Genomic DNA, 57671 nt, shown 5'->3' with positions numbered 1-57671 from the left:
CGTGGTGGCGATTTTTGCCTTTGCGATGATGCGTGACACGCCGCAGTCCTGTGGCCTGCCGCCGATTGAAGAGTACAAAAACGACTACCCGGATGATTACAGCGAACAAAATGAAGAAGAGCTGACGGCAAAACAGATCTTCATGAAGTACGTGCTGCCAAACAAACTGCTGTGGTACATCGCAGTGGCTAACGTGTTCGTTTACCTGCTGCGTTACGGCATCCTCGACTGGTCGCCGACCTACCTGAAAGAAGTGAAACACTTCGCGCTGGATAAATCCTCCTGGGCCTATTTCCTGTATGAATATGCCGGTATTCCGGGCACGCTGATCTGCGGCTGGATGTCGGACAAAGTCTTCAAAGGCAACCGCGGTGCGACGGGCGTCTTCTTTATGACCCTGGTGACCATTGCCACCGTCGTTTACTGGCTCAACCCGGCGGGTAACCCGGGCGTGGACATGGCCTGTATGATTGTCATCGGCTTCCTGATTTACGGCCCGGTTATGCTGATTGGTCTGCACGCGCTGGAGCTGGCTCCGAAAAAAGCGGCTGGCACGGCGGCAGGTTTTACCGGCCTGTTCGGTTACCTGGGCGGCTCGGTCGCGGCAAGCGCCATCGTGGGCTATACCGTTGACTTCTTCGGCTGGGACGGCGGCTTTATGGTGATGATTGGCGGTAGCGTGCTGGCGGTACTGCTGCTGGTTGTCGTGATGATTGGGGAAAGACGTCACCACGCCGACGTGCAGGCGCGTCGTCAATAAGGAGAATTATGATGAAATTGACCCACCTGGCTACCGGCCTGCTGCTGGCAGGTTTGATGACGGGCTCTGCGCTGGCAGCCGATAAAATTGTGATCGCTCACCGTGGTGCGAGCGGTTATCTGCCGGAGCATACCCTGCCGGCAAAAGCGATGGCCTACGCGCAGGGCGCTGATTATCTGGAGCAGGATCTGGTGATGACCAGGGATGACCAGCTGGTCGTTCTGCATGACCACTACCTTGACCGCGTGACGGACGTGGCCGAACGTTTTCCGGATCGCGCCCGTAAAGATGGCCGCTACTATGCGATTGATTTCACACTGGCGGAAATCCGCTCGCTGAAGTTTACCGAAGGCTTCGAGATTAAAGACGGTAAGAAGGTGCAGGTCTATCCGGGACGTTTCCCGATGGGCAAGTCTGATTTCCGCATCCATACCTTCGAAGAGGAGATTGAGTTCGTTCAGGGACTGAACCACTCAACGGGCAAAAATATCGGTATCTACCCGGAAATCAAAGCGCCGTGGTTCCATCACCAGGAAGGCAAAGATATTGCCGCGAAAACGCTGGCAGTGCTGAAGCAGTATGGCTACACCAGCAAGAAGGACAAGGTCTACCTGCAGTGTTTTGATGCCGCTGAACTGAAGCGCATCAAAACCGAGCTGGAGCCGAAGATGGGGATGAACCTCAATCTGGTGCAGTTGATTGCGTACACCGACTGGAATGAAACCCAGGAGAAGCAGCCGGACGGGAAGTGGGTGAATTACAATTACGACTGGATGTTTACGCCAGGCGCGATGAAGCAGATTGCGCAGTACGCGGATGGTATCGGCCCGGACTACCATATGCTGGTGGCGGAAGGTTCAACACCGGGTCACGTGAAGCTGACGGCAATGGTGAAAGAGGCGCATGCCAGCAAGATGCAGGTGCATCCGTATACGGTGCGTGCCGATAAGCTGCCGGACTATGCGACAAACGTGGATCAGCTTTATGACGTGTTGTATAACCAGGCAGGTGTGGACGGGTTGTTTACGGATTTCCCGGATAAAGCGGTGAGCTTTCTGAAGGATAAGCGCTGAAGTTGCCGGGTGGCGACTGCGCCTGACCCGGCCTACGAACTGCGGTTTTGTAGGTCGGGTAAGCGAAGCGCCACTCGACACAATCACATCTCGATCTCAATATCCCCTTTTGCCCGGCAGCAGCAGGGCAAAATTTCCCCTTCGTTGATAAAGGCCAGTGGTTCAGTCAGCCAGTCCACCTGGCCCGCAACCAGACGGCAGCGACAGGAGCCGCAATACCCGGCACGACACTGGTACTCTACCTCAACCTGATGGGCTTCAAGCGCCACCAGCAGAGAAGGGTGCTCTTCCCGGCACAGCACTTCTGTACCGGAAAGACTGAGCGTTACGCGTGTCATCAGAGCTGGAAGTTACTCAGGTCGTCAGTATCCACTTCCGCGTCAATCTGACCCACCAGGTAAGAACTCACTTCCACTTCCTGCGGTGCAACCTGCACGTTATCGGACACCAGCCAGGTGTTGATCCACGGGATTGGGTTAGAACGCGTCTGGAATGGCAGGTCAAGACCGACGGCCTGCATACGGATGTTGGTGATGTACTCAACATACTGGCACAGGATGTCTTTGTTCAGACCAATCATTGAACCGTCGCGGAACAGGTAATCTGCCCACTCTTTCTCTTGCTGCGCGGCCAGCACGAACAGGTCGTAGCACTCCTGTTTGCACTCTTCGGCGATTTCCGCCATTTCCGGGTCGTCGGTGCCACTGCGCAGCAGGTTCAGCATGTGCTGAGTTCCGGTCAGGTGCAGGGCTTCGTCACGGGCAATCAGGCGAATGATCTTGGCATTGCCTTCCATCAGCTTGCGCTCGGCAAACGCGAAGGAGCAGGCGAAGCTGACGTAGAAGCGAATCGCTTCCAGCGCGTTCACGCTCATCAGGCAGAGATACAGCTGTTTTTTCAGCGCACGCAGGTTCACGGTGACGGTTTTACCGTTCACATTGTGGGTACCTTCACCCAGCAGATGCCAGTAGCTGGTCATCTCGATAAGTGTGTCGTAGTAGTGCGCAATACCTTCCGCACGCTTCTGGATCTGCTCGTTAGTGACGATATCGTCAAACACCACCGCCGGATCGTTCACGATGTTACGGATGATATGAGTGTAAGAACGGGAGTGGATCGTCTCAGAAAACGCCCAGGTTTCCACCCAGGTTTCCAGTTCAGGAATGGAGATCAGCGGCAGCAGCGCTACGTTCGGACTACGTCCCTGAATGGAGTCCAGCAGCGTCTGATACTTCAGGTTGCTGATGAAGATATGCTTTTCGTGATCCGGCAGCGCCTGGAAATCAATACGATCGCGGGAAACGTCAACTTCTTCCGGACGCCAGAAGAAGGAGAGTTGCTTTTCAATCAGCTTTTCGAAAATGTCATACTTTTGCTGATCGTAGCGTGCCACGTTGACCGGCTGGCCGAAGAACATCGGCTCTTTGAGCTGGTCGTTTTTCGTCTGTGAAAAGGTGGTGTATGCCATGAATTGGGGTCCTGTCTTACGAAATAAAGGCGGGGATATCCCCGCCCTTCATTAGATCTTACATGCGCCGCTTTCGCAGCCATCGTCCTGGATAGAAGGTGCCAGGTCGTCCTGCGCGTCTTCCGCACCATCACGGGTGTTGTGATAGTACAGCGTTTTCACGCCAAATTTATAGGCGGTGAGCAGGTCTTTCAGCAGTTGTTGCATCGGAACCTTGCCTGACGGGAAGCGCGTCGGGTCATAGTTGGTATTGGCAGAGATCGACTGGTCGATAAACTTCTGCATGATACCCACCAGCTGCAGGTAACCGTCGTTGTTCGGCATTTCCCACAGCAGCTCGTAGTTGTCTTTCAGCAACTCGTAGTCTGGCACCACCTGACGCAGGATACCGTCTTTCGACGCTTTGATGCTGACGTGGCCGCGCGGTGGCTCGATACCGTTGGTGGCGTTAGAGATCTGTGAAGAGGTCTCAGACGGCATCAGGGCAGAGAGCGTGGAGTTACGCAGGCCGTGCGTCTTGATGGACTCACGCAGGGCTTCCCAGTCCAGGTGCAGCGGCTCGTTAGCAATCGCATCCAGGTCTTTTTTATAGGTATCGATCGGCAGAATGCCTTTCGCATAGGTGGTTTCGTTGAACCACGGGCACGCGCCTTGCTCTTTTGCCAGCTCGTTGGAGGCTTTCAGCAGGTAATACTGAATAGCTTCAAACGTTTCATGGGTCAGGTTGTTCGCGCTGCCGTCGGAGTAACGCTTACCGTGTTTCGCCAGCCAGTACGCAAAGTTGATCACGCCAATACCCAGGGTACGACGGCCCATTGCACCGCGTTTTGCCGCCGGGATTGGGTAATCCTGGTAGTCCAGCAGGGCATCAAGCGCGCGAACGGCCAGCACGGCCAGCTCTTCCAGCTCGTCCAGGCTCTTAATCGCACCCAGGTTGAACGCAGACAGTGTACACAGGGCGATTTCACCGTTCTGGTCGTTCACGTCTTCCAGCGGTTTGGTCGGCAGGGCAATTTCCAGGCACAGGTTAGACTGGCGCACTGGCGCAACCACTGGATCGAACGGGCTGTGGGTGTTGCAGTGGTCAACGTTCTGGATGTAGATACGGCCAGTAGAAGCACGTTCCTGCATCATCAGGGAGAACAGTTCCACCGCTTTCACGCGCTGCTTGCGGATGCTGTCGTCTTTTTCGTATTGGGTGTACAGGCGCTCGAATTCGTCCTGATCGGCGAAGAACGCATCGTACAGACCCGGGACGTCGGACGGACTGAACAGAGTGATCTCTTCACCTTTCAGCAGACGGGTGTACATCAGCTTGTTGATCTGCACACCGTAGTCCATGTGACGCACGCGGTTGCCTTCAACGCCACGGTTGTTTTTCAGTACCAGCAGGCTTTCGACTTCCAGGTGCCACATTGGGTAGAACAGGGTCGCAGCACCGCCACGCACGCCGCCCTGAGAGCAGGATTTCACCGCTGTCTGGAAGTGCTTGTAGAACGGGATACAGCCGGTGTGGAACGCTTCACCGCCGCGAATTGGGCTGCCCAGCGCACGGATACGGCCCGCGTTGATGCCGATACCGGCACGCTGGGAGACGTATTTCACAATCGCGCTGGACGTGGCATTGATGGAGTCCAGGCTGTCACCACACTCGATCAGTACGCAGGAGCTGAACTGACGGGTAGGGGTACGCACGCCAGACATAATTGGCGTTGGCAGAGAAATTTTGAACGTGGAAACCGCATCGTAGAAACGCTTCACGTATTCCAGACGGGTGTCACGCGGGTAGTTTGAGAACAGGCAGGCGGCTACCAGAATATAGAGGAACTGAGCGCTCTCGTAGATTTCGCCGGTCACACGGTTCTGAACCAGGTATTTACCTTCGAGCTGCTTCACCGCCGCGTAGGAGAAGTTCATGTCGCGCCAGTGATCGATAAACCCGTTCATCTGCTCGAACTCTTCTTCCGTATAGTCTTCCAGCAGATGCGTGTCGTATTTGCCCAGCTCAACCATTTTCACCACGTGAGCGTAAAGCTTTGGCGGCTCGAACTGGCCGTAGGCTTTTTTACGCAGGTGGAAAATCGCCAGACGTGCAGCGAGGTACTGATAATCCGGTGCTTCGCGGGAGATCAGATCCGCCGCAGCCTTGATGATGGTTTCATGGATATCAGACGTTTTGATGCCATCGTAGAACTGGATATGGGAACGCAGTTCAACCTGGGAGATAGATACGTTGTTCAGTCCTTCTGCTGCCCAGTCGAGAACTCGATGGATTTTGTCCAGATTGATACGCTCGGTAGTACCGTCGCGCTTTGTCACCAGCAGACTCTGATTCATGTGGGTTTTTACCTGTCCGTGAAATAAAAAATATCCCCCCGTTTATCCACAGGTCCGTCTTGTGACTAACTCTGTGGATAAATACTACATGTAGGGGTTTTGCGATAAGAAAAACGCTATATGGTGAGTATTCTAGTAAGGATTCTTTTCAGCACAAGGGTTGATTTTGACGTTAAATTGAGGTTGTGAAAGGGTAAAAAAGGCTAAGTCCTCGTACCGTAAGGCCTGGAAGACATGTCAATAATTAAGAAAAAAAATTCAAAATTTGATCGAGTGCTGATTTCTTCAACGAGAGGTCAAAATTGCGCAACATGATGTCGCGCAATCTTTATAAGAATATTTGATGACGTTAGTCGTTTTTGGTCGTTGTGTGCAACATATAATTAACATCCACGCCCGGTGCGAGCTTGAATTTGTCCGTTAATGGATTGTAATGCAGCCCGGTCATGTGCTGCTCTTTGAGCCACGTCTGGTCAACCCAGCTCAATAACTCAGCAGGCTTAATGAATTTCTTCACGTCGTGTGTACCTTTTGGCACCATGCGCAGCACATACTCCGCACCCACCACGGCCATCAGCCAGGCTTTGCCATTACGGTTGATCGTAGAGAAGAAGACCTGACCGCCAGGCTTAATCAGTTTTGCACAGGCATTGACCACGGACTGCGGGTCGGGTACGTGTTCCAGCATCTCCATGCAGGTCACCACATCGTATTGATGTGCGTGCTTTGCCGCGTGTGCTTCAACGGTTTCCTGCACATATTCCACCTGGACGCCGGATTCCAGCGCATGCAGACGCGCCACCTGCAGCGGTTCAAACCCCATGTCCAGGCCGGTGACGGTTGCCCCTTCACGCGCCATGCTTTCTGCCAGGATGCCGCCGCCGCAGCCAACGTCGAGGACTTTCTTACCGAACAGTCCGCCGGAACGCTCCGCGATATAGCCCAGACGCAGCGGGTTAATGCGGTGCAGAGGTTTAAACTCACCTTCGAGATCCCACCAGCGGGACGCCACCGCTTCGAATTTGGCAATCTCTTCATGGTCAACGTTGTGAGCCACCGGGGATTTTTCGGCATTCATGGACGCTTTTACTCCTTATTTAGCAAGACTTCGGAGTATATCAGCCCGCGCGGGTGAATAAAGCTTATTGGTTTACCTCAATCACCGCGGCTGTGTTATAATTTGCGACCTTTGAATCCGGGATACAGTAGAGGGATAGCGGTTAGATGAGCGACCTTGCGAGAGAAATTACACCGGTTAACATCGAGGAAGAGCTGAAGAGCTCCTATCTGGACTATGCGATGTCGGTCATTGTTGGCCGTGCGCTGCCGGACGTCCGCGATGGCCTGAAGCCGGTACACCGTCGCGTACTATACGCCATGAACGTATTGGGCAATGACTGGAATAAAGCCTACAAAAAATCTGCCCGTGTCGTGGGTGACGTCATCGGTAAATATCACCCGCATGGTGATATTGCCGTGTATGACACCATCGTCCGTATGGCACAGCCATTCTCCTTGCGTTACATGCTGGTAGATGGTCAGGGTAACTTTGGTTCTGTTGATGGCGACTCCGCGGCGGCGATGCGTTATACGGAAATCCGTATGTCGAAAATCGCTCACGAGCTGATGGCCGACCTGGAAAAAGAGACCGTTGATTTCGTCGATAACTACGACGGCACCGAGCGAATCCCTGATGTCATGCCTACCAAGATCCCGAACCTGTTGGTTAACGGTTCGTCAGGTATCGCCGTCGGTATGGCAACCAACATTCCGCCGCACAACATTACGGAAGTGATTAACGGCTGCCTGGCCTATATCGACGATGAAGACATCAGCATTGAAGGGCTGATGGAACACATCCCGGGGCCGGACTTCCCGACGGCGGCGATCATCAACGGTCGTCGTGGTATTGAAGAAGCGTACCGCACCGGTCGCGGCAAGATTTACATCCGTGCCCGCGCCGAAGTGGAAGCGGACGCCAAAACCGGCCGTGAAACCATCATTGTTCACGAGATCCCGTATCAGGTGAACAAGGCGCGTCTGATTGAAAAAATCGCCGAGCTGGTAAAAGAAAAACGTGTTGAAGGTATCAGCGCGCTGCGTGACGAGTCTGACAAAGACGGTATGCGCATCGTGATTGAAATCAAACGCGACGCGGTGGGTGAAGTTGTTCTGAACAACTTGTACTCCCAGACTCAGCTTCAGGTCTCCTTCGGTATCAACATGGTGGCGCTGCACCACGGTCAGCCGAAGATCATGAACCTGAAAGAGATCCTGAGCGCGTTTGTGCGTCACCGCCGTGAAGTGGTGACCCGTCGTACCATCTTCGAACTGCGCAAAGCGCGTGACCGTGCGCATATCCTTGAAGCACTGGCCGTTGCACTGGCAAACATCGACCCAATTATCGAGCTGATTCGCCGTGCGCCAACGCCGGCTGAAGCAAAAGCAGCCCTGATTGCGCGTTCGTGGGATCTGGGCAACGTGGCGGCGATGCTGGAACGTGCGGGCGATAACGCTGCGCGTCCTGAGTGGCTGGAGCCGGAATTCGGCGTGCGTGACGGTCAGTACTACCTGACTGAACAGCAGGCCCAGGCGATTCTGGATCTGCGTCTGCAGAAACTGACCGGCCTTGAGCATGAAAAACTGCTCGACGAATACAAAGAACTGCTGGAGCAGATTGCTGAGTTGCTGCATATCCTCGGTAGCGCAGAGCGCCTGATGGAAGTGATCCGCGAAGAGCTGGAACTGGTACGTGAACAGTTCGGCGATGAGCGTCGCACCGAAATCACCGCGAACAGCTCTGATATCAACATTGAAGATCTGATCAACCGCGAAGATGTGGTGGTCACCCTGTCTCACCAGGGCTATGTGAAGTATCAGCCATTGACCGACTACGAAGCACAGCGTCGTGGCGGTAAAGGCAAATCTGCGGCACGTATTAAAGAAGAAGACTTTATTGACCGTCTGCTGGTGGCGAACACCCATGACACGATCCTCTGCTTCTCAAGCCGTGGTCGTCTGTACTGGATGAAAGTCTATCAGTTGCCGGAAGCGAGCCGTGGCGCGCGTGGTCGTCCAATCGTTAACCTGCTGCCGCTGGAAGCGAACGAACGTATCACCGCCATCCTGCCAGTACGCGAGTACGAAGAAGGCGTAAACGTCTTTATGGCAACCGCCAGCGGTACCGTGAAGAAAACTGCGCTGACCGAGTTCAGCCGTCCACGTTCTGCCGGTATTATCGCGGTGAACCTGAACGAAGGCGACGAGCTGATTGGCGTGGATCTGACCTCCGGTTCTGATGAAGTGATGCTGTTCTCTGCCGCCGGTAAAGTGGTGCGCTTTAAAGAGAACGCAGTGCGCGCAATGGGGCGTACTGCGACCGGCGTTCGCGGCATCAAACTGGCGGGTGAAGACTCAGTTGTTTCCCTGATCGTTCCGCGTGGCGAAGGTGCCATCCTGACCGTGACGCAGAATGGCTACGGTAAACGTACGGCAGAAAGCGAATACCCGACCAAGTCTCGTGGCACGCAGGGCGTTATCTCTATCAAGGTTACCGAGCGCAACGGTTCTGTTGTGGGCGCGGTGCAGGTAGATGATACCGACCAGATTATGATGATCACTGATGCCGGTACACTGGTGCGTACGCGCGTTTCCGAGATCAGCGTGGTCGGTCGTAACACCCAGGGTGTTATTCTCATCCGTACTGCGGAAGATGAAAACGTCGTGGGTCTGCAACGTGTTGCTGAGCCAGTGGATGACGAAGAGCTCGATTCCATCGACGGTAGCGTAGCGGAAGGTGATGATGACATCGCGCCGGAAGCGGACACTGACGATGATGCAGCGGATGACGCTGACGAGTAATGTCTCCTGATGTAAAAAGGGCCGGATTCCGGCCCTTTTCTTTTGCAGATGCAGATAAGTGAACGTTGCGACCTGGCGCGTTTACCGCTACCTTAACCACATTCTTGTTGACCCCGACGGCGGAGCCTCGCCCCTTTGAAATACCTCGTCTCCTTTCGTACCACGCTGAAAGTCTCTCGCTATCTGTTTCGGGCGCTGGCGCTATTGCTTTGGTTGCTGGTGGCGTTGTTCTCGGTGTTTTACATCGTTAACGCGTTGCACCAGAAAGAATCGGAGATCCGTCAGGAGTTCAACTTAAGCTCCGATCAGGCTCAGCGCTATATTCAGCGAACGTCTGACGTGATGAAGGAACTGAAGTACATTGCCGAAAACCGCCTGACGGCAGAGAACGGCATCCTTGCCATCCGTGGGCGTGATGACAAAACGGAAGTCCCGGATTTCGAGCCGCTGTTCCCGGATTCGGATTGTTCGGCGATGGGCAATGCCTGGCGCGGCTCGCTGGAATCACTCGCGTGGTTTATGCGCTACTGGCGTGACAACTTTTCTGCGGCCTATGACCTGAACCGCGTTTTCCTGATTGGCAGTGAAAACCTCTGTATGGCCGATTTTGGCCTGCGCGATATGCCCGTCGAGCGCGATGATGCGCTAAAGAGCCTGCACGAGCGCATAGTGAAATACCGTAATGCCCCTCAGGATGAACGCAGTAATAATATCTTCTGGATAAGCCAGGGGCCACGCATGGGCGTCGGGTATTTCTATGCCCTGACGCCGGTGTATTTGGGTAATCGCCTGCAGGCATTGATGGGCATTGAACAGACCATCCGCATGGAAAACTTCTTCACGCCGGGCAGCCTGCCGATGGGCGTGACTATTCTGGATGAAAACGGTCATCCCCTGATTTCACTCACCGGGCCAGAGAACCGTTTGCAAGTCGATCCACACTGGATGCAGGAGCGTTCGTGGTTTGGCTACACCTCGGGCTTCCGTGAGCTGGTGTTGAAGAAAAGCTTACCGCCATCGTCGCTGAGTATTGTCTATTCGCTGCCTGTCGATATGGTGCTGGAGCGCATTCGCATTCTGATCCTGAACGCCATTTTGCTGAATGTGCTGGTGGGTATCGTGTTGTTTACACTGGCTCGCATGTACGAGCGGAAGATCTTTATCCCCGCCGAAAATGACGCCCAGAGAATGGAGGAGCACGAGCAGTTTAACCGTAAAATTGTCGCCTCCGCCCCGGTGGGGATCTGTATCCTGCGCACGCAGGACGGCACGAACATCCTCAGTAACGAGCTGGCACATAACTACCTGAACATGCTGACGCATGAAGACAGACAGCGGTTGACGCAGATTATCTGCGGGCAGCAGGTTAACTTTGTGGACGTACTCACCAGCACCCACACTAACCTGCAAATTAGCTTTGTTCACTCGCGTTATCGTAACGAAAACGTGGCGATTTGCGTGCTGGTGGATGTTTCTGCGCGCGTGAAGATGGAGGAGTCATTACAGGATATGGCGCAGGCGGCGGAACAAGCCAGCCAGTCGAAATCCATGTTCCTTGCCACCGTCAGCCACGAATTACGTACTCCGCTGTACGGGATTATCGGTAACCTCGATCTGCTGCAGACCAAAGAACTGCCGAAAGGGGTCGACAGGCTGGTGACGGCGATGAACAACTCCTCAAGCCTGCTGCTGAAAATCATCAGCGATATTCTCGACTTCTCTAAAATTGAGTCCGAGCAGCTGAAAATTGAGCCGCGTGAGTTCTCTCCACGCGAGGTGATGAACCATATCAGCGCCAACTATATGCCGCTGGTGGTGCGTAAGCAACTGGGACTTTACTGCTTTATCGAACCGGATGTGCCGCTGACGCTGCAGGGCGATCCGATGCGCCTGCAACAAGTCATCTCTAACCTGCTCAGCAACGCCATCAAATTTACCGACGTCGGCTGTATTGTGTTGCACGTGTGTCGGGCAGGGGACTACCTGAGTATTCGCGTGCGGGATACGGGAGTGGGTATTCCGGCGAAGGAAGTGGTTCGTCTGTTTGATCCGTTCTTCCAGGTGGGGACCGGTGTGCAGCGTAACTTCCAGGGCACCGGGCTGGGTCTGGCGATCTGTGAGAAGCTGATCAGCATGATGGACGGAGATATCTCCGTGGATACTGAGCCAGGTATGGGAAGCCAGTTCACCATCCGTATTCCGCTCTATTCGGCGCAGTATCCGGCTAAAACAACGGTCGATGGGTTGAGCGGTAAACACTGCTGGCTGGCGGTGCATAACGCATCGCTGAATGATTACCTGACGGCACTGCTCATTCAGAGTGGTGTGGGGGTATCCAGTTATGAAGGTCAGACGCCGGATGCGGATGATATGCTCATCACGGATGGCATGCAGAAACAGACATGGCAGGGACGAGGGACGGTGATCTTCTGTCGTCGTCACATCGGCATTCCGCTTGAGCATGTTCCGGGGGAATGGTTGCATAGTGTGGCAACGCCGCATGAGCTGTTAGGTTTGCTGGCGCACATTTACAGCGTGCAGTTGGAAGACGGCGAGGGCACGGCCGCTTTGCCGTCACCGGACTCTCTGACACCGGCGAACGACGATATGATGATTCTGGTGGTGGACGACCATCCTATCAACCGTCGTCTGCTGGCCGACCAGCTTGGTTCATTGGGTTACCAGTGTAAAACCGCCAATGACGGCGTGGATGCTCTGAATGTGCTGAGTAAGAACCATATTGATATTGTGCTCAGCGACGTCAACATGCCGAATATGGACGGTTATCGCCTGACGCAGCGCATTCGTCAGCTTGGGCTGACGCTGCCCGTTGTGGGCGTGACGGCAAATGCTCTGGCGGAAGAGAAACAGCGGTGTCTGGAATCAGGCATGGACAGTTGTCTGTCGAAGCCGGTTACGCTGGACGTTCTCAAACAGACGCTGTCAATTTATGCCGATCGCGTAAGAAAAACGCGGACATAAAAAAGGCCCATAAGGGCCTTTTTTGTTTGTTCTCCCTCTCCCTGTGGGAGAGGGCCGGGGTGAGGGCATCAGGCCGCTCACTCGCTGACGATCAATCCTTGTCCGTTGCACTCAGCGTCACGGAGGAGAGATAGTTCAGCAGGGCAATATCGTTGTCCACACCCAGTTTCATCATCGCGGATTTCTTCTGGCTGCTGATAGTCTTAATGCTGCGGTTCAGTTTCTTGGCAATCTCGGTGACCAGGAAACCTTCAGCGAACAGGCGCAGCACTTCGCTCTCTTTTGGTGACAGGCGTTTGTCACCGTAGCCACCCGCGCTGATTTTTTCCAGCAGACGTGAAACGCTTTCAGGGGTGAACTTCTTGCCTTTCTGCAGTGCTGCAAGTGCTTTTGGCAGATCGGTTGGAGCACCCTGCTTAAGGACAATCCCTTCAATATCCAGATCCAGTACGGCACTCAGGATCGCCGGGTTGTTGTTCATGGTCAGAACGATGATCGAGATGTCCGGGAAATGGCGTTTAATGTATTTGATGAGCGTGATCCCATCACCGTATTTATCCCCGGGCATGGAGAGATCGGTAATGAGAACGTGTGCATCAAGTTTCGGCAGGTTATTGATGAGCGCTGTAGAGTCTTCAAATTCACCGACTACATTCACCCACTCGATCTGTTCAAGTGATTTGCGAATACCGAACAGTACAATCGGATGGTCATCGGCAATAATTACGTTCATATTGTTCATGTATAAGGCTACCTTGCTACAGCAAGCTGTTGACGTAGGCGTCAATGTCGCTGATGTATTTTTCAATGCCAGAGGCATCTTTCTCACGAATTAGATGTTCCAGCGTTTCACATAACTGCTTGCCGGGAACCAGATTAAGCATGGCAAACACCCCTTTAAGCCGGTGTGCTGTCTGTGCCAGCGCCGCGAAATCATTCGCAGCGGACTCAGTATACAACCGCTTAACATCATCTGGTACTGTATCAACAAAGAGTGAATAGTAACCGCTGGCATGCAGTTCGGCGTTTTCATCACCGCCTAACGGGGATTCCGGTATCTCTTCCTGCGCCAGTTGCTCTTCTATAAGTTGTAGTACAGCTTCCTGCATCGCATTGCTCATATTAAAGTTGACGCGCATCTGGCCAGGGCCGATTTTTCGCACGCCTGGCTCATCATCGCTTAAAAGCAAGCCGGAGGCAGTAAGATTAGACGGATTATCAGTTAAAAACAGATCAAATTCTTGACTTGAGAGTCTTTCATCCGGCGTGATGCAGGCTGCGCCCCAGTTTTCTAACTGGCGAACCACGATATTGCGGATCTCATTTGAGGTCACATCGACCATCACCACCACGTCATCCAGCAGGCGTTCTTCATCTTCTTCCTGCGGATTGGCGGTCATTTTAACGTGCAGAGAGTAGCGTGTGCCAAGCGATTCGCGCGCCTTGATGTTCAGGTGGCCACCAAGCTTACGCGCCAGCTGATCGCACAGCCAGAAGGTCAGCGCATTGGCTTTGCCATAATGATCGCTCTGGGTATCGTTCAGGAACGGGAAGTGCAGGTTATCGATCTCACTGACCGTGACGCCTTCGCCAGTGTCCAGAATGCGGAACGTCAGGCGGTCGTCCGTTGATTCGTCGGTGCTGACTTCCAGGGTGATTTTGCCAATCTGGGTGGTGGTTACCGCGTACTGGATCAGCATCAGCAGGATCCGACGCAGGGCTTCGCGATCGCCATGACGTTCGTCATTCGCCGGTAAGGCGTTGTTGATCAGCAGCTGTAGCCCTTTGCGCTTAATGATGGGCAGTACATCCGGAACCACTTCATCGATCAGATTCTGGATGGAGAAGAGCGTTGGGGTGCCTTTCCAGATGTCATTCTCCAGCATGTTCGCAAGCTGGATTTCGTCAACCAGACGAACCAGTGAGTCGGCCTGGCTGGCAAGCTGATGGCTTTCAGCTGTGCTCAACGCCGCCGCCTGTGTGGCCAGCGTTTTAAGCGGCTGCTTGAAAGCATCGCCAATATTTTGCATAAACGCGGCACGGCCCTGCTGGTTTTTCTCATACAGCCTTTGTGCCTGTTTGAGCTTTTTATTCACCAGCACTTCCCTGTCCTGATCGCGGATAACGAAGATTTGTGTGCGGGAAGCCACCTGGCTGCGGAACTGGCGGATTTCATACAGTTCATTATTAATGGTCGCCTGAATCACCCCCTGATGCTGATCCGCCATCGTGGTGATATTCTGCAGGTTCAGATGTGGCAACAGGTGATCGGCAATTTTATTGCTCATCACCGTGCGGTTCGCTTCCTGATCGTGCACGAGCACCCCAAGCGGCAGCACGGAAATAATCTCTTCGTTCAGTGCGCGTAACACGCGTAATTCATTGCTGGTTCCTGCCGGAACTGAAGAGGCGTCACTCTGACGCCCTGGCTGAAAACGGAAGGTGCTGTAGCCAAACAGCGCCAGCGCCAGAAGACCGATATTCAGTAACAGCGGTAACAGGATGTTTTGCAGCGTATCGAGCAGCAATGTACCAAACGGCACTTGCCACACCAGGCGCATGCCGGTTGAGTTCAGCGAAGACGCAATTTCAATCTTCGAGCCGTTAAAGGAGATGGATACACTCTCTACAGCCTCTTTGTCCGGCGTAGTGCGCATATTCTGTGTATTGCTGTCTGGATCAAGGCGGAAACTGTCCAGCGGCATATCCGGGGGGATCAAATCGTTGATAGGCAAGTCGAAGGCCACCACGGTCGCCAGGTGTCCTGGCTGGTTAAACGTGGTACGCAGGGTAAAGTAATGCCCATTTTGCCAGGCCAGACGGCGCAGCGAAGAGAAGCTCTCGCGTTCATCAAGGGCGTTAGCCTGCTGCAACATTTCTGCCCGGCGGGAGTCGACAATGCTGCCCACTGTGGTTTCTTTAAAGCCGGACGAGAGATCTTTTAGCGGCAACGTGGAGATCAGGATCATGCTGTTGTCCTGACCGTTTAAATAGTACATCGACCACGGCACGGTCTCAGCGCCCCAGAGGGTATCAAGATAGGTTGAAATGCGCTGTGTCATCTCAAGCGTTGCGCTGTCGTGAGAGCCAAAAATGAGGGCCTCCGTCTTACGCTGGGGCTTTTCGAGGTAATAGACATCTTGCTTAAGACGTGTCTCCTGCAGGCCTTCCCCTGAAGATGTCGCCGGGGCCGCAGCGATATTGTCGTAAATCTGCCATGTCGCATAGCGCCAGGTATCAATACGTTTGTGCACGGCATGCGTGATATCAACGATCTGGTAGCTTTTATCCTTCAGCCAGGCGTTAACCGCGCTCTGAACCATAACCCCCATCGTGACTAACAGCACAATGATCAACAGAAGAAAGAAACGGGTGATGCTCCCGGGAAGAAGAGAGAACTTACTTGAGGCGGTGGTTTCAGACTGACTCATTGATATGTTTAACCCGTGATGGCCACGCTTTAAGGGGATAGGGCAGTATAAAGGGTAATAACTGAATTTCCAGCGTCACTGTCTGAGAACAAGCGACTTTTTCCGCCGAGAATATCGGGAGTGCACCTTGCTTTAAACGTGTACAAGCAGGCGGGAGATGTACAAATAAAGGACGATATCAGTCAGGAAATAGCACGAATAAACAAGAAATTAAGTTTGTAGTAATGACGGGCATACGGAAATGATTTCGGCGTAATTTAGTTAATAGTCGTTATTATTTCCATGTGGTAGCACAAAAAAAAGGTATTTACGTAAAGAAAGGTAAAAAAAAACCGAATGCTCAGCATCCGGTTGAATTAGGGATAAACAGACATTCAAAACTGAATGACGGTAATAAATAAAGTTAATGATGATAGCGGGAGTTATTTTAGAGATGTCAGGTGGTTTTGTTTTGTCATTCAGTGCTGTAAAGATTGTTTTGTTAACTCATTGATTTTTAATGGTGTTTGTTTATTTTTGATTATAAGTGCTATATTTTCAAGCTCTTTGTGCTTTGTAAAAGTTCCCTCAAATTTACAAAATGAAACATCTTTGTTGAAAAATGAAACACCTTCAAAGTTTTCGTATCATATTCGTGTTGGATTATTCTGTAATTTTGAGGAAAATGAACTTGCCGACTGGTTAAGAATGTTTAACTAGTAAGCAGTGGTAATAATAAGGCATATAACAGAGGGTTAATAACATGAAAGTTAAAGTACTGTCCCTCCTGGTACCAGCACTGCTGGTAGCAGGCGCAGCAAATGCGGCTGAAATTTATAACAAAGATGGCAACAAATTAGATCTGTACGGTAAAGTTGATGGTCTGCACTATTTCTCCGACGACAAGAGTGCTGACGGAGATCAGACCTACATGCGTATCGGCTTCAAAGGCGAAACCCAGGTTAACGATCAACTGACGGGTTACGGTCAGTGGGAATACCAGATCCAGGGTAATACGGCTGAAAGCGAAAACAAATCCTGGACTCGTGTGGCGTTTGCGGGTCTGAAATTCGCTGAAGCAGGTTCCTTCGATTACGGCCGTAACTACGGTGTGATCTACGACGTAACGTCCTGGACTGACGTTCTGCCAGAGTTTGGTGGCGATACTTACGGTGCAGATAACTTCCTGCAATCCCGTGCGAACGGCGTAGCGACCTACCGTAACCAGGACTTCTTCGGTCTGGTTGATGGCCTGAACTTTGCTCTGCAGTATCAGGGCAAAAACGGCAGCGTAGATGGTGAAAACAATACGGGTCGTAGCACCCTGAAACAGAACGGTGATGGTTATGGCGCGTCCGTGACCTACAACCTGGGTGCTGGCTTCAGCATTGGTGGTGCGATGGCATCTTCCAAACGTACCTACGATCAGAACAACACTGCAGCACTGGGTAATGGCGACCACGCTGAAGTTTACTCCGGTGGCCTGAAATATGATGCTAACAACATCTATCTGGCAACGCAGTACTCTCAGACCTATAACGCAACCCGTTTCGGTGACTCTCAGAGCAGCAGCGACATCTACGGTTTTGCTAACAAAGCGCAGAACTTCGAAGTGGTTGCTCAGTACCAGTTCGACTTCGGCCTGCGTCCGTCCGTGGCTTACCTGCAGTCTAAAGGTAAAGACATCGAAGGTTACGGCGATCAGGATCTGCTGAAATATGTTGATGTGGGTGCGACTTACTACTTCAACAAAAACATGTCCACCTATGTGGACTACAAAATCAACCTGCTGGATGACAACTCCTTCACCAAACAGGCTGGTATCGGTACTGATGACATCGTAGCGCTGGGTCTGGTTTACCAGTTCTAATTCGCTTCTCAGTATGACAAAGGGGCCGTCTGGCCCCTTTTTTCGTGTCTTTTTTAGGGTCTTACAATTCCCCCGTTTTGGTGTACTCTTGCCGCCCAGGCATGAGGATAATAACGAATGGATATGACTTTTTTACGCGCCAGCTTTCTGGCTACCTTTTTTTTCCTGACAGCATGTGACTCTTCCACACCACCGGCGAAAACGGACGCGCCAGCGGCGACGGTTCTGGAAGGCAAAACGATGGGCACATTCTGGCGCGTCAGCGTGATGAATCTCGATGAGAAACGCGCTGAAGAACTGCGCGGCAAAATTCAGTCGCAACTGGATGCTGACGATCAGCTGCTCTCGACCTATAAAAACGACTCGGCACTGATGCGTTTTAATCTGTCTAAAAGCACCTCCCTCTGGCCGGTGAGCGAAGCGATGGCCGATATCGTGACCGAAGCAATGCGCGTGGGCTACAAAACCAATGGTGCAATGGATGTCACCGTGGGGCCGTTAGTTAACCTGTGGGGGTTTGGCCCCAACAAGCAGCCGCTCACTACACCCGGCCAGGCGGCCATTGACGATGCCCGTGCCCGCACAGGGTTACAGCATCTGACGGTGATCAATCAGTACGGGCAGCAGTATCTGCAAAAAGATATTCCCGATCTGTTTGTCGATCTGTCGACGGTGGGGGAAGGATACGCGGCGGATCACCTTGCGGCGCTGATGACCCAGGAAGGGATCGCGCGTTATCTGGTTTCTGTCGGGGGGGCGTTAGTCAGCCGTGGCATGAACGCCAGTGATAAACCCTGGCGGGTCGCTATTCAAAAACCAACCGACCAGCAAAACGCCGTGCAGGCGATTGTGGATATCAATGGTCATGGTATCAGCACCTCCGGGAGCTACCGTAACTATTACGAACTCGACGGTAAGCGTATTTCGCATGTTATCGATCCGCAAACAGGGCGTCCGATCGAGCATAATCTGGTGTCCGTTACGGTGATCGCCCCAACAGCACTGGAAGCCGATGCCTGGGATACCGGATTGATGGTGCTCGGCACGGAAAAAGCCAAAGAGGTGGTACGCCAGGAAGGACTGGCAGTCTACATGATCACCAAAGAGGCCGACGGCTTTAAAACCTGGAGTTCACCGCAGTTCAACAGCTTCCTGGTGAGCGAAAAAAATTAAAAAGCAAGGTTGCGGGTTTTTCTTCGCTGGCACTCAGGCACGCTGTATGTATGCTTGTAAAAGGAGCTGATGATGAAAAATCCAACCTTTAAGACCGATGAGGATCGCTGGCAGGCAGTACTGGCCCGCGATCTGCGTGCTGATAACCAGTTTGTCTTTGCCGTACAGACGACGGGCATCTTTTGTCGCCCGTCCTGTCGCGCCCGCCACGCGCTGCGTAAAAATGTCCGTTTTTACCCTGATGCTCAACACGCTGTTCTGGCCGGGTTCCGTCCGTGTAAGCGCTGTATGCCGGACAAACGCGACCCGCAAGAACAGAAGCTGGCAAAAATTGAACAGGCTTGTCGTCTTCTGGAGCAGGAGCCCACACTCACCCTGGAGGTGCTGGCGCAGCAGATTGGCATCAGCCCATTCCATTTCCACCGCCTGTTTAAGTCTGTGACCGGCATGACGCCCAAAGCCTGGCAACAGGCGGCGCGGGAGCAACGCCTGCGTCATGCGCTGGCACAGGGCGACAACATTACCGAGGCCGTGCTGGCAGCAGGGTTTCCTGATAGCAGCAGCTATTACCGCAAAGCCGATGTGGCGCTGGGTATGACGGCGAAACAGTACCGGAAAGGGGATGTTGCCGTGCGTTATGCTGTCAGCGGCTGTTCGCTAGGGCGTTGTCTGGTGGGGGAAAGTGAGCGGGGGATCTGCGCGATATTGCTGGGCGACGACGATGCGACCTTAACAGAGGAACTTCTGACGCTGTTTCCAAAGGCAGAGCAGGAACCACTGGAAGGCGCATTTGCGCAGCGTATCCGCCAGGTGATTGCCAGTATTGATGGCCGTGCGGTACCGCTGACACTTCCGCTGGATATTCGCGGAACCGCTTTTCAGCAACAGGTCTGGCAGGCACTTCGTACCATTCCCTGTGGTGAAACGGCAAGCTATCAGCAGGTCGCGCAGGCGATTGGCAAACCCGCTGCCGTTCGCGCGGTGGCGGGAGCCTGCGCCGCTAACAAACTGGCGATTGTGATCCCCTGTCATCGTGTTGTTCGTAACGACGGGGCACTTTCTGGCTACCGCTGGGGGACGGCGCGAAAGGCGTTATTGCTAACACGTGAGGCGAAGAGCCGGGAGGGGTAATGCTCGATCTTTTTGCAGAGGCTGACCCCTGGCTGGAACCGCTTGCCCCAGGGGCCATGATCCTGCGCCGTTTTGCGCTCGCGCGCGCGGCGGCGCTGCTTGCCGGGATTGATGAGGTTGCGGCTGTCTCGCCATTCCGTCAGATGGTCACGCCGGGCGGTTACACCATGTCGGTGGCGATGACCAACTGCGGTAAGCTGGGCTGGACGACGGACGATCGCGGCTATCTGTACGCCCCCGTTGACCCAATGACCGGCAGCGCCTGGCCTTCCATGCCTGCGGTCTTTCAGGCGCTATGCCACGACGCTGCCGTTGCAGCCGGTTACGCTGACTTTACACCCGATGCGTGCCTGGTGAACCGCTATGCCGTCGGCGCGAAACTCTCGCTGCACCAGGATAAAGATGAACCAGACCTGCGCGCACCTATCATCTCCGTCTCTTTAGGCCTGCCTGCGGTTTTCCAGTTTGGTGGATTGCGTCGCAATGACCCGCTCAAACGTCTGATGCTGGAGCATGGCGATGTGGTGGTGTGGGGCAGGGAATCGAGGCTGTTTTATCACGGCATTCAGCCGCTTAAACCGGGTGTTCATCCGCAGACAGGCGAATTCCGTTTTAACCTGACTTTTCGGCAGGCTGCAGAGAGCACAAAGTGATCCGTGATGCCGTTGCAAGGTCGTCGGCACAAACAACACTCCTCATTAAATTTCACAATTACAATAATTTCGTAACCTTTAAACAATATTTAAAAGTTGTTACCGTTCCCCCGCAGTTTTTTCACCTGCAATTTCTACGCATCAAGCACTATTAAACTAAGGCATAAATGATGAAAAAAATGACTGCCATGCTCTTTTCTCTGGCCGTGGGGCTGAACGCCGTCTCAATGGCGGCGAAAGCAGAGACGCCTAAAGAGCAGGAAACGGACGTCCTTTTAATTGGTGGCGGCATCATGAGCGCCACGCTGGGAACTTATCTGCAAGAACTGCAGCCGGACTGGTCAATGACGATGGTCGAGCGCCTCGATGGCGTGGCACAGGAGAGCTCTAACGGCTGGAACAACGCCGGTACGGGACATTCGGCACTTATGGAACTGAACTATACGCCGCAGAAAAAGGACGGTTCCATTAGTATCGAGAAGGCGGTAGAGATCAACGAAGCATTCCAGGTCTCGCGCCAGTTCTGGTCTCACCAGGTAAACAGCGGCGTGATGCACGATCCGCACTCCTTTATCAACACCGTGCCGCACATGAGCTTTGTGTGGGGCGAACAGAACGTGAACTTCCTGCGCGCCCGTTATGCGGCCCTGCAGCAAAGCACGCTGTTCCGTGGCATGAAATACTCTGAAGATCACGCTCAGATCAAAGAGTGGGCACCGCTGGTGATGGAAGGGCGTGACCCGAATCAGAAAGTGGCGGCGACCCGTACTGAAATCGGTACTGACGTCAACTACGGCGAAATCACCCGTCAGCTGGTGGGTTCTCTGAAGAAAAAAGAGAACTTTAATCTGCAGCTCAGCACCGAAGTCCGTGGCTTCAAGCGTAACGCGGACAACAGCTGGAGCGTGACTGTTGCTGACCTGAAAAACAATGATGCTGAACACGTTATCAAGGCGAAGTTCGTCTTTATTGGCGCGGGCGGTGCGGCACTGAAACTGCTGCAGGAGTCTGGTATTCCTGAAGCGGAAGACTATGCAGGCTTCCCGGTGGGTGGTCAGTTCCTGGTGTCTGACAACCCGGAAGTGGTGAACCGCCACCTGGCGAAAGTGTACGGCCAGGCCTCCGTAGGTGCGCCTCCGATGTCCGTTCCGCACATTGATACCCGTATTCTGGATGGTAAACGTGTAGTGCTGTTCGGGCCGTTCGCGACCTTCTCTACCAAGTTCCTGAAAAACGGTTCTCTGTTCGATCTGTTAAGCGCGACCACAACATCCAACTTTAAACCGATGGTTGATGTCGGTCTGGATAACTTCGATCTGGTGAAATACCTGATTAGCCAGGTGATGCTCTCTGATGAAGAACGCTTTGAGGCGCTGAAAGAGTATTACCCGCAGGCGAAGAAAGAAGACTGGCGTTTGTGGCAGGCTGGTCAGCGCGTGCAGATCATCAAACGCGATCCGAAAGAGGGCGGTGTGCTGCGTCTGGGTACCGAAGTGGTGAGCGATAAAGAAGGTACTATCGCCGCGCTGTTGGGGGCTTCACCGGGCGCATCTACTGCGGCACCGATCATGCTGCACCTGATGGAAAAAGTGTTTAAAGATAAAGTTTCCAGCCCGGAATGGCAGGCGAAACTGAAAACCATCATTCCATCCTATGGGACGAAGCTGAATGGTAACGTTGATGCGACGGAACAGGAGCTGGAATACACCAGCCGTGTTCTGCAACTGCAATACGTAAAACCGCAGACCGCTGATGCGGCACCAAAAGCAGAGCTGAAACCTCAGGCCGTGAACAAACCGGTCGCAGATATCGCGCTGTAATGTAAAAAAAGCCGGGTAAGCGTTAGCGCCACCCGGCTTATTATTAACGCACTACAGCGTGTTCAACGTTTTCTTCCGCCTTCCACACGCGATATTTCACATCGACGTTTTCAGGGGTATAAACCACAATAGGCAGCTTGCTGTTGTAGCGCAGAAGGCTATGATCGCCCAGATACGCGGTCACAAATTTCTTCTCTTTCTTACCGTCCGGGCAAGCCATCATGGTGGAAACCGGAGACATCACTTTATCAAAGACGTAGTAGTCGTAACCCCAACCTTGCAGGGTTTTGCTTTCCAGTTGACCACCCAGGCGATGCTGGTTGCAGTCCACTTCCAGTGTCTGTCCAATTAACAGTTCCACTTTGAAATTCGCTTCATCCTGCTGAGCAGGTAATTGAATCACCTGACGCTTCATGCCTTTTTCTGCTTGCGGATAAGGTGCCACTTTTTCCAGTGGCTGCGCTTTTGAGGTATCGCTGGCGAAAGCACTGGTGCTGGCGCACGCTGCGGCGATCAGGGCAAGGGCAAATTTAGGTGCGTTTTTCACAGTCATTCCTTTATGTCAAAACGATCTTGTTCAGCCTATCATAACGTTGATGAATAAATGGGGTAATTTACTTACATTTTCAAAATGAATGGTGTAATAAACTGCCTTATTGCTGTTGTTTTGGTGTTTTGTTCTGAATTGGAGTCTGGCGGCAGATCGTGTTAGTGTAAGCGATAAATAATGTTATTTATCTGTAAAGGAATGAGAGACATGGTTCGCGCAAAACTGAAGACACCTGAAGGCCGGAAATTTTTACTGGCACTGTTCGTTGTGTTTATGATTGCCGCTGCGGGTGTTGGGCGGGCAACCATTGTCGGCGTCATTGAGCAGTACAACATTCCGCTCTCACAGTGGACTACCAGTATGTATGTCCTGCAGTCGGCGATGATCTTTGTTTACAGCCTGGTATTCACCGTCCTGCTGGCTATTCCGTTGGGGATCTTCTTCCTCGGTGGACGTGATAACCACCACTAGGCGTGCAGACATGATAATCAAGCCAGCCTGCGGGTTGGCTTTTTTTTGTCTCAAAGACTGTATTCAGGTTTTTTTAATTCTCCATATCCTATTCTGTAATCAGTTAAGCAACTGTTTTCTGAGCAGGAGTCATTGAATGCTTTCCAGGTTTCCGGTACTCAGCCGGATCCCAAAAGGGGTCTGGGTTGTGGGGGGCGTAAGCATGTTGATGGATATCTCCTCGGAGAGCATTCACAGTCTGCTGCCGCTTTTTATGGTGACAACGCTTGGGACAAGCGTGCTGTTTATTGGTCTGATTGAAGGACTCGCGGAAGCAACTGCACTTTTTATCAAGGTTTTCTCCGGGGCTATCAGCGACTATCTTGGCCAACGCAAAGGTCTGGCGGTGTTGGGATATGGTCTGGGTGCGTTGAGTAAGCCACTTTTCGCGTTGGCATCCTCTTCTGGTATGGTTTTAAGCGCGCGGCTGATAGACCGTGTAGGGAAGGGGATCCGCGGAGCTCCCCGTGATGCGCTGGTTGCGGACTTTACGCCACCGGATATGCGTGGTGCGGCATTTGGCCTGCGTCAGTCTATGGATACCACGGGCGCATTTCTCGGCCCTCTGCTGGCCGTGAGTTTGATGTTGCTGCTGAACAATGATTTCCGCATTATTTTCTGGATCGCCCTGATCCCCGGCCTGCTTTCCGTCGCACTTCTGTACTTTGGTTTGCAGGAACCGAGATCCCCCATTGAACACAAGCGCACTAACCCCATAAAAAAAGAGAATTTAAAGCGGCTGGGTAAAGATTGCTGGTGGGTGATTGGTCTTGGTGCAGTGTTCACCCTGGCACGCTTTAGCGAGGCTTTTCTCGTCCTTCGTGCGCAACAGTCCGGTGTCCCCCTGGCCCTTATTCCGCTGGTCATGGTGGTAATGAACGTGCTCTATTCTCTGTCGGCGTACCCGTTCGGCAAACTCTCCGATGGCATGAGTCATACCCGGCTACTGCAGTGGGGATTGGTGGTATTGATTGGTGCAGATATTGTGCTGGCGCTGAGCACCCACTGGGTTGGCATTATTGTGGGGGTTGCACTGTGGGGCGTCCATATGGGCATGACGCAGGGGCTTCTGGCAGCAATGGTTGCCAAAACTGCGCCTGCCGACTTACGCGGTACGGCTTTCGGTATTTTTAGTCTGCTCAGTGGTGGTGGATTATTAATTGCCAGCGTTGGTGCCGGGGCAATCTGGGAAACATGGGGGGCAGAATACACGTTTTATGCAGGGGCTGCGATTTGTGTGGCGACGTTGGTTTACCTGCGTAAAACACCGGAGCGGCAAGGGGATGTCGATTCTGGGAAATAAAAAAACCAACCATAAAGGTTGGTTTTTTCAGGATTTTTTGGTCGGCACGAGAGGATTTGAACCTCCGACCCCCGACACCCCATGACGGTGCGCTACCAGGCTGCGCTACGTGCCGACGCGTAAAAAGAATACTACTCGATTCCTTTTTGAATGCAAGGGTGACAGATGCTAACTGGTTTATAATTAATCAGTTAGCGATAAACCGCTTCTCATCTGTCAGAACCTGCAAAAGCAGGCCCAACTGCGGTTTTTGATCTTTCAGCTTCTTACCCTGCAGGTTATACGTCTGGTAATTCCCGTTGCTGTTCAGCACCAGGGTCAGCCCCGGAGTGGTGATCGCCAGAGCATTATTTCCTGCAGCCGTCACCCAGTTATGGCGACGCGTGGCGCTGAAGAGATCTTGTCCTTGTGAATACTCATTTGCTGGCGTGCTGACGTGCAGCAGGCGTTGCATCAGAGTGGTCATCACATCTTTATGTTCGGTAAGCATGTTGATGCGCTGCGCCGGCGTGCCCGGCCAGTGGATCACCAGTGGAACATGAAGGTTTGGACGCGACCAGCTCATACTCTGCGTCTCGTCGCCCAGCGGTATGCCATGACCGGCGGTAACGATCACCACGGTATTATCCAGCTTGCCTGATGTGCGCAACGCGTCGAGCACGCGGCCAATCTGTACATCAACATCGCCTGCTGCGCGGCTGTAGCGGCGGGCAAAGCCTTTCTGGTTACTGTCTTCAAACGTAGTGCCGTTAAACGCAATCCAGGAGAACCAGCGGTTATCTTCCTGCGCGTAGCGCTGAAGCCAGCTTACCCACTGATTGGCTGTCTGCTCATCCGACTGATTTTGCGCGGCCGGTAGAGAGAAATCAGACAGCAATGCCTGGCGGTACAGCGCGCTATTAAAGCCATCTGATGAGAACAGCCCTAACTGGTAGCCTTGTTGATTCAGTCCGGTGATCAGCGCAGCAGGAGTGCGTGCAGAAAGCACTCCGTCCATGTATCCGGCAGAGATCCCGTAGAACAGGCCAAAAATACCGGCATCAGCTGAGTTACCGGAGCTCATATGCTGTGTGAACGATATATTCTTGCTGGCAAAATCGGCCAGCGCAGGCATCTGTTTCTCGTAATTTGAATAATTAAGACCATCGACGGTGATCAGCAGAACGTTCTGCCCAGCCCCCATATCGCGATAGTGCAGATCGTTCAGTGGATACTGAACGGTGACCGCCTCCGGATTACCTTGTTCAACCAGACGACGCTGATACTCCTGCGCATCCAGCAGACCGTGCTTCTCAAGGAAACGACGGGCCGTCATCGGGTAAGAGAGTGGCAGGTTTGCACGCTGCATGGTAATGGGGCGATAGAAGTTCGCATCCGCCCAGATGTACATGACGTGCGAACTAATAAATGACACGAAAAAGAGCGCTGCCACGGGCTTCGCGTAATGGCGTCGCCGGGTCAGGCTGCGGAGTTTTTGCCAGCTCCAGGTGGCAAACAGCATCTCAATCAGAAGAATGACCGGGACGCTGATAAACATCAGCTGCCAGTCACGGGCTGTTTCATTCTGATCGGGGTTAATCACCAGTTCCCAGACAATGGGGTTGAGATGCAGGTGGAAGCGGGTGAACACTTCGCTGTCGATAAGCAGCAGCGTCATGCCCGCTGTTGCAAGGATGGCGGATAAGAACCGCATCAGACGCTGCGAGATGACGACAAACGTCAGGGGGAACAAAATCAGCAGGTAGGTGGCGAAAACTAAAAAGCTAAAGTGACCGACTACGCTCATCCAGGAGTAGATACGCCCGACAAGCGTTGTTGGCCAGTCTGCCACAAACAGGTAACGACAGCCTATGACCGCCGCTATCAGAATGTTAAACAAGGCAAACCAGTGCCCCCAACTCACCATCTGGGAGACTTTTTCACGGTAGCGCTGACGATTCGTCACCATAAACTGTTGTTCGTTTCCCTTAATGGGCCTGGTCGTCGCTAACGGATGACTGTAAAGCCTGGGCGAAAGATTTTGCAATCGCCTGACGCTGAGTCGGAGCAACGCTGGTATTGATAAGGTTGGTGACCATATTTCCCAACACCATCAGGGAAAGATCGGTCGGCGTTTTATGTTTTTCCAGTACGTTGACCAGCTCACTGAGCAGTTGTTCAACGTGTTCATCACTGTAGCGGGAATGTTGTGGCATAAATCAAAATCAGTTTGTGGATGAAAGGGCAACATATTACCGTAGCAACAGCTTTTTTTCCCCTTTTTTATAGCCTAAATAATTCGGGTTGCACACATGTGTTGGGTGGTGGTTGAATACCGCCCGGTCTAAAAGGAGAGTTTATCATGAGTCTGGAAATCAACCAGATTGCCTTGCACCAGCTTATCAAGCGTGATGAGCAAACCCTTGAAGTGGTGCTGCGCGATTCGTTACTGGAACCCACGGCGACCGTTGTGGAAATGATGGCGGAGTTACACCGCGTCTATAGCGCAAAGAATAAAGCCTATGGTCTGTTCAGCGAAGAGAGTGAACTGGCCGACAGCCTGCGCCTGCAACGTCAGGGCGAAGAAGATTTCCTGGCGTTTAGCCGTGCAGCAACAGGACGTCTGCGCGATGAACTGGCGAAATACCCGTTTGCTGACGGCGGTATTGTGCTGTTTTGTCACTATCGTTACCTGGCGGTTGAGTATTTACTGGTAACCGTGCTGAACAATTTGAGCAGTATGCGTGTGAATGAGCAGCTGGATATCAGCTCAACACACTATCTGGATATCAACCATGCGGATATTGTGGCGCGTATTGATTTGACCGAGTGGGAAACAAACCCGGAGTCAACCCGCTATCTGACCTTCCTGAAAGGACGAGTGGGCCGTAAAGTGGCTGATTTCTTTATGGACTTCCTCGGAGCCAGCGAAGGCCTTAATGCTAAAGCGCAGAACAAAGGCCTGTTGCAGGCGGTTGATGATTTCACGGCGGAGGCGCAGCTTGATAAATCTGAGCGTCAGACCGTGCGTCAGCAGGTATACAGCTACTGCAACGAACAGCTGCAGGCGGGTGAAGAGATTGAGCTGGAGTCGCTGTCCAAAGAGCTGGCGGGCGTGAGTGAAGTGAGCTTCCAGGAATTTACGGCTGATAAAGGTTATGAGCTGGAAGAGAGCTTCCCGGCGGATCGCAGTACGCTGCGCCAGTTAACCAAATTTGCCGGCAGCGGCGGTGGCTTAACGGTTAACTTTGATGCCATGCTGCTTGGGGAACGCATTTTCTGGGATCCCGCAACTGACACGCTGACCATCAAAGGCACGCCGCCGAACCTGCGCGACCAGCTGCAGCGTCGGACGTCCGGTGGTAAATAACAGCCATAAAAAAACCCCGCAGAAGCGGGGTTTTTCTCGACGTGTTTGCGATTACGCGCGAACGAAGTCGATGTGAGACAGTTTTGGCTTGAACGGGTGACGCTGAACAGCCTGAACTTTCACTTTTTCTTCTTTACCGCCAACAACGATGGTCAGAACTTCGCTGTAGAATTCAGCTTTGTTCTGCAGGTTCCACAGTTTGTCGTGATCCAGTTCGATAGCAACTGGAGCAGCTTCGCCACCGTAAACGATAGCCGGGAACTTGTTAGCGTTACGCAGGCGGCGGCTCGCACCCTTACCCTGCACGTTACGTACTTCTGCTTCGATAGTAAACATTGATTTCTCTCTGTATTTAAAACCCTGCTACAGGCGACCCAGCAGCAGGTGAGTGTTCTGCCTCACGGATGTGAAGCGGGCGGCATTTTATACTCAAATGCACTTCACATCAATGAAAAGTCCCGCTAACCCCGTAATTCATTCGCCCGGCGAAAGCGTCCTTCATAGTCGAAAACTTTCTCACGTACCTGCCAGAACTGGCCTTTCTTCCTGGCGACAACAAAATCAGGATGGCGCAACAACACTTGCTGATGCACGATATCCGCCACGGTTATCCAGCGCAGCGGTACGCCCGGCGTACGGGTGTGCGGGCGGATAAATAGCTGCTCAAAGGCCGTTCGCTGTGCCGGGGTGTGCACCCTGAACCGTTCGCTGACATCGGCACCGTCTTCATCGTAATAGGTGATTTTCAGCCACTCACCTTTTTCATCTGCCCCGGTGTGCAGCGTCATACCGGAACAGCGGAGTACCAGCGCATCTTTAAGCTTCAGCGCCGCCTTGAGCATGTCGTCAGGATCGACCAGTATCGTGTCACATTCGCGGCAGCGGCGGGCGGCAATATCGTTTTCGGCATTACATTGCGGGCAGTTTTTAAAGCGGAAACGGAAATCGCACTGTTCACGATGCCCTTCGTCATCTTCAAACCAGCCCTGACAGCGGCGGCCAAAATGTTCAATCAGCGTGCCGTCAGCGGTGGTTTTACCCCAGAAGGTGTTGGCAAACCCGCAGGCAGGGCAGAAGACCTGTACTGGCACATTGTCACTTTTGCCTTTTGGCGTGCCGACTTCAGGGGAATAGAGGTCATGCGGGTTACCGGCGTAATCGAGGATCAGACAGTCGGTTTTTCCCGGTGCCAGGCGCAGGCCGCGCCCGACAATTTGCTGATACAGGCTGACGGATTCGGTCGGGCGTAAAATGGCAATCAGATCGACGTGCGGCGCATCAAACCCGGTGGTTAATACCGAGACGTTGACCAGAAAGCGAAACTGTTGCGCTTTAAAGGCGTCAATCAGGCTGTCGCGCTCCGGGCCTGGCGTTTCACCGGTGATCAATGCGGCATCGTCAGCGGGCAGCAACCCGGTGATTTCTTTTGCGTGCTCGACGGTGGCGGCAAAAATCATCACCCCTTTGCGTGTCTGCGCGAACTCTTCAATCTGGCTGATGATATGCGGGGTAATGCGCTTTTGCTTTTTCAGCTCCTGGTTAAGGTCTGCTTCGCTGAACAACCCGTTGTTTTGCGCCTGAAGGCGGCTGAAATCGTACTGTACCACTGGCATATCCAGCCGCTCTGGCGGCGTCAGATAGCCGTGCTTGATCATGTAGCGCAACGGGAGTTCATAGATGCAGTCGCTGAACAGGGCTTTATCATCCCCGCGTACCATGCCGTGATAATGGAAGCGATAAATCCAGCCTTTACCCAGACGAAACGGCGTTGCCGTCAGGCCGAGAAGACGTAAGTGAGGATTGACCTCTTTCAGGTGCGTAAGGATTTGTTGATACTGGCTGTCGTCGTCATCGCTGATGCGGTGGCACTCGTCGACAATCAGCAGTGAAAATTCGCTACGAAACAGGTCAAGGTTACGGGCAACTGACTGTACGCTGCCAAACACCACTTTACCGTGGCTCTCTTTGCGCTTGAGCCCGGCGGCAAAGATATCGGCTTCAAGCCCGAGTGCGCAATATTTGGCATGGTTCTGGGCCACCAGCTCTTTGACGTGTGCCAGCACCAGCACGCGCCCGCGTGCCAGACGTGCCAGTTCGGCGATCACCAGGCTTTTGCCTGCACCGGTTGGGAGCACAATGGCTGCCGGTTCCTGATGTTTGCGAAACCAGGCAAGGGTGGCGTCAACGGCTTCCTGCTGGTAGGGGCGAAGTGTAAAAGTCATGGTGTCTCGGTTTGGTTATTCCGCACATAGTATGCCACGAAACTTTTTCCCTTGAGTGGCGCAACCAGACCATTATACTGAACCGTTCCTGACTGCTTCTTTTTCGGACATGTTGTTCGACTCCAGCACCATTAAGTAAGGCAAAAAAGACTTCATGCGACTTGATAAGTTTATCGCTCAGCAACTCGGCGTAAGCCGCGCTATTGCCGGACGTGAAATCCGCGCCAGCCGTGTTACCGTGGATGGTGATATTGTGAAAGACACCGCTTTCAAACTTCAGCCTGAGCACCAGGTTGAGTATGACGGCAATCCGCTGACCCAACAGCATGGCCCACGCTATTTCATGCTCAATAAGCCGGAAGGGTACGTGTGCTCGACCGACGATCCCGATCACCCGACGATCCTCTATTTCCTGGATGAGCCGGTGGCGCATAAGCTGCATGCTGCGGGTCGTCTGGATATCGACACGACCGGGCTGGTGCTGATGACCGACGATGGCCAGTGGTCGCACCGTATCACCTCTCCGCGTCATCACTGTGAAAAAACTTACCTGGTGACGCTGGAATCTCCGGTTGCCGATGGCACGGCTGAACAATTCGCCAAAGGCGTTCAACTGCATAATGAAAAAGATCTGACTAAACCGGCAGTGCTGGACGTGATCACCCCGACTGAAGTCCGTTTGACCATCAGCGAAGGGCGCTACCATCAGGTGAAACGTATGTTTGCCGCAGTAGGGAACCACGTTGTGGGCCTGCATCGTGAACGTATTGGTGAGATTGAACTCGATCCGGAACTGGAGCCTGGTGAATACCGTCCGCTGACGCAAGAAGAGATCGCCAGCGTTGGGCTGCCTTCGCATTAATTTCAGGAGAACTCTGTGACCACCAGGCCACATTCGTCTTTCAAAATCGTGTTCATTCTTGGTCTGCTGGCCATGTTAATGCCGCTGTCCATCGACATGTATCTGCCTGCGCTACCGGTGATTTCCGCACAGTTTGGCGTACCGGCGGGCAGCGCACAGATGACGCTCAGTACCTATATTCTCGGTTTTGCCATTGGCCAGCTTCTTTACGGCCCGATGGCGGACAGCCTCGGGCGCAAGCCAGTGATTCTGGGTGGAACACTGATCTTTGCCGGCGCGGCGGTGGCCTGTGCACTGGCTCAGACCATCGATCATCTGATCGTTATGCGCTTTTTCCACGGTCTGGCGGCGGCAGCGGCAAGTGTGGTCATTAATGCCCTGATGCGCGATATTTACCCGAAAGAAGAGTTCTCCCGCATGATGTCGTTCGTCATGCTGGTGACCACCATTGCACCGCTGGTGGCCCCGATGGCCGGTGGTGCAGTGCTGGTGTGGTTCAGCTGGCATGCGATTTTCTGGATCCTGGCGCTTGCCGCGCTGCTGGCATCGGCCATGATTTTCTTCTTTATTGATGAAACACTGCCCGTCGAGCGTCGGCAGAAATTCCATATCCGCACTACGCTTGGCAACTTTGCGTCACTGTTTCGCCATAAGCGCGTGCTGAGCTACATGCTGGCAAGCGGCTTCAGCTTTGCCGGGATGTTCTCTTTCCTGAGCGCCGGGCCGTTTGTGTACATTGAGCTGAACCACGTTTCACCGCAGCACTTTGGTTATTACTTCGCGCTGAATATCGTGTTCCTGTTTGTGATGACCACCATTAACAGCCGTTTTGTCCGGCGGGTCGGTGCGATCAACATGTTCCGCGCCGGGCTGTGGATCCAGTTTGTGATGGCTATCTGGCTGGTGCTGAGTGCGTTCCTGGGCGTGGGCTTCTGGGCGCTGGTGGTGGGCGTTGCGGCCTTTGTCGGCTGCGTTTCGATGGTCTCTTCCAACGCAATGGCGGTGATCCTCGACGAGTTTCCACATATGGCAGGCACGGCGTCTTCGCTGGCAGGGACATTCCGCTTCGGGATTGGTGCTGTTGTGGGCGCGCTGCTCTCAATGGCGACGTTTAACACGGCCTGGCCGATGCTGTGGGCGATTGCATTCTGTGCAACCAGCTCTGTTCTCTTCTACCTCTATGCCAGCAGGCCACATAAAGCGGCTAATTAAGGCGCACATCAGGCCCGAATAGGGCCTTTTTGTTGATGCATGTCAACCAAACCTTCGTTCGTTTACCCTGTGTTTGTTTCTTTTATGTAAAATCTATTTGTGTTAAAAGTCACATCATTGTATTTAAAAAGGTTGAGTTAGATCGCAGAAACGGGTACATATAGCGCCGACGCGAACCTGTAACGCCTATAAAAACCGCTAATTAGTGCAGGTTTGCAATCATGTGTTACTATAAATGTAAATAAATTGTGAATTAAATTTTGCTTCCGGGGAACGAACGTGAATACAATACAACTCTCCATTGTCCATCGCTTGCCCCAGAGCTATCGCTGGTCGACGGGTTTTGCAGGTTCGAAAGTTGAACCGATTCCGCAAAACGGCGCAGGTGGTGAGAATTGTCTGGTTGCACTCAAGCTGCTTAGCCCGAGTGATGAAGACGCCTGGCCGGTTATGGAACGCCTTAGCCAGGCACTGACTGATATTGAAGTGGACAGCTCCGTGCTGGAGTGTGAAGGTGAGCCGTGCCTGTTTGTGAAAAGTCAGGATGAGTTTGCTGCCACCTGCCGTCTGAAAAATTTTGGTGTGGCAATTGCGGAGCCTTTCTCCGGTCAGTACCCGTTCTGAGTGTTAGTCAGTCGATAACAGCTGGCGCGTGTAGCTTTGCGTCGGCGCAGCGAATACGCGCTGGCATTCTCCCTGCTCGACCACTTCTCCCTGTCGCAACACAATTACCTGATGGCATAGCGCCCGCACCACCTGTAAATCATGGCTGATAAAAATGTAGGCCAGCCGGTGCTTTTCCTGTAATCCCTTCAGGAGTGCCAGGATTTGCGCCTGCACGGTTCTGTCCAGCGACGAGGTCGGTTCATCCAGAATAATCAGCTCCGGCTTCAGGATCAGCGCCCGGGCAATAGCAATACGCTGGCGCTGTCCGCCGGAGAATTCGGCAGGGTAGCGGTGTCGCGTATCGGGATCTAATCCCACTTCCACCATTACCCGCATTACCTCTTCTTCACGCTGCTGAGCCGTCAACCCAGGCTGGTGGACGCGTAAACCCTCTTCGACAATCTGCAAAATGCTCAACCGTGGGTTGAGTGAAGAGTTGGGATCCTGAAAAACAACCTGCATGCGCGGGCGTACAGGCAGCATCTGGCGGCGATTCCAGCTGTGCAGCGGCATGCCGTCAAAGAGGATTTCACCCTGCGAGGCGATTAAGCGCAGCAGCGCCAGGCCAGTGGTGCTTTTACCCGAGCCGGACTCGCCAACCAGCCCGAGCGATTCTCCCGGACGCAGGGAAAAGCGGATGTTTTTCAGCACCGGGTTCTGGTCGACAACACGTCGCAAAATACCTTTGCGTATGGGGAACGAGACGCTCAGCCCCTCAACGCGCAGCAACGGCGTACTGTCAGCGTTCAGGGGAACCGGGTCACCCGAGGGTTCGCTATCGAGCAAACGCCGCGTATACGGGTGCTGAGGCGCATTCAGTAGCCGGGTTGCCGCATTTTGCTCTACGCAGCGCCCGTTTTGCATCACGGCGACGCTGTCCGCCAGCTTTTTCACGATGCTCAGGTTGTGGGTGATAAACAGCAAACTCATGTTGAGCTCGTTACGCAATTCCCGCAGCAGCTGCAGGATCTGCGCCTGTACCGTGACGTCCAGTGCTGTTGTTGGCTCATCGGCAATCAACAGTTCAGGACGTGTGAGCAGAGCCATTGCAATCATCACGCGCTGGCGTTCACCTCCGGAAAGCTGATGAGGGAAATCATTCAGCCGTTTGGCCGCATTGCGAATGCCGGTGCGTTCAAGACAATCGAGTATTTCGCCACGCGCCGCTTCTTTACGCATGCCACGGTGCAGGGAGAGCACTTCGTAAAGCTGTTTTTCAAGCGTATGCAGCGGGTTGAGTGAGACCATCGGCTCCTGGAAAATCATGGCAATTTTATTACCACGGATCCCGCGCAGGATCTGTTCATCGGCGTGCAGTAGCGAGCTGCCGTGAAACAGAATATCCCCCTGTGGGTAGCTCACCGGGGGAGAAGGGAGCAAGCGCAGCACGGAAAGCGCCGAGACACTTTTGCCGGAACCCGATTCACCCACCAGCGCCAGGGTTTCGCCCGGCTTGATCTGTAGAGACAGGTCGCTGACCACCGTACGAGTCTCACCTTGCTTCGAAAACGCAATCGACAGGTTATCGATACTGAGAAGAGGTTGCGTCATCTTATTCCGCCTTGTTGGGATCAAAAGCATCGCGCACGGCTTCGCCAATAAAGATCAGCAGCGAAAGCAGCACAGCCACAGAGAGAAAGGCGGTGATGCCAAGCCAGGGGGCCTGCAGGTTGTTTTTTCCCTGCAGCAACAGCTCGCCGAGCGATGGAGAGCCAAGCGGTAACCCGAAGCCGAGGAAATCGAGCGAGGTGAGGGTGGTGATGGAGCTGCACAGAATAAAGGGCAGGAAGGTCAGGGTCGCGACCACGGCGTTAGGGAGCATATGACGGAAGATGATCCCGCGGTCGCTAACCCCAAGTGCCTGTGCGGCACGAATATAGTCAAAATTACGCGTACGCAGAAATTCTGCACGGACGACTCCCACCAGCGCCATCCAGCCGAACAGGACGGTGATCCCCAGCAGCCACCAGAAATTCGGCTGTACCACGCTTGAAAGCAGGATGATCAGAAACAACGTCGGCATACCTGACCACACTTCAATGACACGCTGACCCCAGAGGTCAATTTTTCCGCCGTAGTAACCCTGAACGGCCCCCGCCACGACGCCCATCACGCTGGAAAAGAGCGTCAGCATCAGCCCAAAGAGGATGGAGATGCGCGTACCGTAAAGAATGCGCGCCAGCACATCGCCACCGTTGGCATCCGTTCCCAGCCAGTTTTGCGTGGAGGGCGGTGAAGGGAAGGGGCTGGCAGTGGCAAAGTTAATGCTGTTTGCCCCAAACCGTACCGGTGCCCAGAGCGCCCAGCCGTGTTGCTCAATCTGTTTGCGAAGCCACGGATCCTGGTACTCCGCAGGTGTCGCAAAAGGGCCACCAAAGTCGCTTTCACTGTAGTTGGCGAGCACGGGGACATACCAGCGGTCGTTAAAATGCACCAGCAGGGGTTTATCGTTGGCAATCAGTTCAGAACACATGCTGAGGACAAACAGGACGGCAAAGATCCACAGCGACCAGTAGCCGCGACGATTGTGGCGAAAACGGGCCCAGCGGGCCTGGTTGACGGGGCTTAAACGCGGCATCAGCGGCCCTCAAAATCGATTCGGGGATCGACCAGCGTATAGCTGATATCACTGATGATATTCAGCAGCAGGCCAATCAGGGTGAAAATATAGAGTGTGCCAAACATCACCGGATAATCACGTGACACGGTGGCCTCATAACCCAACAATCCCAACCCGTTCAGCGAGAACATCACCTCTATCAGCAGCGAGCCGGTAAAAAACATACTGATGAACGTGGCCGGGAATCCGGCAATCACCAGCAGCATGGCGTTGCGGAAAACGTGCTTCCACATAATCTGCTTTTCACCGACCCCCTTCGCGCGCGCGGTGACAACGTATTGTTTGCGAATTTCATCGAGAAAGGCGTTTTTGGTCAACATGGTCAGGGCCGCGAATCCCCCAATGACCGTTGCAAGAACCGGCAGCGTGATATGCCAGAAATAGTCGGTGATTTTTTTGTACCACGGCAGGGTGCTGAAATCCGCCGACACTAATCCCCGCAGTGGGAAGATATCGAAATAGCTGCCACCGGCAAAAAAGACAATCAGCAGGACGGCAAACAGGAAGGCCGGGATGGCATAACCGATGATGATGAACGTACTGCTCCAGATATCAAAGCGGCTGCCGTTGTAAACCGCTTTACGGATACCCAGTGGAATGGAGACCAGGTAGATAATCAACGTACCCCACAACCCCAGCGTGACGGATACGGGCAGGCTTTGCTTGATCAACGTTAAGACTGATGCACTGCGGAACAGACTGTCGCCAAAATCAAAACGGATGTAATTCCAGAGCATGTTGAAATAACGCTCGTGAATAGGTTTATCAAAGCCATAGCGATGGGTGATCTCGGCGATCACCTCCGGATCCAGCCCGCGTCCGCCCCGATAATGACTTTCGCTGATATTACTGACGCCGGTTCTGGCGTGGCTCGCTCCCATCCCTTCGCCACCACCGCCTGGCATACCGCCGCCGTTGCCAAATTCAATGGCCGCGATGGCCTGATCGACCGGGCCACCGGGAGCGATTTGCACGATAAAAAAGTTAATCGTGATAATCGCCCACAGGGTCGGGATAACCAGTAGCAGGCGGCGGATCAGATAAGCACCCATGATGATTCCTTAGCGTCGCTCAGCGGGGAGTGTGGCGGCTTTGTTGACGTCATACCACCAGGTGTCAAAGCCCAGCGAATAGATAGGGCGGATGGAGGGCTGAGAGAACTTGTTCCAGTGGGCAACACGGTCTTCGCCCATATACCACATGGGCAGCATGTAGTAATTCCAGGTTAAGACCCGGTCGAGGGCGCGCCCCAGAGGCAGGAGTTTGTCTTTATCACCCTGCGCTGCCACGATTTTCGCAATCAGTGCATCAACCGCCGGGCTTTTGACGCCAGGCGCATTGTAGGAGGAGTCGATATAACGGGATGCCCAGGAAATTTGCAGGTCAGAGCTTGGCCACGGCTGCGCGGGCCACAGGCGCTGCATCATGTCGTAATCGCGGCTGCGCATGCGGTTGGTGATTTGCGCATTATCTACCTGGCGAATATTCATGGTGATCCCCAGGCGCTCAAGATTATGCTTAAACGGCAGCACCCACTGATCGTTACCGCCGGACGAGAGCAGCAGCTCAAAGCTCAGAGGTTTACCCGTTTGTACATTCACGCGTTTCTGGTTTTTCAACGGCCAGCCCGCGTCATCCAGTAGCTTGCTGGCCTTTAGCAGGTTATCGCGGTCGTAACCGTCTCCGTTCGACACCGGGGGCTGAAACACCGTGGTGAACACCTCTGGCGGCAGTTCAGCTTTTAGCGGGGCCAGCAGGACCAGCTCGTCAGCCTTTGGGTAATCCCGTGCGGCATATTCGGTATTCTGGAAATAACTGTTGGCACGGCTGTAGGCTCCGTAAAACAGCGCCTTGTTCATCCATTCGAAGTCAAACGCCAGAGAAATAGCTTCCCGAACCCGACGGTCGGTAAACACCGGGCGCTGAATATTAAACGCCAGCCAGCGCGTATCCTGAGCGGACTCATTTTTGTGCTCGTCTTTGACGATGTAACCTTTTGCGAAGTTTTTCCCGATATAACGTGTTGCCCAGTTTTTGGCACTGCTCTCCTGGCGTAGATCGAAGGCTCCGGCTTTAAACGCCTCAAATGCCACGTTGTCGTCGAGATAGTAATCGTAGCGAAGGGTGTCGAAGTTCCAGCGGCCCCGGTTTACCGGCAGGTTTGCCGCCCAGTAGTTTTTGACACGGGAATAGACCACATATTGCCCCATACGCCAGTCGGTAATACGGTAGGGGCCTCCCGCCAGTGGCGGCGTGGAGAGAGGGTCACTAAGCTTGTGATCTTTCCAGAACGATTCCGGCATGACGGGCAGCGAGAACAGGCTGAGCATGTTCTCTTTATTCGGCTCGCTCAGTTCGATACGTACGGTGAGTGGGGCGATGGCCTTGACCGTTGCGCCTTTGTACACCAGGCGGAACTGAGGAACACCTTCTGTCATAAATTTATGGAAGGTGAAGGCCACATCGCGGGCGCTAACCGGTGTACCGTCATGGAAACGCGCCCGGGGGTTAATCGAGACTTCAGCCCAGGCAAAATTATCCGCGTAACGAACGTTATCGGCCACCAGCGGGTAGTAACTACCGGGTTCATCGTCAGAGGTAACAAAGAGCGTGTCGTAAAGGGATTCTGTCCGTGCAGCGGCCACGCCACGCAGGGCGAAACGGTTAAAATTGTCGAACGTCCCCGTGGCAGAGAGTGTTACATTCCCGCCTTTGGGGGCGGCCGGGTTAACGTAATCGAAATGCGAAAAGTTAATCTCGTACTTCGGCTCACCAATCACGGAAAACGCATAGTTTTCTTTGATGGTTTGCGCCTGGCTGGACAGGCTCGTTAATGCCAACAGCAGCAACATGAAGCGCATAAGCATCTCGCGACGGCTCCCTCTTTTTACTGGCGTGCTCAGTTATGCTGAATAATAAGTGACGCTGCCGTCATTGTGAAATTATTCACTGGCTGGCGGTAAATCTGGCTGCCATTTTCTGAACTGTTCCAGCGGCATCGGGCGGCTAATCCAGTAACCCTGCAGGAAGTTAACGCCATGTTCACGCAGCCAGGTCGCCTGTTCAGGTGTTTCCACGCCTTCCGCGACGGTCAACATATTCAGGCGTCTTGCCAGCATCAGCACAGCATCAAGCACCGGTGATGTGACGGTTTCCATACCAATCGTGTTGACAAAACCCCGGTCGATTTTGATGTAATCCATTGTGAAGTGTTCAAGGTAAATCAGCGCACTGTGGCCAGTACCAAAATCATCGATCGCAATCTCAAACCCTTCGTTGTGCAGCCACTCGAACAGCGTGTTGGCTTCCCGATGTTTCAGCATATCGCGCTCGGTGATTTCCAGCACAGTCTGGAAATGATCCGGCGGCAGCAGGGCATTAAAGGTGCGCATATCTTCTTTGAAGCTTTCTGCATGCAGGTGCCCCGGCGCAATGTTAATACCCAGTTTTGCCCCCTGCGGTAACACGCTCTGCAATATGGGGGCATCGCGGATGATGAGGTCAAAAAGATGCAGCGTCAGTGGGACAATCAACTTCTGTGCTTCGGCAAAATTGATAAAGGCGTCGGGTGGGATTTCACCCATAGTGGGGTGTTTCCAGCGCATCAATACCTCGACGCCGCGCATTTTGAGCTCTTTTGCGTCCACCACAGGCTGATAGACCACATAGAACTGGCCGCGTTTAATGGCGCTTAAAATCTCTTTGCCCGGGTTCAGGCGCGTGCTGAGGATATAGAAATTGAGCGACCCGGCCGCGATACCACATACCAGCCCGAAGAACAGCGCGTACAGCATCTCTTCGCTCGTCCATGCTTTTGCATACAGTTTAAGCGTAAGGGGAACGTCTTTCAGCGTGGCGGTACGGGCGGACATCACAGGCAAATCGCGGACATTGACCAGCGCACTGGACATCGTTGATAACGCATGGTCGTCAATGATGATGGCAATGCCCGCAAAATCATCCTGTCGCTCGGTATAAAGCAGGTATGGCGTCAGATTAAGATTTATCGAGGTAAACACACCACCGTCTTTGACCAGCGGGTTGCGATACCAGATGGCAATAGCCGGTTTATTGGGCAGCATTGGTGTACCCTGCAGCAGCACCATATCAACCTGCTTGTTGATGTGAAGCTCGGGGATGAGCTCCTCCATCGGAACGTTCATCGCCCCCGTTGCTGAAGAACAGAATGCATTTTTGTCTCTGACCAGTAAAAAGGCACGGACATTGAGACTAAAGGCTGCGCGCGAGGTGAGTTCGGCACTGACGTCGTGGCACGTGCTGAGCGTGAGCGGCTGGAGGGTATCGATCGATGTTTTCAAATCATCGAAATACGACTCCATGTAAACGCTCAAATCCGTCATCAAGGTATTTAACCTGACTTCCCGCTTGTGGTAACTCCAGAAAAACTGCAATGAGCCCAGGAGCAGGGCAATGAACAGACCTGTAATAATACTGAGGATCAGTATCTTGCGATTGCTGGAGAAGTAGCGGGTGAACATAGAGGTCGTGGTTCCTGAATTGCCGCTGAATGTGTTCAGTGTAACGGGCAAAAAAAAACACCGCCGAAGCAGTGCTTTTTTTTATCATATCGCCAGCCAAGGGAATAACCAGCGATACAATTGCGATCTTAACTGCGAGTCAGTACGCGACGAGCTTCGTTGTAGCGTTTCTTCCAGTAAGGTTCGTTCATGCTGGAAATGGTCACACCGCTGCTGGTGGAGGCATGCACGAACTGGTCGTTACCAATGTAGATGCCAACATGCCGACCTGTAGAACCCGCGTTGAACAGGACTAAATCACCTGTGCGCAGTTTGGTACGTGAAATCGACTTGCCCATCTCCTGCTGTTCATAAGTTGAACGCGGAAGATCTAACCCAAATTGCTCACGGAAAGTACGCTGTACAAAACCGGAACAATCGATACCTGTTTTCGTGCTGCCGCCCAGACGATAACGCACGCCTTTCCAGTCAGCATACTGATCCATAATGCGGGACTTCACGTCCAGATTACGTACCATATTCTCAAATTCATCCTGAGAAGCTTGCAGTGAAGAGGAATCTTCCATTCCCACAACACGCGTCTCAGGATGCATATTCTTTGCGGTGTTCGATGTACTACATGCAGATAACAGTACCGCAACTGCTATCGCCGGGATTCCCCGTAAGATATATCTCAAAATCGGTTGAGATTTGACCATTTTGTTTATTTTCCCTTGAAGTCCTTAACGATAAATATCGTTATAAAAATGCCAAACGTGACGAGACTAATTATCTGTGCACATCGAGACAATTCTTTCTGGTCAGATTTGTGGTACAGCGCACAAATTTATTCACCATGATAATAATTATCTCTATGGGGCAAAACGAGTTCGAGATTAACCGATTGCTGGGGGCATTGCGAGCAAAAATGTCCGTTTTTTTATAAGAAATTGTGATACAGGAAGTGAATAAACGGGATTGCTCAAAATACCATCGATTTAGGTTAAAAATCATGCAACGCATTCATTTGTATCATGAATAATATGACAAAATGATGACGATAAAGGCAATGAATGGAGAAAAATTCATCAGGGATCGACAATGATCCCTGATGGATGACGTTAATTCAGGTTGGTTATTTGTTTTTAATTTGTTGCATTTTGCCGGGAAGATGGTGCCCGAACAGCGCTATTATCCTGTCGCTGAGTGGTGTCATCAGGCACCACGGCAGGGCAATCAACGCAACAGAGAGCGAGCCGACGGCAATATCGGTGAACCAGTGTGCGCCAATCATTACGCGTGGGAAGGCAAAAACCACAAAAATAATCAGGGCTATTGCAAAGGCTTTTTTGCCGAAATAGCGCAGCATTATTGTGGAAAAAATAAGCAGCATCATTCCGTGATCGCCAGGGAAACTGTTCCGGGAAGCATCTTTCGTCGGAATATGCAGCAATTCACTGACGCGATAAATATCAGTAAAAAAGAGCGTTGGGCTGGAGCGCTTAACCGGAATAATCGCCGTCGCCAGCTGGTTAATCACAACGGCAAACAGCAGCATCACCAGACCAATAATCAGAATATGGCGGCGGCCTGATTTGTCTTCTTTTAACCAGAACGAGAGCATCAGGCAGCCCATTGCCAGAAGCGAACAGCCGTCAAAGGCGCGGTTATTCGTCACGGCTACCAGCCACAGAAACGCCGGGCTCTTTGCCAGTGCCTGGTTGAAGAAATGAAAAATAGCGGAATCCAGGGGAAACCAGAAACCATGATTCACCGGGAGGTACCAGGAGAAAAAGAGCGCCAGACCGGCGACATTAAGCAGCAAAATCAGAGAAAATCGAGTCGTCATAGCATTCAGCGAACAGTTAAATCAGGGGCAACGTTAGCCATCTGAACTTAAACGAAGCTTCAACAGGCTGGACTGCAGGGCGTTCCAGTCGGCGTTAACCGCACTAATTAACTCTATCCGGCTATCTGGTGGCGAAACATTTTGCGTTTCGATAAAGAAATCAGCGCCCTGGCGGTTGATGCGCACCAGTCCGTCCTGGGTTCGCATGACCCCTTTAACGCGATCGACCGGGGCAAGTCTGGCCCATTCCAGGATACCGATAGTGTCAAAAACGGTATCGGCATCAAAGATCCATCCGCAGGCCTGATACCCCTGACCACTGTTCAGATTACGACGCCAGCGCTGGTGTTCCGGCAGGCTCAACGCCGCCAGACCTTGCTTCAGTGGATGGCTATGGACATGTTCCGGGCTTGCAGGGAGTTCTGCCTGGTTCAGCCGGGGAAGGTCAAGCAGGGCATTGTCAATCTTGCCCTGAGTGGTCTGAACGCGTTTACGATTGCCACCCGCATGTTGCCACCAGGCATCCAGTGCTGCCTGGCTTTCTGCTGTCGCGCGATCGTCTTTATTGGCGACGATAATATCTGCCGAGGCCAGCTGATCGCGGAAGTTTTCATTTGCCACGGTTTTCTCATCCAGAAGCTGACGTGGATCGAGAAGGCACAGCGTGGCACGCAGATCGATCCACGGCTCGTAAACCGGTGCGGTCAGTAAATCGAGGATTTGCTTTGGGTGACCCAGCCCGGTGGGTTCAATCAACAAACGGTCTGGTTTGCCCTGACGCAGCAGCGTGTTCAGTCCAACCTGCATCGGCAGGCCATTTACACAGCACATGCACCCGCCTGGGATCTCTTTAATCAATGCACCGCTGTCTGACAGTAATGCACCGTCGATACCGACTTCGCCAAATTCATTGACCAGGACGGCCCATTTTTCCGCGGGATCTTTATGGGCCAGCAGATGCAGGATTGAGGTGGTTTTACCGCTGCCGAGAAAACCGGTGATGAGGTTGGTTTTGGTCACATGCGCTCCAGAAGGTCATTGTGATGCTATAACAATTACCCATCATCCTGGCGAAAAAAGAGCGTAATGAGAAGAGGAAGGGCGAACGGAGGTGATTTCCGTTCGCGTTAATCGCAATAAATGTTAAATATTTAACGTTTCGATAACGGCCTGGCGTGCGCCATGCCGGGCAATACGCTGGTATGCCTGGTTGACAGCATCCACAAAGACGTTGTCCTGCGGGAGATCCTGACCAAAGACCTCATTCAGTCCCAGCAGGGCGTTGACGCGATCCGTGTCGCTGGTGTTCTCGACAATCGCGCGGATTTTATCGCCGAGCGGATCGCGCACATCAATCGGGTTTCCACGTTCGTCAACGCCGCTGACGTAGCGTATCCACCCTGCAACGCCCAGCGCCAGCAGCGGCCACGCGCTTTTACGCTCAAGATGCACCCGAATTCCGTCCAGCATGCGCTGAGGTAGCTTCTGGCTACCGTCCATCGCAATTTGCCACGTACGGTGCCGGAGCGCCGGATTGGCAAAACGGTCGAGCAGGCTGTCGGCATACGCGGTGAGGTCGACGCCTGTGATACGTAGTGTGGGGGCTTGTTCATTGAGCATGAGCTGGCGTGCGGCTTCGCGGAAGCTGGCGTCCTGCATACATTCATTAATATGCGGATATCCGGCGAGATAACCCAGATACGCCAGGAAAGAGTGACTGCCGTTGAGCATCCGCAGTTTCATCTGTTCCCACGGTAAAACGTCCTGCACCAGCTGGACGCCTGCCACATCCCATTCCGGGCGTCCGGCGACAAAGTTATCTTCGACTACCCACTGAATAAACGGCTCGCAGCTGATGGCGCACGGATCTTCAACGCCGAGTTCCCGGGTAATTTCCGCAAGCGTTTCATCGGTGGCGGCGGGAACAATTCTGTCGACCATCGTCCCCGGGAAGCTCACGTGTGTGTCAATCCACCCGGCCAGCTCTGAGGAGCGTTTCTGGGCCATGCCGAGTACGGCGTTTTTCACCACGTGGCCGTTGTCAGGGATATTGTCGCAGGACAGAACGGTGAACGGTGCCAGGCCGCGCTCGCGGCGACGATGGAGCGCTTCGACCAGGATCCCCGGCGCAGAATGCGGTTCAGCCGGATTTTCCAGATCGTGAAGAATTCGGGCGTTTTGCATATCCAGCTTTCCGGTTGCGGGGTCGATGCAATAGCCTTTTTCGGTGATGGTGAGCGAAACGATGGCCACCTGGGGTTCGCAAAATTTCTCAATAATGGCGGCCAGCGAGTCCAGCTTTGCGTTCAGGCATTCATGCACGGCACCGACAATAATCGGCTGATTTCCCTCCGCTCCTTTCTCCAGCACGGTGAACAGATGATCCTGCGCACGTAGCTGGCTCATCAGTACATCCCCGCTGAAGAGGCTAATCTCACAGATTCCCCAGTCGCCTCCTTTTGCATTTAGCACCCGGTTTGTTAACAACGCCTGATGCGCGCGGTGAAATGCACCAAACCCAAAGTGAACGATACGTGAGCGTAAAAGCTGGCGATCGTAGTGAGGTTGCTGGACGTGGGCAGGAAGCACGGTGGAGGCAATAGTCTTCATGAAATACACACCTGATTAACCATTAATTAACAATGGCAGTGTAAAGTTATATGACAACAAATTAAATTGGTAAGCCGTAAATATCCCCGTTCTGTGAGTTTGATCAATCAACTTGTGGCGGTGTATTGACCCTTCTGGTTAAACATGTATGGTAGTCGTCATCGTGATAGTGAGTATTGGTATAACAACTTAAGAGGTGGGCAAATGGAACAAACCTGGCGTTGGTACGGGCCGAACGATCCAGTTTCTCTTGATGACGTGCGTCAGGCTGGCGCAACGGGTGTCGTCACGGCGCTGCATCATATTCCTAACGGTCAGGTGTGGCCGGTAGACGAAATTCAAAAGCGTCAGACAGTGCTGGCGGAAAAAGGTTTAACCTGGTCTGTCGTGGAAAGTATTCCGGTTCACGAAGACATCAAAACCCATTCAGGCGAGTATAAAACCTGGATTGCAAACTATCAGCAGAGCATTCGTAACCTGGCGGCCTGTGGCATTGATACGGTTTGCTATAACTTCATGCCAATCCTGGACTGGACGCGTACTGACCTTGAATATCAGATGGCAGACGGTTCAAAAGCGCTGCGTTTTGATCAAATTGCCTTTGCCGCATTTGAGCTGCACATTCTGAAGCGCCCGGGTGCTGAAGCCGATTACACCGCAGAAGAACAACAGCAGGCGCTTGCGTGGTTTAACGCGGCCAGTGAAGCCGATATCGAAAAGCTGACCCGCAATATTATTGCCGGCCTGCCGGGTGCCGAAGAGGGCTACACGCTGGATCAGTTCCGCGCGCGTCTGGCGGAATACGGTGAGATTGATAAAAACCAACTGCGCGAAAACATGGCGCACTTCCTGCGCGCCATCGTGCCGGTGGCAGAAGAGGCGGGCGTTCGCCTGGCCGTACATCCGGACGATCCTCCGCGTCCAATCCTCGGCCTGCCGCGTATCGTGTCCACCATTGAAGATATGCAGTGGCTGAAAGAGACGGTGGATAGCATCTATAACGGCTTTACTATGTGTACCGGTTCTTACGGTGTGCGTGCGGATAACGACCTGGTGCGGATGATTGAAACCTTTGGCGATCGCATCCACTTTACGCATTTGCGGGCAACCTGTCGTGAAGACAACCCAAAAACCTTCCACGAAGCAGCGCACCTGAACGGTGACGTGAATATGGTCGCGGTAGTGGATGCTATTCTGGCGGAAGAGGCACGTCGCAAGCGTGAGGGGGATTTACGTCCTATCCCGTTCCGTCCGGATCACGGGCACCAGATGCTGGACGATCTGCGTAAGAAAACCAACCCGGGCTATTCGGCGATTGGCCGTCTGAAAGGGATGGCGGAAGTGCGCGGCGTTGAACTGGCGCTGAAGATGACGAAGTATCCTGAACTGCTGTAAAAGAAAAACCCGGCGAAAGCCGGGTTTTTCTTTTTAGTCAGCACGACCCATATAGCGTTTTTCTTCGATATGGATGCGGATTTTCTCACCCGCGGACAGGTATTCAGGAACCTGTACAACCAGACCGGTGGTCAGCGTTGCTGGCTTGTTGCGGGCACTTGCAGATGCGCCTTTGATGCCAGGTGCTGTTTCAACGATTTCCAGATCAACAGTCTGCGGCAGTTCCAGCGCCAGCAGAACGCCATCCCAGGTCAGAACCTGCATGTCAGGCATACCGCCTTCAGGAATGAACAGCAGCTCTTCTTCAATCTGATCTTTAGTGAAGATATACGGGGTGTAATCTTCTTTATCCATGAACACGTATTCGTTGCCGTCGATGTAAGAGAAGTCGACATAGCGACGGGTCAGGGTCACGGTATCCACGATATCGTCGCCCTTAAAGCGCTCTTCAACCTTCAGGCCGGTACGAACGTCGGAGAAACGCATTTTGTACAGCGTTGCTGCACCACGGGCGCTAGGGGCCTGAATATCGATATCTTTCACAATCAGCAGTTTGCCGTTGTAATTCAGTACCATACCTTTCTTAATTTCGTTCGCTCTTGGCATTGCAGTAATCCTGTTTACGGGAGGTCAAAAATATCGCGCCAAATTACTCGCGCGCGGCCTTTCAGGCAAGTGGAATTCGTGGCTTTTGCTATCAATACGCAAAAGGTGTTACTGTGCGCGCGATGCCCGATTGCGCGGGTATTTGTCACCGAAGAGAGCATTTATGGATTGTCGTCCAGATTGTGGCGCGTGCTGTACTGCACCGTCTATTTCCAGCCCCATTCCAGGAATGCCGGAAGGCAAGCCTGCCAACACCCGCTGTGTTCAGCTCTCTGAAACCAACCTGTGTATGATTTTTGGCTCGCCCCTGCGCCCGAAGGTGTGTTCCGGGCTTCAGCCTACGGGTGAAATGTGCGGCAGCACGCGAGCACAGGCAATGACGTATCTTCTTGAGCTGGAAACGCTCACCGCGCCTTAAACGTCTTTGATCCGTGTCAGACAGCCTATCGTCAGGGTACACATTACCAGAGCAATCCAGAACACCGTGTGATAGTTCCAGATCTCCGCAACCACCCCGGCCATTGAACCTGCAATGATCCAGCCCACGCGGGTGGTATTAGTATAAAGGGTGGTAGCTGAACCTGCCTGACCCGGCATCAGATCCTGGAAGTAGAGCATACCAATCCCGGCCAGTATGCCGATATAAATGGCGTTCAGCAGTTGTAAAGCCAGCAGCAACCCCGGCGTGTGTACCGTCAGCATACCGACATAGAAAAGCAGCCCGGCAACGGCGGCGATACGCATCAAAAAACGCTTCCCGAAGCGCTTCGCATAATAACCCGCAATCAACATGGTCGGGATTTCCAGGCCTGCCGCGGTGCCCATCATGATCCCCGCCAGCTTCTCCGGCAGATGCAGCTCATCAATAATAAACAGCGGCATGTTGATGATGTAAAGGCTGTTCGTGCCCCACATTAGCGTGCAGATAATAAAGAGGAGTAGCGCATCACGGCGATGGCGACGCGGAGCTTCCAGCGCACCTGTTGCTGCCTTCGGCTCTTTACGCATCGACGGCAGGAAGAACCACACCATTGTGCCACACACCACAAACGCGACAGCTGCGCTCAGGTACATTACCGTAAAGCCAAACCCCATCGCCAGCGCGTAGGCCAGCGGCGGGCCAATCACCCACGCCAGCGACACCTGAGCGCGCAGAATGGAGCTGAACATCACCGCTTCACGTCCGGTGTGGTCGGCATGTTCGCGGGCAAGGGCAAACATCTGCGGGTTCGCGGTTGAGCCAAAGCTGCTCAGGAACACCCCCACAAACAGCAGAATGAAGTAGTTTCGGTTCCAGGCAAACAGGATACAGGCGAACACGCCCAGCAGGTAGCAAAAGACGATCAGGCTTTTACGATCGCCTTTTCTGTCGGAACGGCCAGCCAGAAACTGGCTGACCAGGATGCCGATGATAGCGCTTCCGGTAAAGAAGAAACCCACCATAGCCGGACGGGCGTGGACTTCATTGGTCAGAAACAGACTGAGCGTGGGGGTCTGTAACGCACCGGCGATCCCGGTGAGGAAGGCAACAATCAAAAACGCCGATGACGTCAGATCAAAAGGCTTCGGTGAGGCGGCGGCGGGGGTGTTATGCATGTTCACTATCAGCAGTTCAGAAAGAGAGGCGGAGTTTACGCCGCGAGTCAGAAAATAAACAGAGATCGTGGTTAATTTAGACACGAAAAATCAAAATAGTATTTCAACTTACCCGTTCCAGCTGGTGGATGCTGAAGGTAGCTGAAATGGTGGTGCTGAACGTCAGCAAAAATCAGCTGGATGACAAAGAAATGTGGTGCATCTCTAAATTCTGAAATGAGAAATGTAACTTTCCTTGCAACACTTTGCAGAAAGAGCAAGACTTTTTGAAACGTTTCAGCGCTTTCTTGTTTTGACTGATGGAACAGGTTAGCGCATTTTTTCTCATATGAGCTGAAATGATTCAATTTCAGCAGGAGAGGAGAACCATGTTCCAGTTATCTGTACAGGATATTCATCCGGGCGCACAGGCCGGGAATAAAGAAGAGGCTATTCGCCAGGTTGCTGCTGCCCTCGTGCAGGCGGGCAACGTGGCAGACGGCTACGTTAACGGCATGCTGGCACGCGAGCAGCAAACCTCGACCTTCCTCGGCAATGGCATCGCGATCCCGCACGGTACGACGGACACCCGCGATCAGGTGCTGAAAACCGGCGTTCAGGTTTATCAGTTCCCGCAGGGCGTGCTGTGGGGCGACGGTCAGGTGGCGTACGTGGCCATCGGCATTGCTGCCAGCAGCGACGAGCACTTAGGTTTGCTGCGCCAGCTGACGCACGTACTGAGCGATGATTCGGTTGCTGAGCAGCTGAAATCGGCCACCACGTCTGAAGAGTTGCGTGCCTTGCTGATGGGCGAAAAACAGAGCGAAGCGCTGAAACTGGATAATGAAACACTGATACTGGATGTCGTTGCCTCCGATCTGGTGACGCTGCAGGCGCTGAACGCGGGTCGTCTGAAAGAAGCCGGTGCGGCAGACGCTGCATTTGTGGCAAGTGTGGTTAACGATAAACCGCTGAACCTGGGACAGGGTATCTGGCTGAACGACAGTGCTGAAGGCAACCTGTTCAGTGCTATCGCGGTCAGCCGTGCGGCCAGCGCATTTGACGTAGACGGCGATCGCGCAGCGATGCTCGTGACCGTCGCCATGACGGATGATCAACCGGTTTCCGTGCTGAAACGTCTGAGTGACATGCTGCTGAGCAACAAAGCTGAAAAATTGCTGAACGCTGATGCGGCGACGCTGCTGGCGTTGCTGACCAGCGACGACGCGCTGACGGATGACGTGCTGAATGCTGAGTTTGTCGTGCGTAACGAACACGGCCTGCATGCCCGTCCTGGCACGATGCTGGTTAATACTATTAAACAATTCGAAAGTGAGATCACCGTGGCTAATCTGGATGGCACAGGCAAACCGGCCAATGGGCGTAGTCTGATGAAAGTGGTCGCGCTGGGCGTGAAGAAAGGACACCGCCTGCGTTTTACCGCGCAGGGTGCAGATGCTGAACAGGCGCTGAAAGCGATTGGCGACGCCATCGCGGCGGGTCTGGGGGAGGGCGTATAATGAGCAGACGTGTTGCGACTATTACGCTGAACCCGGCTTATGACCTGGTGGGGTTTTGCCCGGAAATTGAGCGCGGCGAAGTAAACCTCGTGCGTACCACTGGCCTGCATGCTGCAGGCAAAGGGATTAACGTCGCGAAAGTGCTCAAGGATCTCGGTATCGATGTCACCGTAGGCGGATTCCTCGGCAAAGATAACCAGGATGGTTTCCAGCAGCTGTTCAGCGAACTGGGGATTGCTAACCGTTTTCAGGTCGTTCAGGGCCGTACCCGTATCAACGTCAAACTGACGGAGAAAGACGGTGAAGTGACCGATCTGAACTTCTCTGGCTTTGAAGTGACGCCGTCTGACTGGGAGCGTTTTGTTAACGATTCCCTGACCTGGCTGGGTCAGTTCGACATGGTGTGCGTGAGCGGCAGTCTGCCGTCCGGTGTTAGCCCGGAAGCGTTCACCGACTGGATGACGCGCCTGCGTAGCCAGTGCCCATGTATTATTTTTGACAGTAGCCGTGATGCGCTGGTTGCCGGTCTGAAAGCGGCCCCGTGGCTGGTTAAACCTAATCGCCGCGAGCTGGAGATCTGGGCTGGCCGTAAGCTGCCAGAATTAAAAGACGTGATTGATGCTGCACATGCGCTGCGCGAGCAGGGTATTGCTCATGTGGTGATTTCTCTTGGTGCAGAAGGTGCGTTGTGGGTTAACGCTTCTGGCGAATGGATCGCCAAACCGCCATCGGTAGAGGTTGTCAGCACCGTTGGCGCAGGGGATTCAATGGTTGGTGGCCTGATCTATGGCCTGCTGATGCGCGAATCCAGTGAACATACTTTACGCCTTGCCACCGCCGTTGCTGCCCTGGCCGTGAGCCAGAGCAATGTCGGTATTACCGATCGTACCCAGTTGGCCGCGATGATGGCGCGCGTTGACTTAAAACCTTTTAACTAACAGCAGGAGAGGAATAATGAAAACGCTGCTGATCATTGACTCCGGTCTCGGACAGGCTCGTACCTATATGGCGAAGACTTTGCTGGGAGCGGCGGCGAACAAAACACATCTGGAGATTACCGATAACCCGGGCGAAGCCGAACTGGCGATTGTTCTGGGCGATAAGCTCCCGGCTGATAGCGCGCTGAACGGCAAAAAAGTGTGGCTGGGCGATATTAATCGCGCAGTTGCGCATCCGGAACTGTTCCTGAGCGAAGCGAAAGGCCATGCGTCTGTCTATAGCGCACCTGTTGCTGCGGCTCCGTCTGCGGCTTCCGGCCCGAAACGCGTTGTGGCGGTAACGGCTTGCCCAACGGGCGTAGCCCATACCTTTATGGCGGCTGAAGCGATTGAAACCGAAGCGAAAAAACGTGGCTGGTGGGTAAAAGTTGAAACGCGCGGTTCCGTGGGCGCGGGTAATGCTATCACCCCTGAAGAAGTGGCTGAGGCCGATCTGGTGATTGTGGCGGCAGACATCGAAGTGGATCTGGCGAAATTCGCCGGTAAGCCGATGTACCGCACCTCTACCGGCCTGGCGCTGAAAAAGACGGCTCAGGAGTTTGATAAAGCACTGGCAGAAGCGAAGCCTTACCAGGCAACCGGTAGCGCTCAGGCGGCGACCGAAGGTAAGAAAGAGTCTGCGGGGGCTTACCGCCACCTGCTGACCGGCGTCTCCTACATGCTGCCGATGGTGGTGGCAGGTGGTCTGTGTATCGCACTTTCCTTCGCATTTGGTATTACGGCGTTTAAAGAACAAGGGACTCTGGCGGCGGCGTTAATGCAGATTGGTGGTGGCTCCGCGTTCGCGCTGATGGTACCCGTACTGGCAGGTTTTATTGCGTTCTCCATCGCTGACCGTCCTGGCCTGACGCCGGGTCTGATCGGCGGTATGCTGGCAGTGAGCACCGGTTCCGGCTTTATCGGCGGGATTATTGCGGGCTTCCTGGCAGGTTACGTCGCGAAGCTTATCAGCTCGAAGCTGAAACTGCCGCAAAGTATGGAAGCGCTGAAACCGATCCTGATCATCCCGCTGATTTCCAGCCTGGTGGTCGGTCTGGCGATGATTTACCTGATTGGTAAACCGGTTGCGGGTATCCTGGCGGGTCTGACCCACTGGCTGCAAACGATGGGCACGGCGAACGCGGTTCTGCTGGGTGCAATCCTCGGTGGCATGATGTGTACCGATATGGGCGGCCCGGTAAACAAAGCGGCATACGCTTTTGGTGTCGGCCTGTTGAGTACCCAGACCTATGCACCGATGGCGGCCATCATGGCGGCAGGTATGGTGCCACCGCTGGCACTGGGGCTGGCCACTATCGTTGCGCGTCGTAAGTTTGACAAAGCGCAGCAGGAAGGGGGTAAAGCGGCGCTGGTGCTGGGTCTGTGCTTCATCACCGAAGGGGCGATTCCGTTCGCAGCACGTGACCCAATGCGTGTACTGCCTTGCTGTATCGTGGGTGGTGCGGTGACTGGTGCTATCTCGATGGCGATTGGCGCGAAACTGATGGCTCCGCACGGTGGTCTGTTTGTTCTGCTGATCCCTGGCGCAATTACCCCGGTACTGGGTTACCTGATGGCGATTGTTGCCGGTACGCTGGTGGCAGGTCTGTCTTACGCGGTGCTGAAGCGCCCGGAAGCAGAAGCGGTTGCTGCTAAAGCGGCTTAAAAGAAATGAATGTCGGGTAGCGACGTCGCTTTACCCGACCGACAAAAAAGCCGGGTGCTTATGCAACCCGGCTTTTTTTATGCCATTTGTTCTGTGATTTGCTGCGCTTTCAGCCAGGCGATTTCTTCTGCCCAGATATCCGGATTGATGGTTTCCAGCACCATTGGAATACCGTCAAAGCGGGCGTCCTGCATGATAAAGCGGAAAGCATCATGGCCAATATTGCCCTCACCCAGGCTGTGGTGACGGTCTACACGGCTGCCAAAATCACTCTTTGCGTCGTTTAAGTGCATACCGCGCAGGTATTTAAAACCGACAATGCGTTCAAACTCGGCGAAGGTTTTTTTCGTCTCGTCGCGGGTACGCAGATCATAACCGGCGGCAAAGGCGTGGCAGGTATCAATACATACACCCACGCGGGATTTATCTTCCACGCCGTCGATGATGGCCGCCAGATGTTCGAACTTAAAGCCGAGGTTGCTGCCCTGACCGGCGGTATTTTCAATCACCGCCGTCACGCCTTTGGTTTTATCCAGGGTGATGTTGATGGACTCGGCAATACGAGCCAGACAAGCATCTTCGTCAATCTGCATCAGATGGCTGCCAGGATGGAAGTTCAGCAGCGTTAACCCCAGCTGTTCGCAGCGCTGGATTTCATCAAGAAAGGCTTCACGGGATTTCTCCAGAGCTTCTTCAACCGGATGACCGAGGTTAATCAGGTAGCTGTCGTGGGGAAGGATCTGGCCTGGTCCAAAATGGTATTTCTCACAGGCGGCTTTGAAATCATCAATCACTTCTGTGGTGAGCGGTGCCGCATGCCACTGGCGCTGATTTTTGGTGAACAGGGCGAAAGCGGTCGCCTCGATTTCGGCGGCGCGAATGGCGGCATTTGCAAGGCCACCTGCAGCGCTGACGTGCGCTCCAACATATTTCATAAAAGAACTCCTGTTAACCCTAAATGCTTATGATAGCGGGTTAACAGGAGAAGGATGTAGTGGTTTATGCCATCAGGCTGTGAACCGCGAGGTTAATCGCGCCACCGCCGACAATCAACCAGATGAAGAGTACCAGCGCCATCAGCAACGGCTTCGCACCGGCTTTTTTCAGCGCGCTGACATGAGTGGTTACCCCCAGCGCCGCCATCGCCATCGCCAGCAATACGGTATCCAGCGTGACCAGCATATCGACTACGGATTTCGGCAGCAGGTGGAAAGAGTTAAAGACCGCGACCACGATAAACAGGATCGCAAACCAGGGGATCGTGATTTTGCTTTTCTGGTTACTTCCTGCCGGAGCAAGCTGTTTCACCCGCGCGGCCAGGATAATCAGGAACGGGGCCAGCATCATGACGCGAAGCATTTTGGCAATAACAGCCGCGTTTTCCGCCTCGGGGTTAATGGCGTGACCTGCCGCGACCACCTGCGCCACTTCATGCATGGTCGAACCAATATAGATGCCGTAGGTTTCCGGGCTAAACCAGTGAGCAACCAGCGGGTACATGGCCGGGTAGAGGAAAATCGCCAGCGTACCGAAGATCACCACAGTCGCGACGGCCACTGTCACTTTGCTGGATTCCGCCTTCACGACAGGTTCAGTTGCCAGCACCGCCGCAGCCCCGCAGATACTGCTACCTGCACCAATCAACCAGCTGGTTTGTTTGTCCAGCCCGAACACTTTCTGGCCGATAAAGCACGCCAGTAAGAAGGTACTGGTCAGCGTCAGCACGTCGATGGCTATTCCGCTGATGCCGACATCCGCAATCTGCGAAAAGGTAAGGCGGAAGCCGTAAAGAATAATGCCCAGGCGCAGCAGATGTTGCTTGGCGAAAATCACACCGCCATCGCAGGATTTCCAGATGTGTGGGTAAACGGTGTTGCCGACGACCATGCCGAGCAAAATGGCCAGCGTTAAGGCGCTAAACCCTGCGCCTGCGATGGCCGGAATGCTGCCGCCCCATAATGCCACGCCCGTGACGACGGCGCTAAGCGCCAGACCCGGCACGAAGTGCCACACTGTTCGGTGATTCTGTAGGGTGAGTTCTGTCATAACCTTCTCCTTTCTCTGGCTAAAAGGTTACGGTGCTCTGGTTTAAAAATAAAATTGATTATATATTTATAATCAATCTTTATAAGTGGTAAGCAACCATGCACATTACATTGCGTCAGCTGGAAGTTTTTGCCGAAGTGCTGAAAAGCGGGTCGACGACCCAGGCCTCACTGATGCTGGCTCTCTCTCAGTCTGCGGTCAGCGCCGCCCTGACCGATCTCGAAGGGCAGCTGGGCGTGCAGCTTTTCGACAGGGTAGGGAAGCGTCTGGTGGTCAATGAACACGGTCGCTTGCTTTATCCACGTGCGCTGGCGCTGCTGGAGCAGGCCACTGAAATAGAACAGCTGTTTCGCGAAGACAACGGCGCAATCCGCGTTTATGCCAGTAGCACAATCGGTAACTACATTCTGCCGGAAGTGATTGCCCGCTATCGTCGTGACTTCCCGACCTTGCCGCTGGAGATGAGCGTCGGCAATAGCCAGGATGTGATCAATGCGGTGATCGATTTTCGCGTGGACATTGGTCTCATCGAAGGGCCGTGCCATAACGTGGATATCATTGCTGAACCCTGGCTGGAAGATGAGCTGGTGGTCTTTGCTTCTCCGGCCTCTTCTTTACTGCAGGGGGAGGTGACGCTTGAGCGCCTTTCACAGGCGCAGTGGATCCTGCGTGAGCAAGGTTCCGGCACGCGTGAAATTGTCGATTATGTGTTGCTGTCACATCTGCCTCATTTCCAGCTGGGTATGGAGCTGGGTAACTCTGAGGCAATCAAGCATGCGGTGCGTCATGGCCTGGGGATCAGCTGTCTTTCCCGGCGGGTGATTGCTGAACAGCTTGAAGCCGGTACGCTGGTTGAAATTGCGGTTCCACTGCCAAAGCTGGTACGCACGCTGTGGTGCATCCATCATCGTCAGAAACACCTTTCCAGTTCGCTGCAGCGTTTTTTACGTTATTGCGAGATCTGAGCACTTGCACAAAAGGGGAGAGGGGAAAGACCGAATTCATACTTTGCTTATAATCCTGGCCGAGTCATGAAGCTCTCTTATAACAGAGTATTTCTGCCAGAATGAACGCGTATCGTCTGCTACAATCGCGCCTCATTTATTAGATGGACAGCATTTTCACATGGTTTCAGAAATTAAAACCACAGAAGCGCCCACGTTACGTCGCGCACTTAAAGCGCGCCACCTGACGATGATCGCCATCGGCGGTTCAATCGGTACAGGTCTTTTCGTTGCCTCCGGTGCAACGATTTCAGCAGCTGGCCCGGGCGGGGCTCTTTTCTCTTATATCCTGATTGGCCTGATGGTGTACTTCCTGATGACCAGTCTGGGCGAACTGGCAGCATACATGCCAGTGTCGGGGTCGTTTTCGACCTACGGTCAAAAATACGTTGAAGAAGGTTTCGGTTTCGCACTGGGCTGGAACTACTGGTACAACTGGGCGGTGACTATCGCTGTTGACCTGGTCGCCGCACAACTGGTGATGACCTGGTGGTTCCCGGATACCCCAGGCTGGATCTGGAGTGCGCTGTTCCTGGTGGTGATCTTCTTGCTGAACTACATCTCCGTGCGTGGCTTTGGTGAAGCAGAGTACTGGTTCTCGCTGATCAAAGTGGCGACGGTCATCATCTTTATCGTCGTTGGTGTGGCGATGATCGTGGGTATTTTCAAAGGTGCAGAGCCTGCGGGCTGGAGCAACTGGACGATAGGTGATGCCCCGTTTGCGGGTGGGCTTTCGGCGATGATTGGCGTGGCGATGATTGTCGGCTTCTCCTTCCAGGGGACAGAGCTTATCGGCATCGCCGCAGGTGAATCTGAAGATCCAGAGAAAAACATTCCGCGCGCGGTGCGTCAGGTGTTCTGGCGTATCCTGCTGTTCTATGTGTTCGCTATCCTGATTATCAGCCTGATCATTCCTTATACCGATCCGAGCCTGCTGCGTAATGATGTGAAAGACATCAGCGTGAGTCCGTTTACGCTGGTCTTCCAGCACGCGGGTCTGCTCTCTGCGGCGGCGGTGATGAACGCCGTTATCCTGACTGCGGTGCTGTCTGCGGGTAACTCCGGTATGTACGCCTCAACCCGTATGCTCTACACCCTGGCGTGCGACGGTAAAGCGCCGCGCATCTTCGCGAAATTGTCCCGTGGCGGCGTACCGCGTAACGCGCTGTATGCTACCACTGTGATTGCGGGTCTGTGCTTCCTGACCTCGATGTTCGGCAACCAGACAGTTTATCTGTGGCTGCTGAACACGTCGGGCATGACGGGCTTCATCGCCTGGCTGGGGATTGCTATCAGCCATTACCGCTTCCGTCGCGGTTATGTGATGCAGGGTCATGACCTTAACAACCTGCCGTATCGTTCAGGCTTCTTCCCGCTGGGACCTATTTTCGCCTTCATTCTGTGCCTGATTATTACCCTGGGGCAGAACTATGAAGCTTTCCTTGCGGACACCATTGACTGGGGTGCAGTAACGGCCACTTACATTGGTATTCCGCTGTTCCTGGTCATCTGGTTTGGCTACAAACTGACGAAAGGAACGCAATTCGTTCGCTACAGTGAAATGGAATTCCCGGAACGATTTAGAAAATAACCGCACTTCCTCTCTTTAGCCCGCTCATTTGAGCGGGCTTTTTTGTCTCTGCAGTATGAAGAGCAGATATAATTTTTAACAATTCAATTGATAATAATTATCGTTTGCTTTATCGTTATCTAAAAATACGTTGTCCTCCGACCTGCCGAAGATGCGGGCGGACAGTAAGGCGCTGTGAGCAATCATTATTTGATTTAGTTGTATTTACCTCATGGAGATATGGAATGTTTAGGCTTAATCCCTTCGTCAGGGGAGGACTTTGTGCGTCCGCAATGTCCCTGGCACTGCCCGTCATTGCAGCGGAATCTGGTGACACTCTGGTTGTCACGGCATCCGCGACTGAGCAAAACCTGAAAGACGCACCGGCAAGCATCAGCGTCATTACCCAGGAAGACTTGCAGCGCAAACCCGTCCAGAACCTGAAAGATGTGTTACAGGACGTGCCAGGCGTACAGCTCACAAACGAAGGGGATAACCGTAAAGGGGTAAGTATTCGTGGTCTGGACAGCAGCTACACGCTGA

47 protein-coding genes and 1 tRNA gene (2 of these 48 only partly in view) are annotated in these 57671 nt (G+C 53.4%); 23 read left to right on the top strand and 25 right to left on the bottom strand.

The features are described 5' to 3' along the window. Both glpT and glpQ read left to right on the top strand, forming a co-directional pair. Nucleotides 1–760, top strand: partial view of a glycerol-3-phosphate transporter gene (gene glpT / locus HV318_RS06620; RefSeq protein ID WP_182272104.1) — the 3' portion only. Its footprint begins 593 nt before the window's first position; only the last 760 of its 1353 coding nucleotides appear in the window; its start codon lies beyond the left edge, outside the window; the stop codon is at nt 758–760. A gap of 11 nt (nt 761–771) precedes the next feature. Then, entirely contained in the window at nt 772–1833 is a 1062-nt protein-coding gene (gene glpQ / locus HV318_RS06615) for a glycerophosphodiester phosphodiesterase (protein WP_182274548.1), read from the top strand. Between the two features lie 83 nt (nt 1834–1916). Here the strand turns inward: glpQ and yfaE are convergent, their stop codons facing one another. The 4 genes from yfaE to ubiG all read right to left on the bottom strand — a co-directional run bounded on the left by yfaE (nt 1917) and on the right by ubiG (nt 6716). Then, the gene (yfaE, locus tag HV318_RS06610; protein ID WP_182272103.1) at nt 1917–2171 is read right to left on the bottom strand and encodes a class I ribonucleotide reductase maintenance protein YfaE; all 255 of its coding nucleotides are present in this window, start codon (nt 2169–2171) and stop codon (nt 1917–1919) included. Next, nucleotides 2171–3301 carry a class Ia ribonucleoside-diphosphate reductase subunit beta gene (gene nrdB, locus HV318_RS06605; protein WP_182272102.1) on the bottom strand — a complete coding sequence of 377 codons (1131 nt, stop codon included), beginning with the start codon at nt 3299–3301 and terminating at the stop codon, nt 2171–2173. Before nrdB ends, yfaE begins: the two co-directional genes overlap by 1 nt. A gap of 51 nt (nt 3302–3352) precedes the next feature. Beyond that, nucleotides 3353–5638, bottom strand: coding sequence for a class 1a ribonucleoside-diphosphate reductase subunit alpha (nrdA, locus tag HV318_RS06600; protein WP_182272101.1), 2286 nt, complete (start codon nt 5636–5638; stop codon nt 3353–3355). A 349-nt stretch (nt 5639–5987) separates the two neighbouring features. After that, nucleotides 5988–6716 (bottom strand): bifunctional 2-polyprenyl-6-hydroxyphenol methylase/3-demethylubiquinol 3-O-methyltransferase UbiG, encoded by a 729-nt coding sequence (gene ubiG, locus HV318_RS06595; RefSeq protein ID WP_182272100.1) that lies wholly within the window; start codon nt 6714–6716, stop codon nt 5988–5990. 146 nt (nt 6717–6862) lie between these two features. Between ubiG and gyrA the strand changes: the two genes are divergently transcribed. Further along, nucleotides 6863–9499, top strand: a complete 2637-nt coding sequence (gyrA, locus tag HV318_RS06590; protein WP_182272099.1) for a DNA topoisomerase (ATP-hydrolyzing) subunit A — start codon at nt 6863–6865, stop codon at nt 9497–9499. Nucleotides 9500–9634: 135 nt separating this feature from the next. Continuing rightward, entirely contained in the window at nt 9635–12481 is a 2847-nt protein-coding gene (gene rcsC, locus HV318_RS06585) for a two-component system sensor histidine kinase RcsC (RefSeq protein ID WP_182272098.1), read from the top strand. A 91-nt stretch (nt 12482–12572) separates the two neighbouring features. On the opposite strand, the gene rcsB is transcribed toward rcsC, so the two are convergent. Next, nucleotides 12573–13223, bottom strand: a complete 651-nt coding sequence (gene rcsB, locus HV318_RS06580) for a response regulator transcription factor RcsB (protein ID WP_003859405.1) — start codon at nt 13221–13223, stop codon at nt 12573–12575. Between the two features lie 16 nt (nt 13224–13239). Next, the gene (gene rcsD / locus HV318_RS06575; protein ID WP_182272097.1) at nt 13240–15912 is read right to left on the bottom strand and encodes a phosphotransferase RcsD; all 2673 of its coding nucleotides are present in this window, start codon (nt 15910–15912) and stop codon (nt 13240–13242) included. Between the two features lie 742 nt (nt 15913–16654). Between rcsD and HV318_RS06570 the strand changes: the two genes are divergently transcribed. From HV318_RS06570 to mqo, 5 genes are all read left to right on the top strand, one after another. Further along, nucleotides 16655–17761 (top strand): porin OmpC, encoded by a 1107-nt coding sequence (locus HV318_RS06570; RefSeq protein WP_182272096.1) that lies wholly within the window; start codon nt 16655–16657, stop codon nt 17759–17761. 117 nt (nt 17762–17878) lie between these two features. After that, nucleotides 17879–18934 carry an FAD:protein FMN transferase ApbE gene (apbE, locus tag HV318_RS06565; RefSeq protein ID WP_182272095.1) on the top strand — a complete coding sequence of 352 codons (1056 nt, stop codon included), beginning with the start codon at nt 17879–17881 and terminating at the stop codon, nt 18932–18934. Between the two features lie 72 nt (nt 18935–19006). Further along, nucleotides 19007–20065: a bifunctional DNA-binding transcriptional regulator/O6-methylguanine-DNA methyltransferase Ada gene (gene ada, locus HV318_RS06560; RefSeq protein WP_182274547.1), complete on the top strand. Its 1059-nt coding sequence runs from the start codon at nt 19007–19009 to the stop codon at nt 20063–20065. Next, nucleotides 20065–20718: a DNA oxidative demethylase AlkB gene (gene alkB / locus HV318_RS06555; RefSeq protein WP_182272094.1), complete on the top strand. Its 654-nt coding sequence runs from the start codon at nt 20065–20067 to the stop codon at nt 20716–20718. The genes ada and alkB overlap by 1 nt, the downstream gene beginning before the upstream one ends. 170 nt (nt 20719–20888) lie before the next feature. Beyond that, on the top strand, nt 20889–22538 hold the full coding sequence (mqo, locus tag HV318_RS06550; RefSeq protein WP_182272093.1) for a malate dehydrogenase (quinone): 1650 nt from the start codon (nt 20889–20891) through the stop codon (nt 22536–22538). A gap of 43 nt (nt 22539–22581) precedes the next feature. On the opposite strand, the gene eco is transcribed toward mqo, so the two are convergent. Beyond that, on the bottom strand, nt 22582–23091 hold the full coding sequence (gene eco / locus HV318_RS06545; protein ID WP_182272092.1) for a serine protease inhibitor ecotin: 510 nt from the start codon (nt 23089–23091) through the stop codon (nt 22582–22584). A 204-nt stretch (nt 23092–23295) separates the two neighbouring features. Here eco and HV318_RS06540 point away from each other — a divergent pair, with 204 nt between their 5' ends. Both HV318_RS06540 and HV318_RS06535 read left to right on the top strand, forming a co-directional pair. Next, entirely contained in the window at nt 23296–23559 is a 264-nt protein-coding gene (locus tag HV318_RS06540) for a DUF2534 family protein (RefSeq protein WP_182272091.1), read from the top strand. 136 nt (nt 23560–23695) lie between these two features. Continuing rightward, a complete protein-coding gene (locus HV318_RS06535; RefSeq protein WP_182272090.1) occupies nt 23696–24901 on the top strand; it encodes an MFS transporter in 1206 nt (401 codons plus the stop codon). A 38-nt stretch (nt 24902–24939) separates the two neighbouring features. Here the strand turns inward: HV318_RS06535 and HV318_RS06530 are convergent. The 3 genes from HV318_RS06530 to HV318_RS06520 form a co-directional block, all read right to left on the bottom strand. Further along, a tRNA-Pro gene (locus tag HV318_RS06530) sits at nt 24940–25016 on the bottom strand. Nucleotides 25017–25088: 72 nt separating this feature from the next. Next, nucleotides 25089–26849 (bottom strand): LPS biosynthesis-modulating metalloenzyme YejM, encoded by a 1761-nt coding sequence (gene yejM / locus HV318_RS06525; protein ID WP_182272089.1) that lies wholly within the window; start codon nt 26847–26849, stop codon nt 25089–25091. 19 nt (nt 26850–26868) lie between these two features. Next, a complete protein-coding gene (locus tag HV318_RS06520) occupies nt 26869–27096 on the bottom strand; it encodes a YejL family protein (RefSeq protein ID WP_182272088.1) in 228 nt (75 codons plus the stop codon). Nucleotides 27097–27242: 146 nt separating this feature from the next. Here HV318_RS06520 and yejK point away from each other — a divergent pair, with 146 nt between their 5' ends. Beyond that, the gene (yejK, locus tag HV318_RS06515) at nt 27243–28250 is read left to right on the top strand and encodes a nucleoid-associated protein YejK (RefSeq protein WP_063214742.1); all 1008 of its coding nucleotides are present in this window, start codon (nt 27243–27245) and stop codon (nt 28248–28250) included. Nucleotides 28251–28301: 51 nt separating this feature from the next. Here the strand turns inward: yejK and rplY are convergent, their stop codons facing one another. Further along, on the bottom strand, nt 28302–28586 hold the full coding sequence (rplY, locus tag HV318_RS06510) for a 50S ribosomal protein L25 (protein WP_182272087.1): 285 nt from the start codon (nt 28584–28586) through the stop codon (nt 28302–28304). Between the two features lie 125 nt (nt 28587–28711). Next, nucleotides 28712–30472, bottom strand: a complete 1761-nt coding sequence (gene radD, locus HV318_RS06505) for a DNA repair helicase RadD (RefSeq protein ID WP_182272086.1) — start codon at nt 30470–30472, stop codon at nt 28712–28714. Between the two features lie 154 nt (nt 30473–30626). Between radD and rsuA the strand changes: the two genes are divergently transcribed. The 3 genes from rsuA to HV318_RS06490 all read left to right on the top strand — a co-directional run bounded on the left by rsuA (nt 30627) and on the right by HV318_RS06490 (nt 33170). Then, on the top strand, nt 30627–31334 hold the full coding sequence (rsuA, locus tag HV318_RS06500) for a 16S rRNA pseudouridine(516) synthase RsuA (protein WP_182272085.1): 708 nt from the start codon (nt 30627–30629) through the stop codon (nt 31332–31334). A gap of 15 nt (nt 31335–31349) precedes the next feature. Next, a complete protein-coding gene (locus HV318_RS06495) occupies nt 31350–32546 on the top strand; it encodes a Bcr/CflA family multidrug efflux MFS transporter (RefSeq protein ID WP_182272084.1) in 1197 nt (398 codons plus the stop codon). 279 nt (nt 32547–32825) lie between these two features. Next, nucleotides 32826–33170: a YejG family protein gene (locus tag HV318_RS06490; protein ID WP_182272083.1), complete on the top strand. Its 345-nt coding sequence runs from the start codon at nt 32826–32828 to the stop codon at nt 33168–33170. Nucleotides 33171–33173: 3 nt separating this feature from the next. On the opposite strand, the gene yejF is transcribed toward HV318_RS06490, so the two are convergent. From yejF to HV318_RS06445, 9 genes are all read right to left on the bottom strand, one after another. Next, nucleotides 33174–34763, bottom strand: coding sequence for a microcin C ABC transporter ATP-binding protein YejF (gene yejF, locus HV318_RS06485; RefSeq protein ID WP_182272082.1), 1590 nt, complete (start codon nt 34761–34763; stop codon nt 33174–33176). 1 nt (nt 34764) lies between these two features. Continuing rightward, nucleotides 34765–35790 (bottom strand): ABC transporter permease, encoded by a 1026-nt coding sequence (locus tag HV318_RS06480; RefSeq protein ID WP_182272081.1) that lies wholly within the window; start codon nt 35788–35790, stop codon nt 34765–34767. Further along, nucleotides 35790–36884 carry a microcin C ABC transporter permease YejB gene (locus tag HV318_RS06475; RefSeq protein ID WP_182272080.1) on the bottom strand — a complete coding sequence of 365 codons (1095 nt, stop codon included), beginning with the start codon at nt 36882–36884 and terminating at the stop codon, nt 35790–35792. Before HV318_RS06475 ends, HV318_RS06480 begins: the two co-directional genes overlap by 1 nt. Nucleotides 36885–36893: 9 nt before the next feature. Further along, nucleotides 36894–38699: an extracellular solute-binding protein gene (locus HV318_RS06470; RefSeq protein ID WP_182272079.1), complete on the bottom strand. Its 1806-nt coding sequence runs from the start codon at nt 38697–38699 to the stop codon at nt 36894–36896. Nucleotides 38700–38774: 75 nt separating this feature from the next. Beyond that, nucleotides 38775–40331 (bottom strand): cyclic di-3',5'-guanosine monophosphate phosphodiesterase PdeN, encoded by a 1557-nt coding sequence (pdeN, locus tag HV318_RS06465; RefSeq protein WP_182272078.1) that lies wholly within the window; start codon nt 40329–40331, stop codon nt 38775–38777. Between the two features lie 128 nt (nt 40332–40459). Next, nucleotides 40460–41029, bottom strand: a complete 570-nt coding sequence (gene mepS, locus HV318_RS06460) for a bifunctional murein DD-endopeptidase/murein LD-carboxypeptidase (RefSeq protein WP_182272077.1) — start codon at nt 41027–41029, stop codon at nt 40460–40462. A gap of 416 nt (nt 41030–41445) precedes the next feature. Then, on the bottom strand, nt 41446–42159 hold the full coding sequence (locus HV318_RS06455) for a phosphatase PAP2 family protein (protein ID WP_182272076.1): 714 nt from the start codon (nt 42157–42159) through the stop codon (nt 41446–41448). A gap of 33 nt (nt 42160–42192) precedes the next feature. Beyond that, entirely contained in the window at nt 42193–43179 is a 987-nt protein-coding gene (locus HV318_RS06450) for a CobW family GTP-binding protein (protein ID WP_182272075.1), read from the bottom strand. A 123-nt stretch (nt 43180–43302) separates the two neighbouring features. Continuing rightward, a complete protein-coding gene (locus tag HV318_RS06445) occupies nt 43303–44769 on the bottom strand; it encodes a mannitol dehydrogenase family protein (protein WP_182272074.1) in 1467 nt (488 codons plus the stop codon). 204 nt (nt 44770–44973) lie between these two features. Between HV318_RS06445 and uxuA the strand changes: the two genes are divergently transcribed. Continuing rightward, nucleotides 44974–46164, top strand: coding sequence for a mannonate dehydratase (uxuA, locus tag HV318_RS06440; protein WP_182272073.1), 1191 nt, complete (start codon nt 44974–44976; stop codon nt 46162–46164). Nucleotides 46165–46197: 33 nt separating this feature from the next. On the opposite strand, the gene yeiP is transcribed toward uxuA, so the two are convergent. Further along, a complete protein-coding gene (gene yeiP / locus HV318_RS06435; RefSeq protein ID WP_003859355.1) occupies nt 46198–46770 on the bottom strand; it encodes an elongation factor P-like protein YeiP in 573 nt (190 codons plus the stop codon). A gap of 163 nt (nt 46771–46933) precedes the next feature. Between yeiP and HV318_RS06430 the strand changes: the two genes are divergently transcribed. Continuing rightward, nucleotides 46934–47188 carry a YkgJ family cysteine cluster protein gene (locus tag HV318_RS06430; protein ID WP_182272072.1) on the top strand — a complete coding sequence of 85 codons (255 nt, stop codon included), beginning with the start codon at nt 46934–46936 and terminating at the stop codon, nt 47186–47188. Here the strand turns inward: HV318_RS06430 and setB are convergent. Continuing rightward, nucleotides 47185–48366: a sugar efflux transporter SetB gene (gene setB / locus HV318_RS06425; RefSeq protein ID WP_182272071.1), complete on the bottom strand. Its 1182-nt coding sequence runs from the start codon at nt 48364–48366 to the stop codon at nt 47185–47187. The two genes, HV318_RS06430 and setB, sit on opposite strands and share 4 nt — an antisense overlap. A 368-nt stretch (nt 48367–48734) precedes the next feature. Between setB and fruB the strand changes: the two genes are divergently transcribed. From fruB to fruA, 3 genes are read left to right on the top strand one after another with little or no spacing between them, the layout of a single operon-like run. Continuing rightward, on the top strand, nt 48735–49865 hold the full coding sequence (gene fruB, locus HV318_RS06420) for a fused PTS fructose transporter subunit IIA/HPr protein (protein WP_182272070.1): 1131 nt from the start codon (nt 48735–48737) through the stop codon (nt 49863–49865). Then, entirely contained in the window at nt 49865–50803 is a 939-nt protein-coding gene (gene fruK, locus HV318_RS06415; RefSeq protein WP_182272069.1) for a 1-phosphofructokinase, read from the top strand. The genes fruB and fruK overlap by 1 nt, the downstream gene beginning before the upstream one ends. A 16-nt stretch (nt 50804–50819) precedes the next feature. Further along, a complete protein-coding gene (fruA, locus tag HV318_RS06410) occupies nt 50820–52508 on the top strand; it encodes a PTS fructose transporter subunit IIBC (RefSeq protein WP_182272068.1) in 1689 nt (562 codons plus the stop codon). 77 nt (nt 52509–52585) lie between these two features. Here the strand turns inward: fruA and nfo are convergent, their stop codons facing one another. After that, nucleotides 52586–53443, bottom strand: coding sequence for a deoxyribonuclease IV (gene nfo, locus HV318_RS06405; protein WP_182272067.1), 858 nt, complete (start codon nt 53441–53443; stop codon nt 52586–52588). 64 nt (nt 53444–53507) lie between these two features. Further along, a complete protein-coding gene (locus HV318_RS06400; RefSeq protein WP_182272066.1) occupies nt 53508–54554 on the bottom strand; it encodes a YeiH family protein in 1047 nt (348 codons plus the stop codon). A 98-nt stretch (nt 54555–54652) separates the two neighbouring features. Here HV318_RS06400 and yieE point away from each other — a divergent pair, with 98 nt between their 5' ends. From yieE to cirA, 3 genes are all read left to right on the top strand, one after another. Next, the gene (gene yieE, locus HV318_RS06395) at nt 54653–55519 is read left to right on the top strand and encodes a DNA-binding transcriptional regulator YeiE (RefSeq protein ID WP_182272065.1); all 867 of its coding nucleotides are present in this window, start codon (nt 54653–54655) and stop codon (nt 55517–55519) included. 160 nt (nt 55520–55679) lie between these two features. Then, nucleotides 55680–57149: an amino acid permease gene (locus tag HV318_RS06390; RefSeq protein WP_182272064.1), complete on the top strand. Its 1470-nt coding sequence runs from the start codon at nt 55680–55682 to the stop codon at nt 57147–57149. A 224-nt stretch (nt 57150–57373) separates the two neighbouring features. Beyond that, nucleotides 57374–57671, top strand: partial view of a catecholate siderophore receptor CirA gene (gene cirA, locus HV318_RS06385; protein ID WP_182272063.1) — the 5' end (the start) only. The gene runs 1673 nt beyond the window's last position; 298 of the gene's 1971 nt are visible here — the first part of the coding sequence; it begins with the start codon at nt 57374–57376; its stop codon lies beyond the right edge, outside the window.

Source organism: Enterobacter sp. RHBSTW-00901 (assembly GCF_014103115.1).
In the GTDB taxonomy this organism is placed as follows: domain Bacteria; phylum Pseudomonadota; class Gammaproteobacteria; order Enterobacterales; family Enterobacteriaceae; genus Enterobacter; species Enterobacter cloacae_P.
This window is presented reverse-complemented; position numbering and strand designations above follow the sequence as displayed.

Coding starts and splice junctions, on each gene's coding strand:
- glpQ (WP_182274548.1), top strand. CDS start 772: ATGAAATTGACCCACCTGGCTACCGGCCTGCTGCTGGCAGGTTTGATG.
- yfaE (WP_182272103.1), bottom strand. CDS start 2,171: ATGACACGCGTAACGCTCAGTCTTTCCGGTACAGAAGTGCTGTGCCGG.
- nrdB (WP_182272102.1), bottom strand. CDS start 3,301: ATGGCATACACCACCTTTTCACAGACGAAAAACGACCAGCTCAAAGAG.
- nrdA (WP_182272101.1), bottom strand. CDS start 5,638: ATGAATCAGAGTCTGCTGGTGACAAAGCGCGACGGTACTACCGAGCGT.
- ubiG (WP_182272100.1), bottom strand. CDS start 6,716: ATGAATGCCGAAAAATCCCCGGTGGCTCACAACGTTGACCATGAAGAG.
- gyrA (WP_182272099.1), top strand. CDS start 6,863: ATGAGCGACCTTGCGAGAGAAATTACACCGGTTAACATCGAGGAAGAG.
- rcsB (WP_003859405.1), bottom strand. CDS start 13,223: ATGAACAATATGAACGTAATTATTGCCGATGACCATCCGATTGTACTG.
- rcsD (WP_182272097.1), bottom strand. CDS start 15,912: ATGAGTCAGTCTGAAACCACCGCCTCAAGTAAGTTCTCTCTTCTTCCC.
- HV318_RS06570 (WP_182272096.1), top strand. CDS start 16,655: ATGAAAGTTAAAGTACTGTCCCTCCTGGTACCAGCACTGCTGGTAGCA.
- apbE (WP_182272095.1), top strand. CDS start 17,879: ATGGATATGACTTTTTTACGCGCCAGCTTTCTGGCTACCTTTTTTTTC.
- ada (WP_182274547.1), top strand. CDS start 19,007: ATGAAAAATCCAACCTTTAAGACCGATGAGGATCGCTGGCAGGCAGTA.
- alkB (WP_182272094.1), top strand. CDS start 20,065: ATGCTCGATCTTTTTGCAGAGGCTGACCCCTGGCTGGAACCGCTTGCC.
- mqo (WP_182272093.1), top strand. CDS start 20,889: ATGAAAAAAATGACTGCCATGCTCTTTTCTCTGGCCGTGGGGCTGAAC.
- eco (WP_182272092.1), bottom strand. CDS start 23,091: ATGACTGTGAAAAACGCACCTAAATTTGCCCTTGCCCTGATCGCCGCA.
- HV318_RS06540 (WP_182272091.1), top strand. CDS start 23,296: ATGGTTCGCGCAAAACTGAAGACACCTGAAGGCCGGAAATTTTTACTG.
- HV318_RS06535 (WP_182272090.1), top strand. CDS start 23,696: ATGCTTTCCAGGTTTCCGGTACTCAGCCGGATCCCAAAAGGGGTCTGG.
- yejM (WP_182272089.1), bottom strand. CDS start 26,849: ATGGTGACGAATCGTCAGCGCTACCGTGAAAAAGTCTCCCAGATGGTG.
- HV318_RS06520 (WP_182272088.1), bottom strand. CDS start 27,096: ATGCCACAACATTCCCGCTACAGTGATGAACACGTTGAACAACTGCTC.
- yejK (WP_063214742.1), top strand. CDS start 27,243: ATGAGTCTGGAAATCAACCAGATTGCCTTGCACCAGCTTATCAAGCGT.
- rplY (WP_182272087.1), bottom strand. CDS start 28,586: ATGTTTACTATCGAAGCAGAAGTACGTAACGTGCAGGGTAAGGGTGCG.
- radD (WP_182272086.1), bottom strand. CDS start 30,472: ATGACTTTTACACTTCGCCCCTACCAGCAGGAAGCCGTTGACGCCACC.
- rsuA (WP_182272085.1), top strand. CDS start 30,627: ATGCGACTTGATAAGTTTATCGCTCAGCAACTCGGCGTAAGCCGCGCT.
- yejF (WP_182272082.1), bottom strand. CDS start 34,763: ATGACGCAACCTCTTCTCAGTATCGATAACCTGTCGATTGCGTTTTCG.
- HV318_RS06480 (WP_182272081.1), bottom strand. CDS start 35,790: ATGCCGCGTTTAAGCCCCGTCAACCAGGCCCGCTGGGCCCGTTTTCGC.
- HV318_RS06475 (WP_182272080.1), bottom strand. CDS start 36,884: ATGGGTGCTTATCTGATCCGCCGCCTGCTACTGGTTATCCCGACCCTG.
- HV318_RS06470 (WP_182272079.1), bottom strand. CDS start 38,699: ATGCTTATGCGCTTCATGTTGCTGCTGTTGGCATTAACGAGCCTGTCC.
- pdeN (WP_182272078.1), bottom strand. CDS start 40,331: ATGTTCACCCGCTACTTCTCCAGCAATCGCAAGATACTGATCCTCAGT.
- mepS (WP_182272077.1), bottom strand. CDS start 41,029: ATGGTCAAATCTCAACCGATTTTGAGATATATCTTACGGGGAATCCCG.
- HV318_RS06455 (WP_182272076.1), bottom strand. CDS start 42,159: ATGACGACTCGATTTTCTCTGATTTTGCTGCTTAATGTCGCCGGTCTG.
- HV318_RS06445 (WP_182272074.1), bottom strand. CDS start 44,769: ATGAAGACTATTGCCTCCACCGTGCTTCCTGCCCACGTCCAGCAACCT.
- uxuA (WP_182272073.1), top strand. CDS start 44,974: ATGGAACAAACCTGGCGTTGGTACGGGCCGAACGATCCAGTTTCTCTT.
- yeiP (WP_003859355.1), bottom strand. CDS start 46,770: ATGCCAAGAGCGAACGAAATTAAGAAAGGTATGGTACTGAATTACAAC.
- HV318_RS06430 (WP_182272072.1), top strand. CDS start 46,934: ATGGATTGTCGTCCAGATTGTGGCGCGTGCTGTACTGCACCGTCTATT.
- setB (WP_182272071.1), bottom strand. CDS start 48,366: ATGCATAACACCCCCGCCGCCGCCTCACCGAAGCCTTTTGATCTGACG.
- fruB (WP_182272070.1), top strand. CDS start 48,735: ATGTTCCAGTTATCTGTACAGGATATTCATCCGGGCGCACAGGCCGGG.
- fruK (WP_182272069.1), top strand. CDS start 49,865: ATGAGCAGACGTGTTGCGACTATTACGCTGAACCCGGCTTATGACCTG.
- fruA (WP_182272068.1), top strand. CDS start 50,820: ATGAAAACGCTGCTGATCATTGACTCCGGTCTCGGACAGGCTCGTACC.
- nfo (WP_182272067.1), bottom strand. CDS start 53,443: ATGAAATATGTTGGAGCGCACGTCAGCGCTGCAGGTGGCCTTGCAAAT.
- HV318_RS06400 (WP_182272066.1), bottom strand. CDS start 54,554: ATGACAGAACTCACCCTACAGAATCACCGAACAGTGTGGCACTTCGTG.
- yieE (WP_182272065.1), top strand. CDS start 54,653: ATGCACATTACATTGCGTCAGCTGGAAGTTTTTGCCGAAGTGCTGAAA.
- HV318_RS06390 (WP_182272064.1), top strand. CDS start 55,680: ATGGTTTCAGAAATTAAAACCACAGAAGCGCCCACGTTACGTCGCGCA.